The sequence below is a fragment of the Furfurilactobacillus milii genome, from assembly GCF_009863985.1.
Taxonomy (GTDB): Bacteria; Bacillota; Bacilli; order Lactobacillales; family Lactobacillaceae; genus Furfurilactobacillus; species Furfurilactobacillus milii_A.
In genome coordinates, this window is the sequence record NZ_WEZT01000016.1 from 1 (window position 1) to 51,097 (window position 51,097).

At 41.9% G+C, this 51,097-nt stretch carries 46 protein-coding genes and 2 pseudogenes; 35 read left to right on the plus strand and 13 right to left on the minus strand.

The features are described 5' to 3' along the window. Positions 1 to 242 precede the first annotated feature (242 nt). Positions 243 to 863 carry a DedA family protein gene (locus tag GB992_RS07875; RefSeq protein WP_161001948.1) on the plus strand — a complete coding sequence of 207 codons (621 nt, stop codon included), beginning with the start codon at positions 243 to 245 and terminating at the stop codon, positions 861 to 863. A gap of 66 nt (positions 864 to 929) precedes the next feature. Continuing rightward, a complete protein-coding gene (locus GB992_RS07880) occupies positions 930 to 1,169 on the plus strand; it encodes a hypothetical protein (RefSeq protein WP_017260831.1) in 240 nt (79 codons plus the stop codon). 184 nt (positions 1,170 to 1,353) lie between these two features. Here the strand turns inward: GB992_RS07880 and GB992_RS07885 are convergent, their stop codons facing one another. Further along, on the minus strand, positions 1,354 to 2,769 hold the full coding sequence (locus tag GB992_RS07885) for an MFS transporter (protein WP_161001949.1): 1,416 nt from the start codon (positions 2,767 to 2,769) through the stop codon (positions 1,354 to 1,356). A 226-nt stretch (positions 2,770 to 2,995) separates the two neighbouring features. Between GB992_RS07885 and GB992_RS11780 the strand changes: the two genes are divergently transcribed. Continuing rightward, on the plus strand, positions 2,996 to 3,088 hold the full coding sequence (locus tag GB992_RS11780; protein WP_488655867.1) for a putative holin-like toxin: 93 nt from the start codon (positions 2,996 to 2,998) through the stop codon (positions 3,086 to 3,088). Between the two features lie 143 nt (positions 3,089 to 3,231). Here the strand turns inward: GB992_RS11780 and rlmD are convergent, their stop codons facing one another. Then, positions 3,232 to 4,779, minus strand: a complete 1,548-nt coding sequence (rlmD, locus tag GB992_RS07895) for a 23S rRNA (uracil(1939)-C(5))-methyltransferase RlmD (protein ID WP_161001950.1) — start codon at positions 4,777 to 4,779, stop codon at positions 3,232 to 3,234. Between the two features lie 167 nt (positions 4,780 to 4,946). Here rlmD and GB992_RS07900 point away from each other — a divergent pair, with 167 nt between their 5' ends. The 4 genes from GB992_RS07900 to GB992_RS07915 all read left to right on the plus strand — a co-directional run bounded on the left by GB992_RS07900 (position 4,947) and on the right by GB992_RS07915 (position 8,803). Beyond that, positions 4,947 to 5,603, plus strand: coding sequence for an ABC transporter ATP-binding protein (locus tag GB992_RS07900; RefSeq protein WP_162855660.1), 657 nt, complete (start codon positions 4,947 to 4,949; stop codon positions 5,601 to 5,603). After that, positions 5,596 to 6,378, plus strand: a complete 783-nt coding sequence (locus tag GB992_RS07905; protein ID WP_161001951.1) for an ABC transporter permease — start codon at positions 5,596 to 5,598, stop codon at positions 6,376 to 6,378. The genes GB992_RS07900 and GB992_RS07905 overlap by 8 nt, the downstream gene beginning before the upstream one ends. A 414-nt stretch (positions 6,379 to 6,792) precedes the next feature. After that, positions 6,793 to 7,272, plus strand: a complete 480-nt coding sequence (locus GB992_RS07910) for a PH domain-containing protein (protein ID WP_161001952.1) — start codon at positions 6,793 to 6,795, stop codon at positions 7,270 to 7,272. Then, positions 7,262 to 8,803, plus strand: a complete 1,542-nt coding sequence (locus GB992_RS07915) for a PH domain-containing protein (RefSeq protein ID WP_161001953.1) — start codon at positions 7,262 to 7,264, stop codon at positions 8,801 to 8,803. Before GB992_RS07910 ends, GB992_RS07915 begins: the two co-directional genes overlap by 11 nt. Positions 8,804 to 8,879: 76 nt before the next feature. On the opposite strand, the gene GB992_RS07920 is transcribed toward GB992_RS07915, so the two are convergent. After that, the gene (locus GB992_RS07920; protein WP_161001954.1) at positions 8,880 to 9,839 is read right to left on the minus strand and encodes a DUF4097 family beta strand repeat-containing protein; all 960 of its coding nucleotides are present in this window, start codon (positions 9,837 to 9,839) and stop codon (positions 8,880 to 8,882) included. Positions 9,840 to 9,931: 92 nt separating this feature from the next. Next, positions 9,932 to 10,840, minus strand: coding sequence for a hypothetical protein (locus GB992_RS07925; RefSeq protein WP_161001955.1), 909 nt, complete (start codon positions 10,838 to 10,840; stop codon positions 9,932 to 9,934). Between the two features lie 375 nt (positions 10,841 to 11,215). Between GB992_RS07925 and lplA the strand changes: the two are divergent. The 3 genes and pseudogenes from lplA to GB992_RS07940 form a co-directional block, all read left to right on the plus strand. Next, positions 11,216 to 12,139: pseudogene (lplA, locus tag GB992_RS07930) on the plus strand (lipoate--protein ligase); the annotation flags it as partial. A 186-nt stretch (positions 12,140 to 12,325) separates the two neighbouring features. Continuing rightward, positions 12,326 to 12,682 (plus strand): type II toxin-antitoxin system RelE/ParE family toxin, encoded by a 357-nt coding sequence (locus GB992_RS07935; protein ID WP_017260813.1) that lies wholly within the window; start codon positions 12,326 to 12,328, stop codon positions 12,680 to 12,682. After that, on the plus strand, positions 12,666 to 12,947 hold the full coding sequence (locus tag GB992_RS07940) for a helix-turn-helix domain-containing protein (RefSeq protein WP_017260812.1): 282 nt from the start codon (positions 12,666 to 12,668) through the stop codon (positions 12,945 to 12,947). The genes GB992_RS07935 and GB992_RS07940 overlap by 17 nt, the downstream gene beginning before the upstream one ends. 68 nt (positions 12,948 to 13,015) lie before the next feature. Here the strand turns inward: GB992_RS07940 and GB992_RS07945 are convergent, their stop codons facing one another. Next, positions 13,016 to 13,918 carry a LysR family transcriptional regulator gene (locus tag GB992_RS07945; RefSeq protein WP_161001956.1) on the minus strand — a complete coding sequence of 301 codons (903 nt, stop codon included), beginning with the start codon at positions 13,916 to 13,918 and terminating at the stop codon, positions 13,016 to 13,018. A 1,127-nt stretch (positions 13,919 to 15,045) separates the two neighbouring features. On the opposite strand from GB992_RS07945, the gene GB992_RS07950 reads away from it, so the two are divergent. From GB992_RS07950 to GB992_RS08060, 23 genes and pseudogenes are all read left to right on the plus strand, one after another. Further along, a complete protein-coding gene (locus GB992_RS07950; RefSeq protein ID WP_161001957.1) occupies positions 15,046 to 16,317 on the plus strand; it encodes a NupC/NupG family nucleoside CNT transporter in 1,272 nt (423 codons plus the stop codon). Positions 16,318 to 16,654: 337 nt separating this feature from the next. Continuing rightward, positions 16,655 to 17,215 carry a VanZ family protein gene (locus GB992_RS07955; RefSeq protein WP_161001958.1) on the plus strand — a complete coding sequence of 187 codons (561 nt, stop codon included), beginning with the start codon at positions 16,655 to 16,657 and terminating at the stop codon, positions 17,213 to 17,215. Between the two features lie 167 nt (positions 17,216 to 17,382). Beyond that, positions 17,383 to 18,114 carry a 16S rRNA (guanine(527)-N(7))-methyltransferase RsmG gene (gene rsmG, locus GB992_RS07960; protein ID WP_161001959.1) on the plus strand — a complete coding sequence of 244 codons (732 nt, stop codon included), beginning with the start codon at positions 17,383 to 17,385 and terminating at the stop codon, positions 18,112 to 18,114. A 24-nt stretch (positions 18,115 to 18,138) separates the two neighbouring features. Beyond that, positions 18,139 to 18,987: a nucleoid occlusion protein gene (noc, locus tag GB992_RS07965; protein WP_161001960.1), complete on the plus strand. Its 849-nt coding sequence runs from the start codon at positions 18,139 to 18,141 to the stop codon at positions 18,985 to 18,987. Between the two features lie 27 nt (positions 18,988 to 19,014). Continuing rightward, positions 19,015 to 19,782 carry a ParA family protein gene (locus GB992_RS07970; RefSeq protein ID WP_017260806.1) on the plus strand — a complete coding sequence of 256 codons (768 nt, stop codon included), beginning with the start codon at positions 19,015 to 19,017 and terminating at the stop codon, positions 19,780 to 19,782. Further along, positions 19,772 to 20,671: a ParB/RepB/Spo0J family partition protein gene (locus tag GB992_RS07975; RefSeq protein ID WP_161001961.1), complete on the plus strand. Its 900-nt coding sequence runs from the start codon at positions 19,772 to 19,774 to the stop codon at positions 20,669 to 20,671. Before GB992_RS07970 ends, GB992_RS07975 begins: the two co-directional genes overlap by 11 nt. A gap of 31 nt (positions 20,672 to 20,702) precedes the next feature. Then, positions 20,703 to 20,894: a DUF951 domain-containing protein gene (locus GB992_RS07980; protein WP_017260804.1), complete on the plus strand. Its 192-nt coding sequence runs from the start codon at positions 20,703 to 20,705 to the stop codon at positions 20,892 to 20,894. A gap of 24 nt (positions 20,895 to 20,918) precedes the next feature. Further along, positions 20,919 to 22,022: a redox-regulated ATPase YchF gene (ychF, locus tag GB992_RS07985; RefSeq protein WP_161001962.1), complete on the plus strand. Its 1,104-nt coding sequence runs from the start codon at positions 20,919 to 20,921 to the stop codon at positions 22,020 to 22,022. A gap of 25 nt (positions 22,023 to 22,047) precedes the next feature. Beyond that, a complete protein-coding gene (locus tag GB992_RS07990; RefSeq protein WP_161001963.1) occupies positions 22,048 to 22,818 on the plus strand; it encodes a DUF1129 family protein in 771 nt (256 codons plus the stop codon). A gap of 167 nt (positions 22,819 to 22,985) precedes the next feature. Further along, positions 22,986 to 23,675, plus strand: a complete 690-nt coding sequence (gene croR, locus GB992_RS07995) for a response regulator transcription factor CroR (protein ID WP_017260801.1) — start codon at positions 22,986 to 22,988, stop codon at positions 23,673 to 23,675. Positions 23,676 to 23,677: 2 nt separating this feature from the next. Continuing rightward, the gene (locus GB992_RS08000; protein WP_026017036.1) at positions 23,678 to 24,814 is read left to right on the plus strand and encodes a sensor histidine kinase; all 1,137 of its coding nucleotides are present in this window, start codon (positions 23,678 to 23,680) and stop codon (positions 24,812 to 24,814) included. Between the two features lie 299 nt (positions 24,815 to 25,113). Beyond that, positions 25,114 to 28,104 (plus strand): YhgE/Pip domain-containing protein, encoded by a 2,991-nt coding sequence (locus GB992_RS08005; RefSeq protein WP_161001981.1) that lies wholly within the window; start codon positions 25,114 to 25,116, stop codon positions 28,102 to 28,104. Between the two features lie 277 nt (positions 28,105 to 28,381). Beyond that, entirely contained in the window at positions 28,382 to 28,837 is a 456-nt protein-coding gene (locus GB992_RS08010; RefSeq protein WP_161001964.1) for a MarR family winged helix-turn-helix transcriptional regulator, read from the plus strand. A gap of 149 nt (positions 28,838 to 28,986) precedes the next feature. Beyond that, a pseudogene (locus GB992_RS08015) lies at positions 28,987 to 29,539 on the plus strand (tyrosine-type recombinase/integrase). A gap of 368 nt (positions 29,540 to 29,907) precedes the next feature. Further along, positions 29,908 to 30,366, plus strand: a complete 459-nt coding sequence (locus tag GB992_RS08020) for a MarR family transcriptional regulator (RefSeq protein ID WP_161001965.1) — start codon at positions 29,908 to 29,910, stop codon at positions 30,364 to 30,366. Between the two features lie 249 nt (positions 30,367 to 30,615). Next, positions 30,616 to 31,170 (plus strand): DUF402 domain-containing protein, encoded by a 555-nt coding sequence (locus tag GB992_RS08025; RefSeq protein ID WP_161001966.1) that lies wholly within the window; start codon positions 30,616 to 30,618, stop codon positions 31,168 to 31,170. A gap of 17 nt (positions 31,171 to 31,187) precedes the next feature. Next, on the plus strand, positions 31,188 to 32,309 hold the full coding sequence (locus GB992_RS08030; protein WP_225439167.1) for an AI-2E family transporter: 1,122 nt from the start codon (positions 31,188 to 31,190) through the stop codon (positions 32,307 to 32,309). 102 nt (positions 32,310 to 32,411) lie between these two features. Beyond that, positions 32,412 to 34,745 (plus strand): glucosaminidase domain-containing protein, encoded by a 2,334-nt coding sequence (locus GB992_RS08035; protein WP_161001967.1) that lies wholly within the window; start codon positions 32,412 to 32,414, stop codon positions 34,743 to 34,745. Positions 34,746 to 34,935: 190 nt separating this feature from the next. Beyond that, positions 34,936 to 36,054 carry an acyltransferase family protein gene (locus tag GB992_RS08040; protein WP_161001968.1) on the plus strand — a complete coding sequence of 373 codons (1,119 nt, stop codon included), beginning with the start codon at positions 34,936 to 34,938 and terminating at the stop codon, positions 36,052 to 36,054. Continuing rightward, entirely contained in the window at positions 36,051 to 36,950 is a 900-nt protein-coding gene (locus GB992_RS08045; protein ID WP_161001969.1) for a glycosyltransferase family 2 protein, read from the plus strand. The genes GB992_RS08040 and GB992_RS08045 overlap by 4 nt, the downstream gene beginning before the upstream one ends. A gap of 4 nt (positions 36,951 to 36,954) precedes the next feature. Then, positions 36,955 to 37,773, plus strand: a complete 819-nt coding sequence (locus tag GB992_RS08050; RefSeq protein ID WP_161001970.1) for a LicD family protein — start codon at positions 36,955 to 36,957, stop codon at positions 37,771 to 37,773. Continuing rightward, positions 37,763 to 38,383 carry a YveK family protein gene (locus GB992_RS08055; RefSeq protein ID WP_161001971.1) on the plus strand — a complete coding sequence of 207 codons (621 nt, stop codon included), beginning with the start codon at positions 37,763 to 37,765 and terminating at the stop codon, positions 38,381 to 38,383. Before GB992_RS08050 ends, GB992_RS08055 begins: the two co-directional genes overlap by 11 nt. A 15-nt stretch (positions 38,384 to 38,398) precedes the next feature. Beyond that, entirely contained in the window at positions 38,399 to 39,790 is a 1,392-nt protein-coding gene (locus tag GB992_RS08060) for a hypothetical protein (protein ID WP_161001972.1), read from the plus strand. A gap of 181 nt (positions 39,791 to 39,971) precedes the next feature. Here GB992_RS08060 and tnpC (GB992_RS08065) read toward each other — a convergent pair whose 3' ends face one another. From tnpC (GB992_RS08065) to tnpB (GB992_RS08080), 4 genes are all read right to left on the minus strand, one after another. Then, positions 39,972 to 41,504 (minus strand): IS66 family transposase, encoded by a 1,533-nt coding sequence (tnpC, locus tag GB992_RS08065; RefSeq protein ID WP_161001973.1) that lies wholly within the window; start codon positions 41,502 to 41,504, stop codon positions 39,972 to 39,974. Positions 41,505 to 41,632: 128 nt separating this feature from the next. Next, complete coding sequence (gene tnpB, locus GB992_RS08070; RefSeq protein ID WP_161001974.1) at positions 41,633 to 42,013, minus strand: IS66 family insertion sequence element accessory protein TnpB; 381 nt, start codon at positions 42,011 to 42,013, stop codon at positions 41,633 to 41,635. A 188-nt stretch (positions 42,014 to 42,201) separates the two neighbouring features. Beyond that, positions 42,202 to 43,722, minus strand: coding sequence for an IS66 family transposase (gene tnpC / locus GB992_RS08075; RefSeq protein ID WP_161001975.1), 1,521 nt, complete (start codon positions 43,720 to 43,722; stop codon positions 42,202 to 42,204). A gap of 128 nt (positions 43,723 to 43,850) precedes the next feature. Next, complete coding sequence (gene tnpB, locus GB992_RS08080) at positions 43,851 to 44,132, minus strand: IS66 family insertion sequence element accessory protein TnpB (protein ID WP_161001983.1); 282 nt, start codon at positions 44,130 to 44,132, stop codon at positions 43,851 to 43,853. 496 nt (positions 44,133 to 44,628) lie between these two features. Between tnpB (GB992_RS08080) and GB992_RS08085 the strand changes: the two genes are divergently transcribed. Together GB992_RS08085 and GB992_RS12015 are read left to right on the plus strand one after the other, a co-directional pair. Beyond that, the gene (locus GB992_RS08085; protein ID WP_161001976.1) at positions 44,629 to 45,558 is read left to right on the plus strand and encodes a transposase; all 930 of its coding nucleotides are present in this window, start codon (positions 44,629 to 44,631) and stop codon (positions 45,556 to 45,558) included. After that, entirely contained in the window at positions 45,480 to 45,920 is a 441-nt protein-coding gene (locus GB992_RS12015; RefSeq protein WP_431188834.1) for a transposase, read from the plus strand. The genes GB992_RS08085 and GB992_RS12015 overlap by 79 nt, the downstream gene beginning before the upstream one ends. Here GB992_RS12015 and GB992_RS08095 read toward each other — a convergent pair. The 4 genes from GB992_RS08095 to GB992_RS08105 all read right to left on the minus strand — a co-directional run bounded on the left by GB992_RS08095 (position 45,853) and on the right by GB992_RS08105 (position 50,914). Beyond that, positions 45,853 to 47,208: a transposase gene (locus GB992_RS08095; RefSeq protein WP_431188833.1), complete on the minus strand. Its 1,356-nt coding sequence runs from the start codon at positions 47,206 to 47,208 to the stop codon at positions 45,853 to 45,855. The genes GB992_RS12015 and GB992_RS08095 overlap by 68 nt on opposite strands. A 105-nt stretch (positions 47,209 to 47,313) precedes the next feature. Further along, a complete protein-coding gene (locus GB992_RS12045; RefSeq protein ID WP_488655866.1) occupies positions 47,314 to 47,415 on the minus strand; it encodes a transposase in 102 nt (33 codons plus the stop codon). Between the two features lie 489 nt (positions 47,416 to 47,904). Then, positions 47,905 to 49,917 (minus strand): DUF6020 family protein, encoded by a 2,013-nt coding sequence (locus tag GB992_RS08100; protein ID WP_161001977.1) that lies wholly within the window; start codon positions 49,915 to 49,917, stop codon positions 47,905 to 47,907. Between the two features lie 46 nt (positions 49,918 to 49,963). After that, entirely contained in the window at positions 49,964 to 50,914 is a 951-nt protein-coding gene (locus tag GB992_RS08105) for a glycosyltransferase family 2 protein (RefSeq protein ID WP_161001978.1), read from the minus strand. Positions 50,915 to 51,097: the final 183 nt, after the last annotated feature.

The window sequence follows — 51,097 nt, forward strand, 5'->3', positions numbered from 1 at the left end:
TTAACCAGCGACCGCTTAAAATACTCGACTGGCAAACACCGTATCAGGTTATGCTGACAAATTTGTCCAAAAATTCGGATTAAATTTGCAATCTACCTTTGGACCAATGTTTAAGATTTTCTCAGTTCAAACGTTATTAATCGCTTTTTTGATGCCAATCAGGAATAATAAAACCACGCTTTATTGCGCACGACTGCGCGTCCCACAGCTCTGACCACTTCATAAATGAAAGGTGACACCGTATGGAACAACAGTTAATTGATTTTATGAACCAATTTGGCTATTTAGGCATCGTTTTGCTAATTGCGTTAGAAAATGTTTTCCCACCGATTCCCTCAGAAGTGATTTTGACGTTTGCTGGCTTCATGACCTTGGCCGCGGATTTAACGATTACCGGCAGTGTGATTGCCGCCACGATTGGTGCGGTTCTGGGAGCCGTTATTCTATATGGAATTGGGCATTGGTTGAATGAGGAACGATTACAACGTTTGGTGCAAAGCCGTTTTGGACGTTTGTTACGCCTCAAACAGAGTGATGTTACTAAAACGGCTAATTTATTCAAGAAGCATGGCGGCAAGACCGTTTTCTTTGGTCGTTTTATCCCGGTAATTCGTAGTTTGATTTCCATTCCGGCGGGGATGACTCGGATGAAGTGGCAATCGTTTATTTTATTCACGACAGTTGGCACACTGATTTGGAGTGTTGTGTTGATTGTGCTCGGCCGCATGGCAGGTCACGCGTGGACACAAGTTTCAGCGGCAGTTGATACTTTTTCAACGATGACGATCATTGTGCTGGCCATTTTGCTCTTGGTTGGCGGCATTTGGTACTATGTTAAACGGATTCGGGTAAAATCAAACTAAGTACTGGTTCACAATTCCGGCCACAAGACCTATGATGGAGTTATTAAACTGTTGGAGGTTTGACTGATGGAAGAACGGAAGTTAATTACTGAGATTTTGAATACAGAAGATGTTTCATACACAATCTCAGAACCGCATGATAACAAGATTACGTTGATGGTTAACCAATTGAAGAATGACAAACGGCCCTTGGATGTTGTTGAAAAGGAAATTGTTCATGAATTGGATCGTGCGGAGCTGACGTATAACGAAAAGTTGAATCCAGACGAACAGACTGCAATGCAAATTGATATTGATGTTAAATAACGAATTAAATTTAAAAACACTTCTTTAGTGCAATCGCAGATAATTGCGATGCATTAGGGAAGTGTTTTTTATTAGGACAAGATTTAGTGAAAAAATGTGGCATTGCCTAAAACTGTAAACTTACCTGACTTGATGGGTGATTAATTTGAGCATGATCATACAGCCAACACAGATTAGTTATAACTTAATTGTGCAAAGATAAGGTCTTTTTTCTCGACCACAATAGCCAACCAAGTAAGCCAATGGCAATCACGATTAACCCGAGTGCAAATAGATAACTGAAATGCATACCATAAACGAACCAACTGGCGTGACCGTGCGGATAGGCAGTCATATGATGTCCGGCACGTTGGCTGATGCCAGAATAAAGTAGCGATGTTGCTAACGATAGCCCAATTGCCATGCCTAGGTTACGTCCCAATGCGGCAATAGAACCAGCGATACCTTGAAATTCTGGGCCGGCATTGCCCATAATCATTGGATTGTTTTGGAAAGCGCCGTTTGCAATGCCAAAGAATGCCAGGCCAAACACGAGCCAAGCCAGTGACCATGTGGGCTGCACAAAGATAAAAATCAGCTCTGGAATCAAAAAGAGGAAAAGCGCGTAAAACGACACACGTTCGGCACCGATATGATCCGAAATGACACCACCAGCCGGGGCACTAAAGATATTCAATAATGGCACGGCCATCAGGATTAGCCCTGCCGTTGCGGACGATAGCATCAATGTTTCCTGAAGGTAAAAGGGCATAATGACATTATTGAAGAAGCCCGTCATGTATACGAGCATCGCAGAAATAATGCCGAGTGAGAAGCCACGATTGGCAAAAATTTTAAGTTGAATCAGTGGTTGTTGTACGCGTCGTTCGATTAATATAAAGGCTGCCAACATCACAATGGCTAAACCAAACAAACTGAGTACGCCGGCGGAATGGAAACCAACAGCCTGACCCCAGTAGATGGCGACAAAAAAGGCACTAATCATGGTCGCAAACGTTGCATAACCAGGCCAATCAATCACGACTTTATCGAAGCGGATGTGTTGGTGAGGAAAGATGCGGTGTCCAAACAGAAACGCGATAATGCCAATCGGGACATTGATGAAGAATATCCAATGCCAACTGACAACGGATAAGATAAGCCCACCAAGTCCTGGCCCAGCAATGTTACCGATTTGAACCACCGAACTATTGAGTCCTAACGCCCGACCATGCTGGTTTGAAGGAAATATTTGAGTGATGATGCCAAAGTTAGTGGCCATCACCATTGAAGAACCAAGCGCTTGCAGTGACCGAGCGCCCAGCAACAGCAGTAAGTTTGTGCTCAAACCACAAAACAGTGAGCCTGTGATAAACACTAGAGTACCGACTTGAAAAATGGGGATGCGGCCGATTTGATCAGACAATCGACCAAAGAAAATCAGGAGCACGCAGATGAGCACTAAGTAGACGGAAACGACCCACTCGGCTTCATTCATTGGTACATTAAGTTCACGACTGATGTGGGGAATGGCGATGTTAACAATACTGGCATCTAATGTTGACATGAATGATACCGAGGATGTTGCCATTAATAAGATCCATTGTGAGCGTTGCTTCATGAAAACCTCCTGGGACAAAAAGCTGCTTAATCAAATTTTATATAGCCAAAATTTATTCTTTTATAAACACAACTTTTAGTTTTTATGACTGATTTAACATGATAAAATTACTGAGCAAATTAAGTTGAAGCGGTTAGCAAATTCTAACACAAAGAGGTGTTGCCTATGGGCGATACAGAAAATCTGTGTGGAGGGAGGTGCCACTTTGTCTTGCGGAAATGCGATTATGATGATGCTAACGTTTGGAATGTTTATTCTTACGTTGCTAACCTTCATCGTGATCTTAATCCGGAGTTTTGGTCAAAGAAAAAACCGCTAATCTAACTTTTGGAGGATGATTAACGGTTTCATATTCATCTAATGCCAGCCGTTTCGGCGGCGCTTGCAGGAGGAAATGTCATGCGACTGACATTTCCTTCTTTTTTATTATAGCACGTCAAATTTAGCCGGGACTACTAAAAATTACCGCAGAACCAACTTTACGACAGCTTCAACGCGTGCCGTTTGGGGGAACATGTCAATGGATTGAATGTATTCAACGCGATAGACACGACCTAACTCAACTAAGTTTTGGGCCAGCGTTGATGGGTTACATGAAACATAGACAAACTTTTCAGGCTGTACTTGCATAATGGTATCGATCATTGTGTCGGCAAGGCCTGCACGAGGCGGATCAACGACCAATGCATCCGGCCGCCAACCTTGGCTGACCCATTGTGGTAATAGGTCTTCCGCGGTTCCTACACTGTATTCTGCGTTCGTAATGCCGTTCAATTCAGCATTACGGTTGGCGTCATCAACAGATTCTTCAATCGTGTCCATGCCACGAACTTCGCCGGCACGGTCTGCCAAGGATAATCCAATTGTACCCACCCCTGAGTAGGCATCCACCAAGTGGTCGGCATGCGTTAGGTCCAAAGCTTTAATCGTTTCTTCGTACAAACGGGTGGTCTGCTTAGGATTTAACTGTAAAAATGCCCGTGGCGATAATTGGAACTGCTTACCTAATAGGGTTTCAGTAATGTAGTCCTGACCCATTAACTTAGTGGTCTTATCTCCCCAGACTAACGAAGTTTTGCTTTGGTTAACGTTTTGCATGACGGAAACAACTTGTGGCAAACGTTCTTCGATCAGCGCTAACAATTCCCGTTTGTGCGGCAACTTTTGTGAGTTGGTGACAAACGTGACCTGAACTTCGCCACTGGCTTCGGATGAACGGACAACGAGCGTTTTGATAATGCCTGAATTGGCCTCTTCATCGTAAATGGGAACTTGTAATTCTTGCAGCATTTTGACTAATGCGCGAATGACGGTCATGGTTGCTTCATTTTGAGTGCTGACTTCCGGAAGATCAACAAGATCATGCGTACCTTCCTTATATAGACCGGCAATCACATTATCGTCCGCATCCTGCCGTACTTGGAATTGGGCTTTGTTGCGGTAGTGATAGGGATCTGCCATGCCGATTGTTGGGCGCAGGTCATAGTTTTCCCAGCCGCGGGGCTGAAACTTTTCCAGCGCTTGGCGAATAACATCACGTTTGAAGGCCAGTTGTGACGGGTAATCAAGATGGGAAAGTTCGAACCCACCAACTTCGGCTGACTGCGTATCCGGTGGCGTTACCCGGTGGTCACTTTCTTTACGGATTTGATGTACTTTAGCGTTTAGAAAATGAGCCGCTACGTGCGTGACTTCAGCGACGACCACTTCGTCTGGCAGGGCGCCTGGGACAAACGTAATCTTATGACGATAATAGCCGATCCCTTCGCCGTTGATGCCGAGGCGTTTGATGGTTAATGGAAAACGTTGGCCAACCTCGACCTGAACGTCAGCTTGTTCCGATTGACTATTGCGCTGACGATGATACCCATTGTGGTCATTGTTCCGTGAATGATCAAACGAACGGCGGTCGTTGCGATACTGTGAATGTGTTTGATGATTATTGTGATCAAAGTGCGAGCGACCGCGTTCTGAGCGATGATCGCTGTTATTTCGTGATTGAGGTTCCATATTGTCCTCCGATGCTAACTCTAGTAATAATTAGAACCATCATAGCATGTTTGACCACCGAGATGTGGTTTCCGTATTGCCGAAGCCCACGTGAAGACTTGTAAACGGACAAACGGAAAGTGATGTTTTATGCTTACTTTAGAATAAATGAAGAAAGTGGTGAAACGATGACAGCATTACTGACAATGACCGATATTGACTACCGAGTTGGGGAGCGTAAAATCCTGACGAAAATCAATTTGCGGTTAGAAAAAGAGAGCAACTTGATGGTAGTGGGTCCGTCTGGTTCGGGTAAAAGTACGATTCTCCAAATTATGGCACGGATGATCTCACCGAGCGCTGGTCAAATGACATTTGATGATCATGATGCGTTTACGTACGATCCGATGGTTTACCGTCGTCGGGTGTCGTATTGCTTTCAACAACCAACGCTATTTGGCAAAACGGTGGCCGACAACCTTAACTTTCCGTTTGAAATTCGTAACCAAAGTGTCAATGAGGCACGCCAGCACGAATTGCTCGATCAAGTAAACCTATCACCAGATTATTTAAGCCACGACATTACAGGTTTATCCGGTGGCGAACGACAACGAGTGGCGCTTATTCGTAATCTGGTGTTTGTACCGGACATTTTGTTGCTTGATGAAGTAACGACTGGTTTGGACACAGATAATAAAGCCATCGTGCACGGCCTGGTTGATCATTATCGTGATCGCGGAGGCACCGTGGTGTGGATTACTCATGATGAAAGTGAAATTGCTGCCGCTGATGATTTATATGAAGTCGTAGCGGGCAAACACACTCAGGAGGTACGTCATGCATAATGCGGTGAATGTTAATAATGTAAGTTTAGCGTTTGCGGCTGGCCTCGTGCTGGTTGCGCTATTTATTGGCTGGCGTCAGAAGCTTGGTGTGGACCGAGATATGATTATCGGCGTGGTTCGTGCCATTATTCAGCTAACAATTGTTGGCTTCTTACTGAAATATATCTTTGCGGTCAACAACGTGTTGCTCACGTTGGCAATGATTTTGGTCATTATCTTTAATGCGGCTTATAATGCGATGAAACGGGGAAAGGGAATTCCAAACATTTTTTGGTCATCTTTTTGGTCCATCTTAATCAGCACCTCAGTGACGCTAAGTGGTTTGGTTTTGGCGGGTGCGATTAAGTTTGTCCCGTCACAGATGATTCCAATTTCAGGCATGATTGCCAGTAACTCAATGGTGGCAATTGGGCTTTGTTACCGCAATATGCGAACACTCTTTCGGGACCAACGCCAACAAGTGTTGGAACGTTTAGCATTAGGTGCCAGTGTGCACGATTCCGCAATTGGCATCGTCCGCGAGTGTATCAAAACGGGAATGCAACCAACGATTGACGCATCTAAGACTTACGGAATCGTTAGTTTGCCGGGGATGATGTCTGGACTGATCTTCGCCGGTGTTGATCCGGTTTATGCCATTAAGTATCAGATTATGGTGGTGTTTATGTTACTGTCAGCGACCAGTCTCGGCTCTGTCAGCGCTTGTTACATTGCTTACCGCCGTTTCTTTAATGACCAACAACAGTTAGTTACCGCATCAGATAATGGCAAGTAGTTTTCCACCAAACGTGTGGCGAGAGTGCTTACCGTTACGTCGATTAGAGACGCCGCACCGTGGGGACCGGTCTCAGCCTCCTGAGAACCGGAGTCTTCTACCTCGATTCTGAGCCGAAGCCGAATAGTCCATCGTCTCAGAACTCGTCCCACAACACTAAATGGCCCAAAACCAGGCCATAAGTGTTGTCGACACGATGCTCTGTCTCTAATCGACTTCACTATATTGCGGCCACATGTGGGAGATGCCATTTTGTTGATACTGTGGTAGTAAATGCTATTCTAAATAAAAATTTTTTATCCAAAAAATGGCGGTGTTATTGGTACACCGTCACTTTTTCGGTATAGTGTGACTAACAAGTTTGAATAATGTTGATGTTGTGGGGACCTAGGCAACAGTGTGGGGGGAGAAATCTTGGAAAATGAAACGGAACAGCTGCCGCGTCAGATTACGCACTTTTGGCAATTAACAGCCGTAGTAACGGCAATTATTATCGGCGCAGTCGGTGGTGGCAGTCTGGCGATTGGACTGAGCAACAATCTGAGTTTTTTTACGGTGTGTGGCTGGCTTATTATTGGCATCGCATTGGTAACCTTAATTGCCATGTTGGTATTAGTGCCGTATCGTTGGCGGTTTTGGACTTATCGGATCAGTGACCGTGACGTTGAATTGCATAAGGGGTACTTTTTTCGCAAACAGATTGTGATTCCAATCGCGCGCGTTCAGAATGTGCAGTTGGATCAGGGACCATTTCTGCGGTGGCAGAAACTACAGGAGATCGCGATTGTGACAGCGGCGACCTCTCATAAAATTGATGGTGTCAGCCCTGAAACGGCCGAGCAGCTGAAAGAGTTAATTATGAAACTGGCAAAGGAGGCGCGTAATGACCTCTAATGGTGGTTCTCCCAAGCCAACGCCAGCGCGACATTTACATGCCATTGCGTTAGTAGGTTTCTTTATCGAAACGCTGCGCGAGTGGATTGTGCCCATCGCTGGTGGTGTTATCGGTAGTTTGGCACTTTACCGCAAACATCCGCTGTTATTTGCAACTGTCATTGCGATATTGGTGGTTTTTGCGCTAGTGTGGCCGGTGTTGAAGTACTTTACCTTTACGTATCAATTACTGGACCAGGAAATTTATGTCAAACATGGGTTAATTTTTCGGAAGCAAAATCACGTTCCTTACGATCGCATCCAAAACGTGGCAGTCAAACAGTGGTTTTTCCTTAAGCCGTTTGATTTAGTCACGTTGGAAGTCGAAACGGCTGGTCATTCCGATGAGGGACCGGAAGTGACCCTCATCGCTGTACCGTTGAGTTTACGTGATGAACTTTCGTCTCGGCGGCGTTTGGCAAACATTGCTGAGGGTGAGACGGCAGCAGTATCTGGACTTGTCAACGGAGCGTTACCCGAGTCACAATCGGAGACGAATAATACTGCAAATAAGCCAACTGCCGTGTACGAAATTTCGACAAAGGACTTGTTGAAGTTTGCCGCGACCTCACCTGCGTTTCTGACAGCGTTGCTGGCGATTATGGCAGTGTATGGTCGTTTGCAAAAACTCATTTCTGAGCAGTTGTTGGATATGGCTATCAAAGACCTAGGACAGGCTGGTTGGGTCGTTATTGTGCTGGGAATGTTGGCTGTGGTGCTTGTTTTGTACCTGGGTTCAATTGTCGTCATAGTCATTCAGTACTATCGATTTACATTGAGTCTGTCAGATGGTCAGTTGATGACAGTCCGTGGTTTGTTTCAGCGGAACACGGTGACGTTAGCGCAAAGTCGCATTCAGGCTGTGCGGGTAAGTCAACCGTTGTTGCGGTCCTGGTTGCACATGGCAACGATCAAACTGATCGTGGTGTCGAACTCGAAAAAAGAGAAGGATACCGAAAATGTGGTGATTATGCCGTTGATTGCGGAAGATGATGTAGATGGTTTCTTGCAACGGTTTGTCACTGACATTTCCGTTGATCAGGTTAGGCCTAGCCGTCAGAGTGGACGTACTTTGTATTATCAACTACGCAATTTTGGGCTAGTTGCGCTGGGCATAGTCCTTGCGATAACCGGGATGACGTTTCCATGGCCGCGGGTGGCGGTGATTGCAGACGGCATCACCATTGTGCTGGTGGTCTTGTTGCTGATCATTCCTGCTTATCTGACGGCGCGGCGGACACAGGTGCAGGTATTGAATGATCACTTTGCGTTTGCCCAGACGAACTTTTTATTTACGCGTGAGCAGTATTACGTGCCACGGCAAAACGTGCAATCGTTGTTGGTCAAACAGAGTAAGTGGTTGCAACAGCGCCACTTTGCGTCACTAACACTTAACGTTCGTGCTGGCAGCGAAGGGCGTAAAGTGACTGTGCGATACTTGCCAGATGAAGCAATTTATTCAGTCTATGACTGGTATCGGCAAGTTGATTAATTTAAAGGATGAAATAACGAAACAGGCTTCAGTACCATGGCGAAATGTCATGGACTGAAGCCTGTTTTTTATGTCGTTATCGTGTTTCGAGTGCTAATGAACCGACAACTGTCATCATGCTGATCATCAAGTCAGATGGATCACCGATGGCGCCAGTTTGGTAGTTGCGCTCGTTATTTGAATAATGCGCGTTGTCGGGTGTTTTTAAACTCCCAATCGATGTTTCCAAGTTAAAGCCATAATCCAATTCACGTGGCACTTGCAAACGGACGGAACCGGCAGACGACTCGGCGGATAAGTTGCCATCCACTTCTGCAAAACACAGTTTGGCCGTGCCACTGGTTACTTCAAAGCGACCGTGACCGTGAGCATCATCCAGTTTAAGCGAACCAGCTGAGCAGCGGACCGAGTAATTGCCACGGGTGTTCATCAAATGAACGTTGCCACTCATGGCATTAATTGTGTAGTCATCAGCTGTGAGACTGCGACCCTTAATGGTGCCAGTGATGGAATCAATACTTAGGCTGTTTGTTTCTACATCATCTAACGAGATAGCACCACTGGTTGATGTGATTGCTAAACTACGCAACTTATGCAAGTTATCGATTTCAATTGGACCACTGACTGAACTGATTTCCAGACGGCCATGATAGGCGGTTGGAATCTCCAGTTCAATGCGAATGTTGAGGTTGTCACGTGCTGGCCGTTCACCAGCAGTGATGGCCAACGTGTCGTCTTCATGTTTGACATGTGCGTAATACGAGGATTCGTCTACCAACATATATTCACGTACCGTTAGTTCGGAACGATCCGTGGACTGTAGCACAATGTCAGCCGCCGAATAATTAATCGTCAGATGCGCCACGTCGCTCAGCGATTCCGTAAAGGTATTCACTAACATCGGCGCGTGCGTATCCACCCCGATTTCAAACGTCACCTTGCCATTCTCATGACTTGCTCGATGAATAAAGAAATTCCCCAGTCGACTCATTAAAACCATCACCACCGTCAGCATATTTTGACAGTATCGTAGCATGGCTTACGCACCCTGTGAATAGGGATTGTGTACTTTTTAATTGTCGTTATGAAAGTTTAAAGAAGTTGAGGGAAAACATTGTGAAATCTTCTCTAAAACACTTGGTAAAGTGGGTGGCCCAGACTGCCCAGGCTTTCACTAATAAAATTGCGTTCAAATAATTGAATGAATTCATTGAGCTGATCAGCGTATTCCGGTTCCTCAAAATCACGCAAAATGCTGGCTAATGGCCGCAAACTACTAGCCGAAAACATAGACGGCTGATTCAACCAGATGTTTAAAGATTTAATTAGGCGAATGTAAACAGAACTGGTTAACGTGCTGTCCAAAACTTTATGATTACGCAATTGTTTATTTGCGCGTACAAATGCAAATTGTGACTGGTTCACAATCGCAAGTAGCGCAAAGTTGATGAGAAAATAACCATACGCTTTTTGAACATCAAAGCGGTCTAAATGGGCTTCAAATGCTTTACAGGCTGGAGTGAATAAAGAGCTAAGCGATAGGAATGGGATAAATGGCGTCGATAGTCCCAGCATGATGAGGCTCGATGAAGTCCACGTAGAAATACCTCTAAAATATCGATCAAGCTCCTGATTGAATTGGTAGACGCGATTTTGAGCGTGATCCAAACAAGACTGGGTTAACCATATGTAATGTTGATAACGCGGAATTGGTTGATTACTGTAGGACTCTTGAAGTAGCAGTAGTAATGCTTTTAACGCACGTTCATTTATTTTTCCAGTCGCGACTGCGTGCAGATAAGTCGTAAAGAACTGTTGATTAGTGATGTCTTTTGGACTGTATAAAGTAGTAAAGTCGGTCAACGAACTATCGAGTCGTTCGAGCAATTGAATGAACTTAACCGCTGAAATGTCTGTACCGTCGTGTGTGAAACGGTAATACGTACTCGATGACATGATTCCATTGATAAGTTGGTGAATGCTAACGTTATTTAGCTGGCGTAAATTATCGATTGATGGACCGAGTTCGTTTTTCAATTATCTAAACCAGCTTTCTTTTTAACAATTTCCTGAAGCTACTAAATAAAATGAAATCGAAAACGCTTTAGCGACTAAATGAGACTAGAGCTAAACGGCTTCATTCCGCTTACGCATTATTTGCCCCTTAATGTGTGAGCATATGGATTAAATACGGTTAAATTATGTTGGATATATTTTTATATTACGGTAGATTGTAAAATTAATCCGAACGCTGTTCGGACAAAAAAGATCAGCTTCCTTTAAAATGGTGTTTACCACAAACCCATCTTTTAGGAGCTGAGTAATCACTCCCTATATTGGTTGGAATTAGCTACTACCATTGTAAGTGATTGCTTTGGGCTTTTTAATTTCTGTTCGGATTAATTATAGAATTTGCCTTTCTATATTAACTCTCCATGTATTATCGTTGGTCGATACCAAAACGTGCTCGAGGAAATCAATCAAGATTACGTTGATCAACACCATATTATTTTGACTCGTCGAACTTCTGGTGGCGGGGCTGTTTACGACGATCTTGGAAATGTTAGTTTCAGCTTTATTACTAAGGATGACGGGGATGCAGTGGGCAATTTCAAACGGTTCACGGATCCTGTCATTAACGCGTTGCACGAGATGGGTGCGACGAGCGCTGCAATGACTGGTCGTAACGATCTTACAATCGAAGGCAAGAAGTTTTCTGGCAATGCGATGCACGTTGAGAAGGGACGGATGTTTTCGCATGGTACCTTGATGTATGACGTCGATCAATCAGTGCTAACTAAGGCTTTGAACGTGCCAGCTGATAAGATTGCATCGAAGGGTATTAAATCGGTTCGTAGTCGCGTTACCAACCTGAAGCCACACTTTGCGCCAGCCTATCAAAACCTGACTATTGAAGAATTCAGGGATGCATTAGCAAAGAAAATTTTAAACATTACAAACATTGAAGATGCAAATGCGTATGTATTAGATGATGAGGCATTGGCCGGTGTTCACGATTTGGAACAACGCTACTTTAAGAACTGGGACTGGATTTATGGCAAGTCACCAGCGTTTAATGTCAAACGACGTGAGCACTTTGCGGCAGGAACGGTGGAATTCTCGCTGAACGTAGATGAGGGTCACATCACGGACATTCAGATTACTGGCGACTTCTTTGGTCAGGCAGATATTAAAGATGTTGAAAACCGTTTGATTGGGACTAAGTACGAGTTAAACGCAGTGAAGCGGGTTTTCGACAGTATCGATGTTTCAAAATACTTCGGTAAAGTCACTGAAAATGAATTGGTTGATTTGTTGATGAGACAGGGCGCTTAGAGCTACGGATCCTAAGTTTAAAATGTTATGGTTCTAAATAGACTAGCCTTAAAAAAACAAAAGCCATTTGAATTACGTATGTTGATAATGATCATAGATTTAAAACTAATAAGAATTGGGAAAATCAAATGATCAATTAACAACGTAAGGTGGTGTCTAATGATAGCATGTGTGCTATCATTGTAAATGAATGATAAACTATACTTTAAATTCGGCCATGAATTTAAAAGCTTTTTGGACAATCTTCCCAAAAAGGATCGAGCTAAAATGGTTAGAACCATTCAGGCTATATCACGATTGGGATTGCAAATTGCCATTCGTCAACGTTATGTAAAAAAATTAAAGACTAATCTGTATGAAATTCGGTCAATTCAGGGCAATAATATTCAGCGAGGTATATATTTTCACCTTGAGGAGTCTAACTATTTTATTACTCACGGATTTACAAAAAAGACAGATAAAACACCACAGCGTGAGATTGATCATGCCAAGTCAATTCGGGATGGGAAGATTCGGAGGCACAGAGATGAAGAAAAGTTATGATTTAGATGAGTATGTTGCTGGTCAGCTAAAAGATCCCGAATTCAAACGTGAGTATGATAAGGCTGATCGAGAAATTGTTGCCGCTTTGGCTGTTAAAAACTTGCGAGAAGAAATGGGGATTTCTCAACGTGAATTGGCACAAGTGTCTGGGACAGCGCAATCCACAATTGTTAGAATCGAAAATGGCAATTTGGATTTAAAATTGTCGACACTTCAAAAAATTGCACAGAGTGTTGGAAAAGAATTGGAAATTAGACTCGTTTAGTTGAACCTGTTTCAGATAAAAAAGTATCCCTGTCACACCATAGCGTGATGGGGATACATTTTTTATGCTTATTGCCACAATAATTTGTCACCGTACTCGCGGCTTAAGTTTTCTCGAATGATTCGTGTCAGTCGTGTGGTGGTGGGCGCTTGTGCAAGTGATTTGTTCACGGCCAAACATAAGGTTCGATAATGTGGTTCATCAAATGGATAGATATTAATGTTCCCAGAAATTCGTTTGAGCGCCAAATCGGGTAGAACACCAAACCCTAGGCCCGCTTCCACCATTGAAATGATTGAGGCGTCATCGATGGAGTAGTTCAGCGAATTGGGTGTGACATTGTATCGGTCCAGCGTCAACTTAGTATCGCGATCATAGTCAGAGTGTTGAAGGATAAACGTTTTATCCGCTACGTCAGCGCTGGTCATGACATGGCCATTTTTAGGCACAAAGTCCGTTGGCGTCAAACAGTACACTTCGTCCTTGATGAGGGGATGAATCACGATGTTTTCATCTAGTGGTAGCGCCGAAAAACCCATGTCCAATGTTCCCAAACGCACGCGCTCTGCAATATCGTTAAAGTTCCCTTGGTAAACGGTGACATTGATATCAGGATACTGCTGGCGAAACTCACGAATGATGCTGGGCAACCAGTTAAGTAATACAGATGAGAAAGCACCAATCCGGATTGTCCCGTGTGTCAATCCATTAATATTGGCCGCTTCTTGGGCTAACCGTTGCTCAGAATTGAGAATGTCTTGAATGATTGGATAGACAGTATTTCCATCAGCAGTGAGCGTAACCCCTGTACGGCTACGAATGAATAGTGGAAACCCAAGTTGCGTTTCCAACTGACTGATTGAATGGCTAACCGCACTTGGTGTGATGTTAAGTGTTTCGGCAGCAGCAATGAACGTATGCTTATCAACGACGGTGGCAAACACCTGATAGGCAAAGGATGAAGTGGCCATAAACAGAACCTCGTTTGAATGAATTATGTTGAGTGTAGCAGCAAGCAGCGCAAACAAAAAGCCCTGGGAGAAAATTTCCCAGAGCCTTTCTTACTGCATCAGTCCGTGGATAAAGACTGTTTTGCGCTAGAAGCGTGCGACACTCTTATCGTGGGCTGATGCCTTAAGATTATTTCCAATGGTCAAAAGACATCACCCCCTTTCATTTAATGGTAATAGATTAACGCGATCTGGCATGTTAGTCAATTGATAAAACTTGGCGGAGAAATTTGGCCACTATCAAGCTATTTCGAGGGCTTTTCGCGGTATAAAAGGAAAACAGGTCGTAAACTACTCTCAAGAAAACGGTTGAGGTCTAGTGGTACTTGGGTGTTTGATCGTCGCAGTCAAGTTAAGTTCAACTTTTACAACGTGTCAGAAAATGAAGTGAAATCGCTTAGGAGCGGACTTTGTGTTCGATATTCACAGCGTAGAAGGAAAGTGAGACCATTGCCACAATAAAATGATCGACCATAACAGGGTGTTGCTTACACCTTCGCTAGACCAAAAAAACGTTTTCCCACCCAAAGGGGCCTGTCATCACGTGGCAGGTCTTTTTTTTCTTCTCTCATTTTCAGTATTGGAAATTCCGAATAATGTTGCGACATTCGGTTGTTTTCAAAAACATTAGGCACAGCTGATTCTTGGCTAAGAATAGAATGCCAATAAAGCCGACATATCAATAGGTGAAACGTTGTACTAAGTTAGAAAATAATTAAAATCATGAAAACGGCGTTACGTTCGGAAATTACTGTCAGTAAACGTTTTCATTCGTTTTCAATGTTCACGTAACCGCTCTAAAAATTAAAAAGAAGCTTCACCGGAGGAATCAATGTTTACACCTAGCCCGATTAACGGTACTATTAATTGGTCAGGGAGGGCGGACTGTACCTTTCCGTTTGCGGAGGCGTTTTCAATTAAGCCATTATTTCGTGAAAATTATTCTAAAGTCCGCTTTTCAACTGAAGGAGGGGTGAGGTTTTCGACATCGAGATGTGCGTCGAAAAATCGATGCATAACGCTGAGTGGCTCAAATGGGAGCATTTGGGTTGAAACATACCATCATTTTGGAAAGAAGGACATATGTTATGTATTTAGTTGTTAACATCATTGGTGTTATCGTCTACTTGGCGATTGCTTGGGCACTGTCCAAGAACCGTTCGAAGATTAAGTGGCGTTCTGTTGGCATCATGGTTGTCTTAAACTTAGTTATTGCCTGGTTATTAACCAGTTTCGCCGGTGGTCGTGCCGTTGTTAAGGGTGCTGCTGATGGATTCAACTGGTTGGTGCAAGTTGCCTACAAAGGGATCAACTTCGCATTGCCTAACTGGGTTGGTGCCGCGGGTACACACCCAGCACCAGTTAACTTCATTACCAGTGCTTTGCTACCAATTCTGTTGATTGTGCCATTATTCGATATCCTGACATACATTGGTGTATTGCCATGGATTATCAAATGGATTGGTCGCGGTTTAAGCTTTATCACTGGTCAACCAAAGTTCGAATCATTCTTCGCCGTTGAAATGATGTTCTTAGGTAACACCGAAGCGCTTGCCGTTTCCAAGTTACAATTGACCACCATGAAGGCTGAACGTGATGTTACTTTGGCAATGATGTCAATGAGTTGTGTTACGGCTTCAATTCTTGGTGCTTACACGCAAATGGTTCCCGGTCAATTTGTTTTGACTGCCGTTCCTTTGAACTGTATCAACGCTTTGATCGTAACCAACATGTTGAACCCTGTTGAAGTTGACCCTGAAGAAGACACGATTGCTAAAATCGGTAACGTTGGTGACGAAGGTGGCGAAAGTGAAGCAGCTGCTGAAGAAACTGGCGCTGTTGAATCAAACGGCAAACGTCAACCATTCTTCTCATTCTTGGGTGACTCCATCTTAGGTGCCGGTACTTTGGTTCTGATCATCACTGCCAACGTTATCGCCTTTGTTGCCTTAGCTGGTTTGATCGATAAGTTACTTGGCTTGATCTGGAAGCCATTGTCATTGGAAAGTATCCTTGGTGTTATCATGTTCATCCCAGCTTGGTTGATGGGTTTGAACGTTCACACTGCTTGGGACTTCTCTCAATTGATGGGCTTGAAGTTAGTAACGAACGAATTCGTTGTTATGGGTGAAATTACTGGTAAAATCAACCACTTTGCCCCTCACTACCGCGCTATCTTGACTGTCTTCTTAACTTCCTTTGCTAACTTTGGGACTACTGGTATGATTATCGGTGCCTTCAAAGGTATGGTTGGTAAAGAAAAGAACGACATGATTTCTAGCAACGTTGGTTACATGTTACTTTCAGGTATTTTAGTTTCATTACTCTCAGCTGGTATGGTTGGTTTATTTGTTTGGTAATAGGCCCCATTTACTCGATTTAGAAAACTTCATTTTCTCAAATATAAAAAGACGCCCTGGTGGCGCCTTTTTTTGTTACTATACAAATTGAAAAATTGATGGGCTTACTCGAACTCCTAGATGGAAACACAACAGTGCACGGTTACATGGAGAATGAGTGAAGTCCACAGTCGACGAAACGCAATCTCAACTCCAAATCATTCTTGTCACTCATACCAATGTCCAGCAAACATTACGCAACTTGTTTATGAATTTACCAAGTCTAAGCACGTGAAACCCAAATCACCGCCGGTCAGCGTTAAGCTTACTTATGAAGACGACAAGGAGGGATGCAACAATGACGATTTTTGATCACAATGGGCTGGTAACCAGTCAAATTTTAATTGTGCCACTGTTGCTTTTCTTTGCTCTGCTTGTCATAAGCGACGTTCGCCATCATCGACTAAAGCTTGTTCGAGTGCTTTTTCAGGCCGTTTTATGTGTTTATCTATGGGCAGTTTTTGACATGACGCTGTTTCCGATTAACATTAGTCGCAATATTGGCACATTGGCGGCCAGTGGCTACACCTTTCAGGGAGCCATTGATGTGCACCCGTTAGCGATGTGGTATAACTGGCGTCAGCCAACGGTGTTGTATCAGTTAGTTGGTAACGGCTTGATGTTATTGCCACTGACTTTACTGTGCGGTGGCTTATCTGCCAAGTTACGCCCATTCTGGCGGGCAATTGGACTGGCATTTGGTACATCACTTTTTATCGAAACATCGCAGCTCATCATGAACTATTTTAACTTCGGTGAGCGCACGTTTGATTTGAACGATCTGCTTTTAAACTCGCTAGGTGGATTACTTGGGTGGATTCTACTCAAAGTTGGGCTGGCGATTTGGCAACGAACCTAAGATGAAACGTAATCAAAATGAGATATGAATTTACAACCGCGACCTTGCGCAGGCAACTGGGTTAAAACCTTGTTGACATCGCGGGGCGCGGTTGTTTTATTGCCTTTTTTTCGGTAAAATATGTAAGTACGTGAAACACACTGTTGTTTCACATTAAAGGAGTTTTTATGAACCCAGAACAGTTTAAAACTGCCCTAGCTGATCACGGGATTACCTTAACAGATCAGCAACAGGATGCTTTTGATCAGTATTTTAATTTACTGGTCGAAACCAATAAAAAATTTAATTTAACCACGATTACGGCTGAGTCAGACGTTTATCTCAAGCACTTTTATGACTCCATCACAGTCGCACTGTTTGTGCCGGAGTTGCAAACACAATCTGTGACTCTATGTGATGTTGGCGCGGGTGCTGGTTTTCCATCGATTCCGCTGAAAATCTTGTTCCCACAGTTGAAGGTCACCATTGTTGATTCGTTGAACAAGCGGATTAACTTTTTGCAAGAATTAGTGACCACTTTGGGATTGCGTGACGTCACGTTGGTCCATGATCGTGCAGAGACGTTTGGTGCAAGAAAGTCGCCGCAACGCGAGCAATTTGACTACGTTACAGGGCGTGCGCTGGCTCGAATGAGTGTCATGAGTGAGTTGTGCTTACCGCTGGTTAAAGTTGGTGGACAAATGTTGGCCATGAAGGCTAGTGGTGCCAACGAAGAACTGACGGATGCGACGTACGCGATTCACACGCTTGGTGGGAAGGTTGGTCAAAGCCATCAGTTCGAGTTACCGGTTTCTGGAGACCCACGGGAAATCATTGTTTTGGATAAGGTTCGGGCAACGCCTGGACGTTATCCACGTCGTCCCGGAACGCCAAACAAAGAACCGTTACACGCACACTAATGGTTGGTGAAAGGAAATTAACGGATGCCTTTTTCATTATTTGGGAATCGAAATAAAAGCGATGAAAAACCGCAACAGAAAATTGAACAGTTAGCGTTGACTGCCATTGAACCGAACCGTTTTCAACCACGGCAGGTGTTTGATGAGCATGCTATTGCTGAGTTGGCTGAAACGATTAGGGCACATGGGTTGCTTCAGCCGATTGTCGTTCGTGAATACGAGACCGGCAAGTATGAAATCATTGCTGGTGAACGTCGTTTTCGTGCGGTGACTTCGTTGAATTGGGACACCATTCCGGCCATTGTTGAAAAGATGGACGATCATGAGACAGCTTCATTAGCGTTGATTGAAAACTTGCAACGCGAAGAGCTGTCAGCTGTTGAGGAGGCTCAGGCCTATCAACAATTAATGGCGCTTAACGATGTTACTCAAACCCAACTGGCTAAAGGTGTCGGCAAGAGTCAATCGGCGGTTGCCAACAAATTACGTTTGTTGAAGCTCAGTCAACCAGTCTTGGATGCCATCAGTGCCAAGAAGATTTCTGAGCGTCACGGGCGGGCGTTACTGCCGTTAAATGCCGATCAGCAGCGACACGTGTTAATGCAGATTGAAGATCGCGACATGAACGTTAAGGCAACTGAACGGTTGGTTTCAGAACTAACGACAGAAAAGCCAGTCACGCCACAGCGGCCCAAGAAACGGTTGCGCGGTTTGACCTCCGATACTCGTATCGCGGTTAACACGATTAAAGAGTCGGCCAAGATGATCCGCGACACTGGTTTGTCCGTTCACGTGCACGAAGAAAACACCGATGACGGTTATCGCATCGTTATCGATTTACCAAAAGATGGTCATAGTAGCAGTAAGAATTAAGCAAAGGGATATGAGGAGTTAACGTTGATGGGATATGTAATTGCGCTCGCAAATCAAAAGGGTGGTGTTGGTAAAACAACAACCAGCGTCAACCTTGGTGCGTGCCTGGCTAATCAGGGTCAAAAGATTCTATTAGTCGACACAGATGCTCAGGGTAATGCAACGAGTGGGATTGGGATTCAAAAAGCTAACATTCAAAAAGATATTTACGACGTGTTGGTTAATGAAACGCCAATTTCAGAAGTTATTTTACCGACTAATCATCCAGGCATGGATATTGTACCCGCAACGATTCAGTTGTCCGGTGCTGAAATTGAACTGACTAACTTGATGGCCCGTGAAACACGGCTTAAGGATGCCCTTCAAGAGGTGCATGACGACTATGACTTCATCTTAATCGACTGCCCACCGTCACTTGGACTGCTTACGATCAACGCCTTTACGGCCAGTGATTCCATTTTGATTCCCGTTCAAAGTGAATACTACGCTTTGGAAGGGCTTAGTCAGCTATTAAACACAATTAAACTGGTTCAGAAACACTTTAACCGTAGTTTGCGCATCGAAGGGGTATTACTAACCATGTTTGATGCTCGGACTAATTTGGGTGCTCAGGTTAACGCCGAAGTTCAAAAATACTTTGGTGATCGCGTCTATAAGACAATTATTCCGCGTAACGTTCGTTTGTCAGAAGCGCCTAGTCACGGACTCGCCATCATTGATTACGATCCGAAGTCACGAGGCGCCGAAGTTTATTCACAATTAGCAGAGGAGGTCCTCGAAGCGCATGGCAAGTAAGAAAACGACTGGAAAAGGCCTCGGCAAGGGAATTAACGCGTTGTTCGAGGAAAACGGATTGGCGGACAGTCTCAATGATGTGACTGCTGAACAAGTCGAGGATGTTGCACTTTCAGACATTCGACCTAATCCGTATCAACCACGGCGCACGTTTGACCGCAAGGCGCTAAAAGAACTCGCAAGCTCAATTGAAAAATCAGGGGTCTTTCAACCAATTATTGTTCGACAACCTGATGAAAAATTAAATCGTTACGAAATTATTGCCGGTGAACGTCGTTTTCGGGCGTCCAAGTTAGCTGGCAAGAGTAGCATTCCTGCCATTGTTCGGACTATGAACGAACAGGAAATGATGGAAGTTGCTGTGTTGGAAAACCTGCAACGTGAGGATCTGACCCCGCTTGAAGAAGCTGAGGCCTACCAAACGTTGATGAGTAAGCTTAACCTGACACAGGCTGAGGTATCTGCGCGTTTAGGTAAAAGTCGGCCATATATTGCTAACTACATTCGTTTGCTCGGATTACCAGATGTCATTAAAAAAATGTTGGCTGATAACGAGTTATCGATGGGTCAAGCAAGAACATTGCTTGGTTTGAAAGATAAGCGTAAAGTGGTTGCGCTGGCTCGCCGGGTCGTTAAAAATGGCATGACCGTACGTGAGTTGGAAAAAGTGGTTGGTGAGATGAACGGCGACAAGCAAAAAGTTGCCAAAACACCGGTAAAGAAGTCTGCCTATGTGCGGGCTTCTGAGGATCAGCTACAAGAGAAGTTTGGCACGAAAGTCCAAATTTCAAACGCCAACAATGAGGGGCAAGGACACATCGAAATTGACTATATGTCAAATGATGATCTTAGCCGGATCTTAGATATTTTAGGCATCTCATTGGATTAACTGTTAACACAAAAACAGCGGAGGTTAAGCGATGTACGACAAAGGCGACGTTGTTGAAATGAAAAAGCCACATCCGTGTGGCACGAATGAATGGGAAATTTTGCGTTTAGGCGCAGATATTAAGATTAAATGCCTCGGTTGTGGGCACATGATTATGATGCCACGGCGGGAGTTTGAAAAGAAACTCAAGAAGATTCTCCGCAAGGCATCGGCAGCCGAATAAACAAAGAAAGTGTGAAGGGTTAACATGGCTTTAACAGCAGGAATTGTTGGACTACCAAACGTTGGTAAGTCCACGCTTTTCAACGCAATTACCAAGGCGGGTGCCGAAATGGCAAACTACCCGTTCGCAACGATTGAACCAAACGTGGGGATGGTGGAAGTGCCTGATTCACGGCTTGACCGGATTCAAGAAATCGAACCAGCCGACAAGGTTGTACCAACAACGTTTGAATTCACCGATATTGCTGGGATCGTTAAGGGTGCCAGCAAGGGTGAAGGACTAGGAAACAAGTTCCTTGAAAACATTCGTCAGGTTAACGCGATCGTTCACGTGGTCCGGGCCTTTGATGATGACAACATCACCAGTGTTACAGGCACGGTTGAACCATTGGAAGATATCGACACCATCAACACTGAGCTGATTATTGCCGACTTGGACGCTGTGAACAAACGGTACGCCAAGGTTGAAAAGGCGGCGACGAACGCTAAGGAAAAGGATGCCATTGCTGAATATGGTGTGCTGAAGCGCATCAAACCAGTTTTGGAAGCCGGTAAATCCGTGCGGACGTTGGACTTTGACAAGGATGAACAGAAGATTGTTAACGGTTTGTTCTTATTAACTTCCAAGCCAGTTTTGTACGTGGCCAACATTGCTGAAGATGACATGGCTGACCCAGAAGCTTCCGAGTACGTTAAGCAGATTGAAAAGTTTGCGGCAACAGAAGGTAGTGGTGTGGTTGCTGTTTCGGCGAAGACTGAAGAAGAAATTGCCGAAATGGACGATGAAGACAAGCCGGAATTCCTTGAAGCTGAAGGTGTTGACGAACCGGGTTTGAACAAGCTGATTCGCGCTTCATACAAGTTACTCGGTTTGGAAACCTTCTTTACTGCTGGTGGTAAGGAAACACGTGCTTGGACTTATCGTGCTGGCACAAAGGCACCCCAAGCTGCCGGAATCATTCACTCTGACTTCGAACGTGGTTTTATCCGTGCTGAAGTTATGTCCTTTAATGACTTAGACAGTCTCGGTAGTGTCCAAAAGGTCCGTGAGGCTGGTAAGCTCCGTCTTGAAGGTAAGGACTACGTCATGCAGGACGGTGACATCGTTGAATTCCGGTTCAACGTTTAGAAATTGACACATAAGGAGATTTATTGTGACTGAAGAAAATCGCGAACGTAACGCGGGTGCTAAACAAGAGCACCATGGTCAAATCCGTACCGACACAACTCGATTTAATGATCAAGGGTTGACCAAACGTAACGAAGAATTTATGTACCAGTTAAACAAGATCTTAGACCAACGTGATTATACTGGCGAACAGCGTAACGTTAAGGTGGATGATACGTTAAACAAGTTGAAGGAAGGTCAAAAGACTGGTCAAACGGCTAAACAACTGTTTGGTACACCAACGGCCCACGCCGATGAACTGATTAACGGGCCTGCCAAGAACACGAATGGTGATGGGGCCGAACCAGCTGGTTTCTGGCCAACTGCCGCTGATAGTGCGCTGAGTATCTTAGCCATTTTCACGGCGATGTACGGAATCTTGGGCTTCTTCTCCAAACAGCCAGCGCAACAGTCTGGTCAAATGGGCATTGTCGGTATTCTGATCGTGTCAATTGTCTTTGGCCTTGGTTGGTCATGGTTAACGCCAATGTTGAATCCAACTGATCGTCGCAAACGTTTGCCACTATGGCGGATTTTATTGGCAATGGCAGGGTTATTGGTACTGATTCTGGTTCTCTTCATGGGTGTCAGTTTGTTACCACCAGTCGTTAACCCAATCTTGCCTGCATGGTTGTACATCTTGTTGGCCTTGGCGGCATTTGGTGCCGATTTGTGGCTCCGTCGCCGTTTCAACATCATTGGCGGGATGTTTGCTAACCCTAACAATGCGCGGAACAGACAGAATCAACGTAAGTAACATTGGAAATTCTAAAGCTGCCATAAGTATGGTGGCTTTTTCCTTTGCTCTTTCTTAATTTGTCCCAGCCGTCAATGTCTAGTAGAATAGACCACAGGTATTTCGCTCCGTAGTCGACTTGATTACGTTGAGCGCACCACGTGTTCCAATAATGGAGGAAAATGTCGATGAAGATTTTAGTGGTTGACGACGACAAAGAAATCGCACAGTTGTTAGAAATTTACATTAAAAATGAAGGTTACGAACCAATCTCAGCCTACACTGGTAAGGATGCTTTGACTAAGCTGAACACCAATCCTGATATTGGCTTGATGATTTTGGACATCATGATGCCTGAAATGAACGGGATTGAAGTGGTTAAACAAGTTCGTAAGGACTCACAGATTCCAATCTTGATCCTATCAGCTAAAACCGGTGATATGGACAAGATTCAGGGATTGATCTCTGGAGCTGACGACTACGTTACTAAGCCATTCAACCCGCTTGAAGTGATGGCGCGGGTAAAATCATTGTTGCGCCGGTCTGAAGATCATGTTACCAGCGATACACCTGACGTCTTAGACATTGGCCCATTGACCATTAACAAAGACTCACATGAAGTCAAAACGATTGATGGGCAAACGATTCAATTGACAGCCCTGGAATTTGGTATTTTATACCTGTTGGCGAGTCATCCAAACCGTGTTTTCTCAGCTGATGATATCTTTGAACGTGTTTGGCAACAAGAATCCGTTGTGTCCGCCAAAACGGTTATGGTTCACGTGAGTCATTTACGTGACAAGATTGAAGAAGCAACGAACGGCGAGAAAGTCATCGAAACCGTTTGGGGCGTTGGTTACAAGATTGAGGCACACTAATGATGAAACTAACTCCACGCGAAAAGTGGTCGTTAATTTTTGAAGGGGTAGTAACCATTGTGTTGCTGCTCCTTTTAAATCTATCGCTGGTTGTGATTTTGAACGATCTGTTGCACTCTAATCCGGGGATTGCCGGTGGAGTGTACATGATCAAACGGTCACTGGTGATTGGTGGACGGTACATTTGGAGCTATCAAAATATTTTTATTGCAGTCATGATTCTTATCGACTGTGCTGTTTTGTATTGGCGCTTAATCAGACGCTATCACCTTTACCAGATGAATCATATCATCGATGAATTGCACTATATTTCAGACGGTCACTTGGAGCACCGTATTTCATTCAAACTGAATCATCGTTTGCAGCGGGTCGTGGATTCGGTCAACTCATTGGTTGATTCCGCCACTCAGTCGATGAATGATGAGCGCCAGGCAGAACGTTCGAAGGATGAATTGATTACAAACGTCAGTCATGATATTCGAACCCCATTAACGTCCATCATTGGCTATTTGGGCTTGATTGAGAATAATCAGTACCAGACAGACGAAGATTTGGTCAAATACTCTCACATTGCCTATTTGAAGGCCACCCAGATGAAATCGTTGGTGGAAGATCTGTTTGAGTACCTGAAAATGCGCGGTACTGAAGCTGAGTTGACCATTAATGAAATCAACTTCAGTCAAATGCTCGAACAGTTAGCTGCCAGTTATGAACTGGAAGCGAGTCGGAAACAACTAACAATTACGTCGACGACTGTTCCTGACAATATTATGATGGAAGCTGATGCTGAGAAGTTGGGGCGTGTGTTCAATAACCTGATTTCAAACGCGCTTAAGTATGGTGAGAACGCTACGTTTATCGAACTGAATGCCAAGCTAAAGGGCAACGAAGTTATCGTGCGTGTTTCCAACGATGGTCGTGAAATTCCAACGGCGGCGTTAAATCAGCTGTTTGAACGTTTCTACCGCGTTGAAGAATCACGTTCGAAGGAAACTGGCGGGACTGGACTAGGCTTGGCCATTGCGCAGAGTATCGTTGAGCGTCATGGTGGCTATATCTTTGCTGAGTCCGATGAGAACCTTACGAGTTTCGTGATCCATCTACCGATTCATCATGATCAGCCTTTGCAACAACCATAAATAATAGATGTTATATAGAAGAGATAATCCGTTTCAACGATTTTTTTTCGTTTGAAACGGATTTTTTTGTGCTTTTAAAGTGCTGCAGAACCGCACCGTTAAGCGCTCTCAATGAAGTAGAATAATTAAGAAAACGTTTTAGTGCGCTGATAAATGGTTGAGGTTTGTTAACAATCGGTGTATATTGTGGACTTGTAATGTCCGCAATGAAAAGCTTATTTTTTTGTGGGCACGGTCGCATAAAAACGTTTGTATGTAACTTAGAATGACGAGAGAAAAAGAGGTGGCACCACGTGAAGATGATTGCGAATGAATGGAAATTTATTGGAAAGAATCGGTTAATTCTGATTTCCGTTCTTGCTATTATGATTATTCCATTCTTGTACAGTATTTTCTTCTTGAAGTCTGTTTGGAACCCATATGGGGAAACACAGCATTTGCCTGTTGCCGTTGTTAACAACGACCAACCGGTAAAATATCAAGGCCAGACGATGAACGTCGGGGACCAAGCAATTAAATCCCTGAAGAAGGATCATCAGCTTGGTTGGCGGTTTGTTTCTGAAAAGAAGGCTAAGCAAGGGTTAAAGGACAAAAAGTACTACACGATTGTTACTTTCCCAAAGGACACATCTAAAAATGCTGCATCCGTGCTGAGCAAGAACCCCAAAAAGATGGATATCCAATACGAAACCAATGGATCGTTAAACTACATTGGTGAAGTTATCAGTCAGATTGGTGCCACCGGGTTAAACGAAAAGATTCGTCAAACAATCATCAAGGCTTATGCCGATGCAACTTTCCAACAAGTTAAAAAGGTTGGGAAGGGAATGAATACCGCTGCTAAGGGTGCTAAGACCTTGTCTAAGGGTCAAAAGACACTTGGTACTGGTATCGATACCTACACGGCTTACGTGAGCCAGGTGAACGATGGTGTCCAAACCATGAAGATGAGTGTCGGACCATTATCATCTGGTGTCGGTAAGTTGGCTGATGGTGGTAAGACGCTGAACAATGGCTTGCAGACGTTGAACGGCAGTACCGGTCAATTGGCTGGCGGTGTTAATCAGCTTGCCAGCGGTTCAGGCCAATTAGCCAGTGGTGTGCAAACGTACACTAACGGTGTTGGAACACTGAACTCTGGTATTCAGACGTTGAATGGTAGCACTGGTCAATTGGCTGGTGGTGTTAGTCAACTTGCCAATGGTGGAAATGCTTTGAATTCTGGCATTCAAACATTGAATGGTAAAACTGCACAATTAGCTAGTGGTGCTAATCAGTTATCAAACGGTGCTAATCAAGTTAATAGCGGCGTTCAACAGTACACGAATGCTGTTTCCCAGTTGAATTCTGGGTTAGGTGAGATTTCTCAAAACAATGGTCAAATAACTGCTGGATTGCAGAAAATCAAAGATTCATCCGCTCAGTTATCTGAACTACCAGACATGTTGAAAGCGATGCAATCGGTTCATGATCAAACACCAGCTTTACAGAAGAGCATGGCGGATTTACAATCCCAGATGGGTACTTTAAGCACACTTTCTGATTTGCAAAAGACTGTTTCTGATGCTCATCTTGGTAGTATTAATACTGGCGATGCCACCAAGGGACTTCAAGTTGCGAAGGACAGTGCTGGTGCAGCCAGCGCTTCGTTTGACAAGATTGTTGCCGACATCAATGGTTCTAGTTTAAGTGATACCGATAAGCAAACTGCAATTAATGCAATTCAAGGTGATGTTGCAGCTGGTAAAACTTCTGCATTAACTGCTCAGGGTGCAGCCGACAAGGTTAATGCCGGTCTTAGTGGCATGACTGATGTCTTGACTAAAATTCAGCCTGCTCTCAATCAGTTAAACGGGGTTGACGTTAACGCGCTGAGTAAATCAGCAGCTTCCACATTCCAACAAGCAGATCAATTATTAGGGACTGCGGGTTCACTGACTTCTCAAGACACGATTAATAAGTTACAAAATCTAGCCGCTCAAACATCGAGCATGTCGACACAGTTAGATGGTATTCAAACGTATGTTAATAGCGTTGCTAAAGCGTCTGCTGGTGCCTCACAGCTGAACAGTCAATCAGGGGCACTTATTTCTGGAACTTCCCAATTGTCAGGTGGTTTAGCACAGCTTAACAGTCAGGTTCCTGCACTGACTGGTGGTGTTAGTCAACTGGCTAATGGTTCCGAACAACTCTCTGGTGGTCTTAATCAGTTGAATACTCAGGTACCAACATTAACCAACGGTGTTCAACAATTGGCTAATGGTTCATCACAATTGAATGCCAACTCTGGTGCACTTGTATCAGGTGCTAACCAATTGAATGGTGGTATCGGTCAGTTGAACGCTCAGGTACCTCAATTAGTCGGTGGTGTTCAACAATTGGCAAATGGTTCTTACCAGCTTTCTGGTGGTTTGGATCAACTGAACAGTCAAATCCCAGCCTTAACAGATGGTGTTAACCAGCTTGCTGATGGTACTTCTCAATTGAACAGCAACTCGCCAGCCTTGAAAGACGGCACGAAGAAGTTGGTTACCGGTTCTGTTAAACTATCAGACGCACTTGGTAAAGGTGCTGATCAAGTTAATGCAATGCCATTAACTTCTAAGACTTCTGACATGTTTAGTGCGCCAACCAAGTTGACACACAAGAGTTACAGTAAGGTTGCTAACTACGGGCACGCATTGGCACCTTACGTACTATCAGTTGCCTTGTATGTTGGGGCAATCGTCTTCAACTTTGCATACCCAATTCGGAAGGTTTCAATGTCTGGGCAAAGCGCAACGGCTTGGTTCTTCAGTAAGAGCACGATTGGTTTAGTTGTTGCCGTGGTTCAAGCAGTTGCTGAAACTGGTTTGATGATGTTATTCGGCTTGTCAGCTGATCATCCTGGTCAGATGTTTGCCGTTTCAATTAGTTTCTCGATAGCGTCGATGTTCCTCGTCATGTTCCTATCCATGTTACTGGATAACCCTGGTCGTTTCATCGCCATGGTTCTTCTGATGTTGCAACTTGGTGGTTCAGGCGGTACATTCCCAATGCAAGTAACAAACGGCTTCTACAATGCCATTCATCCATACTTACCAATGACGTACTCAATTCTTGGCTTACGTCAGGGATTAACGTCCGGCTTGGGTAATGACACGGTTACACAGGCAGTTGGCTTGTTACTGCTGATGGCAGTGATCTTCGCAGTCCTGTTATGGTTGTCGATGTTGTTATTGCAACGCATGCATCTACAAGGCTTCTCGCAGCTTGATGATAATCAGAAGTTACAAGATGTTGAAAAATAGTTTTTAATAAAGAAGTCGTCACGGCCAAACTTGGCTGTGACGGCTTTTTTTGGTGGTTTACTTCGAAAAAAGATGAGTAATAATTCCCGTAATAAAAATAAATAAGTGCTCGTTTATGCAATAATTTGATTGTGCGTGATATACTTTGAATATAAATTAATCCCATTGACTATAAACGTCATATAAAAGTAAATGTTTAATCGATTGACGGGATTGACATTAAACTATTCTTGTTAAAAATGGTTGCGCAAGTTACGGATATATTAGGAGAAATCAAATGCAAAATGAGCAACAACTTGAAATGGTGATTACAATGATGTCAGAAGGCTATTTGGCGAGTTTCCGTTCGATAGAGAAAACGTTAAAGCGAGTTGCAAAAAAATTCGGGTTAGGGTGGAGCAGTCTGTCTATTTTGAACCAGATTGCTAATGATGCTAGTGTCACCACAGCTGACTTGATTCAGCAAAATCACATTTCTAAGGGCGCTGTCTCACTTCAAATTACTGAGTTACTCAACCGTAATTTGATCAAAATTAGCGAAGACGAAAATGATCGGCGCCGCCATCGAATTGAACTGACCAAACGTGGGGAAAAATTGGCTGATCGGGTACATACTCAAGCCAATGAAATTGCTCAAAGTGTTCTGGACAATATGCCACTGAACGAAATGCGGCGTCTGCATCAAAACTTTGCTACGTTTGCAGAGACATTGAGCAATACACCAATCAAGTAGTCAATTTTAAAAGCTATGTACAGGAAATTAAACGCAGAAAATTCTGCGTTTTTTATTTTGACTTAAAACAAATATTAGCCATTCTATTAATGATTGCATCGAGTAAACTATTAATGGCGCGAATCGTTATTTAATAGGGAGGGTCTCTTATGACATATAATGTACAACCATTACGAACAGCTACAGAAATTCAACAGTTTTTGCACGCGGTCAGCGTAGGAAGGTATAGTAAGCGGAATCGTTTTCTAGTATTGCTGGGTATGAACACGGGACTGCGAATGAGTGATATCGTTCGTTTGCGAGTCGCTGACGTGAAGCAGATTTATAATTGTACAATTACGGAACAGAAAACGGGTAAAAAAAGATTGCTATATTTGGCCAGTATCCGTGAGGAAGTGCTGACCTATATTGATGGTTTGTCGGACAGCAATTATCTATTTATCAGTAACTATGGTCGACCGCTACGAGTTAACTCAGTTTTATAAAATATTTCAGAAAGCAGCCTTACGAATGCATCGTCAGGACATTGGGACACACACATTGCGGAAAACATTTGGCTACCATTACTATCAGCAAACACATGATATTGCGACATTAATGATTTTGTTAAATCATTCGAGTGAATCTGTTACAAAGCGCTATTTGGGCATTGAAGAACTAGACATTCAGAATGCGTTGAAGGGATTTCGGCTGGGTAAATAAAAGTCACGACTCTAGCAAGAATCGTGACATATAGTAGGCAGAAGGTTGGTATATCGGCGATCTATTATTCATAGACGATAGTTAAATAAAGTGACCAATTGAATACAGCAGGGTATTATGTGTGATAGCACATATCGTTAACAAAGAATTTCTAAATGATCACACTTTTAAAATGTTGATATATGAAGGATAGACAAAGTATTTACCACTTTAATAGTTCATCTTGTTAATGAACGTATGTTATACTTTTATTAGTGGAATATATTGAGCCATGTCACGATTCTTGCTATTTTAGTGAATTGCATTTAATTTATTGTGAATTGTGCGGCCCAAAAGTGTTCCCATCAACTAATAAGGTGGTGTCACTCGTGGATAATCAAAAAGAAGAACAAAAATTGGTCGTTGATATGATGACAGAGGGGTATCTGTCGAGTTTCCGCCAGATTGAAAAGGTTCTTGGTCGAGTTTCAACTACGTTTGGTATTGGGTGGAGCGGCCTATCGATATTGAATCAACTCGCTACAAATCCGAATGTGAACGTATCTGACATGGCAGCGAAAAACCATGTGACTAAGGGTGCAATTTCTATTCAAATTTCTGAATTGATGAAGGATGGCCTGATTGAGATGGCTGAAGATCCAAACGATCGTCGTCATCACATCATAAAGCTGACCAAAAAAGGTCAAAAAATGGCTGATCGCGAAGTTGCCCAAGCAAAAGCCATGGCAGCGAAAGTCTTAAATAATATGGGTGAAGCAGAAATGATGCGGCTACATACTGACTTTGCTGCTTTTGCTCATCTTCTTGAAGATACTAAACTTGAATAATTTTTTTGTGCTTGAATTTACACTTTAAGTGCAACACTAATTAAATAAAGAATGGCCCATGGCCAAATTTCTGTAAAATGATGTTTGCGAAAACAATCATGAAAGGTAATCACTCCCTATATTGGTTGGAATTAGCTACTACCATTGTAAGTGATTGCTTTGGGCTTTTTAATTTCTGTTCGGATTAATTATAGAATTTGCCATGAAGAAAAGTTTGCTATACTATCTTGAGAGGTGAAAAAATTGAATATGCCCAGAGAAGGCGAATTTATTGCCATAAAAAGTTATAAACATGATAGAAGTCTGCACCGCACATGGCGGGACACGATGGTTTTGAAAAATACAGATAATGAATTTATTGGTGTTAACGACCATACATTAGTTACAGAAGATGATGGTCGAAGATGGGTGACAAGGGAACCAGCAATTGTATATTTTCATCGCCACTATTGGTTTAATATTATTGCGATGATTCGAGATAATGGTGTTTCGTATTACTGTAACTTAGCCTCACCTTTTACAATGGATAAAGAAGCATTAAAATATGTGGATTATGATTTAGACGTGAAAGTGTTCCCTAATGGTGAAAAGAAGCTTTTAGACGTTGATGAGTATCAAGCACATGGTCTGAAATGGGAATATAGTGAAGAACTGGATATGATTTTAAAATCCAATGTTAAAGTGTTAGTTGACTGGATCAACAATGCTAAGGGACCGTTTTCAAAAGAATACATTGATTTATGGTATCGACGTTATCGAATGCTATTGAAAACGAATTACAAAGAAAATGAATCTTTTCTATAGATTGATAGGTGATTAATATTTTTGATAAGTTAAGGCATGAAAATATCCTTTATTGGTCAGCGGTTGCACTGGCAATTGCGACGTTTGTTTGGGTTTTGACGCAGATGGGTTTTCTATTCCGACCAATTGGTACTTTTATATCTGTCATTTTTGTTCCACTAATAATTTCAGGCTTTCTTTTTTATATGCTGAATCCATTGGTGAAGTTACTTATGAAAGTCAGAGTTGGACGCTTCAGTATTAATCGAACTGGAGGAACAGCTATTGTAATTGTTTCTTTGCTGGGCATAGTTTTGTTGGGAATATTTTCATTAATCCCGATTCTGTCGACACAGATTGGACAACTAATCTCAAACGTTCCACACATTGCGGCACAGTCACAAAAGGTGATCACTAAATATATTGGAGATTCTCACATACTTCAAAATGAAAATGTGGATCACTATGTAAAAGGTCTTGAAAAGTCATTTTCAACATGGGCTCAAACATTTATAAAAAATTTGAGTAATAGTCTTGGATCAATCGTTGGGACGGTGACTAATGTCACGGTTACTGCTATCACAGTTCCTGTGATTTTGTTTTACATGCTGAAGGACAGTAACAAATTTATTCCTGCGATTTCTAAATTTTTACCTTCCAAAAGAAAACAACCGATTATTGATTTGTTATTTAAAATGAGTGAAACAATTTCGCAATATATTTCTGGTCAGGTTATTGAGTGTTTGTTTGTTGGCTTTTTCACTAGTATGGGCTACATGCTGATTGGATTGCCCATCGGTATACTACTCGGAATCATTGCCGGTTTATGTAACATTATTCCATACGTTGGCCCGTATATTGGTATCACGCCAGCCATCATTGTGACTTTGATTTTAGCACCTCAAAAAATCATCTGGGTTATTGTTGTTGTTTTGGTTGTACAACAAGTTGATGGAAACATTATTTACCCAAATATTATTGGTAAAACTTTAAAGATTCATCCTCTGACTATTATAATTTTATTGTTAGCGGCTGGACATTTGGCTGGCATTCCAGGAATGATACTTGGAATTCCATTTTATGCGGTTCTTAGAACTATTGTTCAATACGTCTGGAACATTTTTCACTTGGATAGTGACGAAAATGCGTCAAATGAATAACAGAAATGAATAATGAATGTAACTGAAATGAAAAGTCAGTTTGTTATCATTTCTGTTGGTATAGTTAATTATGACGATTAAGAAAAAGGGGTCTATTTAACGTTGGCATCTAATAAAACTCATTTTAAAATGTATAAAAAAGGAAAGGCTTGGCTTGTGGCCGGCTTGACGATTGGAACGATGGCTCTGGGTGTCACGACCCACACCGCAGATGCTCATGCAGATGCTGGTTCAGGTGCGGTTAGCGATGCAGTCTCAAGCACCGTTTCGATCGGTCAATCTCAAGCCTTAGGAAATAAGGATGACAATAGCAATTCTATTAATTTAGGTGAGGCAAAGTCCGAGTCTAGCAGTGTCGCTACTGATAGTGTTGCAAATTCGTCTGTTTCAAGTACGACAAGTGCTGCAAAGTCATCTGTTTCAAACGCCCCGAGTGATACAAGTTTTGCAAAGTCATCTTCTTCAAGTGTGACGAGTAATGATCAGTCTGTTTTCTCCGGCGTAACAAGCTCTGCAGTAAAGAACACAGATGTTTCAAATAGTGCGAATAAATTCAACAGTAATATCAGCGCTTCAAGTTCAGTGCTATCTACTGATGAAAAGGCTACTTCAACAAGCGTTACTGAAACGACAAAAAACGCTGATGGTTCCAAGGCTACAAGTGAATCTTCTGTAAAGTTGAGTGCATCAACAAATACTGAGACAAGCTCAGAAAATTCAAGTTCGCAAGTGAAATCTAATGCTGTAAATGTAAACGAAGCGGGAAAAACTAGTACCACTAAGTCTTCTTTTTCAGAAGGGCAATCTGAAATAACCAGTGATAATTCTCGTAATCAATCTGCGGCTGGCTCTAACACTTCAGTAGTCGATAGCACCGAAAGCAGTGCAAATGGGACCGTTGCGACCTCAACGATGCCTGTCAATGTAATCAATCTTGATGAAGAGGCCACTTCTGCAGAGGTTTCCGCCGCGAAGAGTGCCGCTACAGAAAACTATCAGGAAACTGGACAGCCACAACAAATTGTTCGAGTTGATGCGTCTTCATACTCGTATGTAAATGCATTTTTGGACAGTATTAAACAGGGTGCACTCAATAGTTGGCGTGAGTACGGTGTATTACCTTCACTAACGGCCGCTCAAGCCATTCTGGAATCTGCATGGGGACAATCCTCATTGGCAATGAATTATCATAACTTATTCGGAATTAAGGGCTCTTATAATGGGCACTCAGTTTTGTTACCAACGCAAGAGGATTACGGTAATGGCCTAGTTACCATTAATGACTATTTTAGAGTTTATCCAGATGCTTCAAGTAGCATTCTCGACCATGCTCTCTTTCTAGTTCAAAATTCACGTTATAGCAATTTACTGTGGCAAAAGGATGCTTGGACGGCCTGTGTCTTGATTCGGCAAGACGGTTATGCTACTGATCCGGTGTATTCATCTTCTCTGTACAACATCATCAAGACATATGGGTTGACGGATTGGGACACAGAAGCCATGAATGTTAGCCGCTGGCAAAACACTAGTAATGGTTGGCAATATACGAACAGCAATGGGAATGTGTCTAAGGGTTGGTTTACCGATGATAGTAACCATTGGTATTATGCAAATGATCAAGGATACATGCAAAGTTGGTGGCTGAACCAGAACAATCAGTGGTATTTCTTGGGCACTAACGGTGCAGTGCAAACGGGCTGGGTAAATCCTTCTGGTTCTTGGTATCACATGAATAACAGTGGTGCGATGCAAGAGGGATGGATTCAGGATAATAACAATTGGTATTATTTGAATCCTGATAATTCTGGTGCCATGCAAAGCTGGTGGCTGGATCAGAATAATCAATGGTACTTCTTAGGCAGTAATGGTGCCATGCAGACTGGCTGGGTAAATCCTTCTGGTACCTGGTATCATACAAACGGTAGTGGCGCCGTTCAGACTGGTTGGGTTTTCGATAATAATACCTGGTACTATATGAATCCGGATGCTTCTGGCGCCATGCAAACTTGGTGGCTATGGAATAATAATTCATGGTATTTTTTGAATAGTAATGGTTCCATGGCAACTGGTTGGATGAACAATGGCGTGGGCTGGTATCATTTAGACAATAGTGGCGCTATGCAGACTGGTTGGCAGTGGCTGGACGGTGCATGGTATCATTTAAACCAAGATGGCACGATGAGCAACTGGTGGTTTATAGATAATGGTGCGTGGTATTTCGTCAATTCTAGTGGTCAGATGGTTTCCAATTGGTTTACTGCCAATGGTCAAAGCTATTATCTTGATCCTAGTTCCGGTAAAATGGCTACGTGGTGGCGATTTATTAATGGTCACTGGTATTTCTTCGACCAAAGTGGCGCTATGCAGACTGGTTGGGTCACAATCAGTGGAAAAGCCTATCATTTTAATAATGAGGGCCAAATGGATGTCGGTTAATTAATGAATTGTTTTTATTGAAAAGGTTGCTCTAAACGGCAACCTTTTCGCATTTTCTAGCACTAAAATTACATTTTTACCATAGTTTTCCGATTAAACTTGTTTGTTAGCCGTGGGTTGCGTATTATTTTTATATTAACAGTAGTTTAAAGATTAAAACATAGAACGAACTTGAAAGGTAGAACAAAGTATGAGTGAAGGAATTGTTAAGAAAAAAAGGGTGGCTTGGGTTGACATTGCTAGGGGCATAGCGATTCTGGCTGTGATCTTAGGTCACTCTATTTTTGATGTGAAATTAAATTACAATAGTTATGTGGCTCATGTTATTTTTGCGTTTCATATGCCTATCTTCTTCATTGTTAGTGGGTACTTTTATCGCGAAAAAACGTTAAAGACAGAATTAAAAGGCGGCCTTTGCAATCTGATTTTGCCGTACCTGAAGACTGCCGTATTCGCATTTATTGCGGTTATTGTAGGCATGATTTGGCAGCATAATCCTGTTATGTATAGTTCAATGAGTATCCCTCAATTTTTACTAGCTGTTTTGTACGGATTTGGCGGTGGACCAGCACACTCTGCAGGAATCCCTTCAATTGGCGCGACATGGTTCTTAATGGCGATGTTTGTTGCCATTCAAGTCTTTAATTGGAGTATGCGTTTAACCAACAAGTCAAATAGTTTGCTACGTTTGGCACTTTTCTTGACATACGCGGTAATGGGGATTGCTATCAATCAAGTGGTTTTCTTACCATGGGCTACGAACTCGGCCTTGCTAGTGCAGCCCTTTTTGTACGGTGGCTATTTGTTGAAAAAAAGTGAATTGGCAGAGAATATTAAATGGCCAGTTCTTGTGATAAGCTTGCTGCTCTGGCTATATTCCGCTCATATATCATTTTTACAGCTCTCAGCGGCTTCAATGCCGTACTACTTAGAGCAGTTCATGGGTGCTTTTGGCGGTAGCATGATTGTTTTTTGGATTTCTCAAAAAATTGAAAAACATTCACGTATCTTAACGAACATTTTCAAAAAGTATGGTAGCCAATCAATTGTTGTGTTTTGTTTTCATGCATTTGATTTATCGTATGTGTCATTAATTGCGCTATTAGATGTTTATGTTTATCCAGTTGTGAAAAATCAATATCTGTTTTTAATTATTGTTTATGCTTACAGACTTTTAATACCAACGGTAATGATGCTATTAATGCCTCACATTAAGGGATTAAGAAGCTTTTACCTAAATAGAAACTTTCCATTTAGATTTCAAGTTAAGAATGAAAAGAACTTAATCAAACAAGGAGATCAAAAATGAAAAACGTGTGTGCCGTGCTTGTGACATACAATAGGTTAGAATTGTTGAAAGAGAGCATTTCAGCAATTTTGAATCAAACGTACAAAGTTCACCAGTTGATTATCGTTGATAATCAAAGTACCGACGGCACGTCTGATTATTTGAAACAAACAGATGACGCTAGAATAAAAGTGTACACGCCAAGCAAGAATCTAGGTGGAGCGGGCGGTTTTCAAATAGGAATTAATCAAGCCATGCAAGATGTGGAAAATGATTTTGTTTGGATTATGGATGATGATACGATTCCTCAGAAAGATTGTTTAGATCAGCTGCTTAAGCCAATCGTCTCCGGCTCAGTTGAATCTGCGGGCTTTATGTGTAGTAATGTGCGATGGACGGACGACAGTGCTGCCGTAATGAATATTCCGTACACAACGAGTTACTGGAATGAGCTGGCTCAGCAGGGGCTTATTCAGGTGAAGGCTGCTTCATTTGTGTCACTTCTAGTTTCAACTAAAATTATTCGTGAAGTTGGTTTGCCTATCAAAGAATTTTTTGTGTGGGGAGACGACTATGAATTTACTTGGCGAATATCAAAAAAATATAAGAGTTATTGTGTATGTAGTAGTCTCGTGATGCATAAAATGGGGGCTAATCACGGAGTTGATATTGTTACAGATACCATTGGGAGAATTCCGAGATACTTTTATAGTTTTCGAAATTCCCTCTACACTGAAAGGCATCATGATGGTGTAAAGGGTTTTACAATTCAAATTCTACGTGAATTTTATTCTGTACATAAGGTCTTGCATCATAGCAAAGATCATAAATGGCTCAGAATCAGATATATATTTAAAGGAATGCTCGCGGGATTGGCGTTTAACCCTCAGATACAATTTCCCAAAGAGAGGCTTTAACAGTATGGGTGAAGATACATTAACATTAGGGCAAATTCATGGGCACGAGTTGCGGATGCTTGAATATTTGGATCATATTTGCAGAGAAAATAATATTGAGTATTATCTTTGTGGTGGCACGTTGATTGGTGCTGTTAGACATAAAGGCTTTATTCCTTGGGATGACGATGTTGACGTCTATTTGAAGCGTCCTGATTATGAACGATTAATTCAACTGATCAATCCCAAAAGTGGGTACAGGGCTCTTAGTATTGATAACGATCAATCCTATTATTATTCGTACGCAAAATTAGTTGATACATCTACTAAAGTGCTAGAATCAAATAAATTTAAAATAAATGGGTATGGACTGTTTGTTGATTTGTTTCCACTCGATGTGTGCCCGTCTGGGTCGACACGGCGAAAATTTTTTTTGTGGCATGAGGCATTTTTAAGGAAATGTGTCATGACTTCAATCCAAAAATACAGCTTACATCGGAATATCATCAAACGAATGGTTGTCAGAATAACACATTTGATTGGTGCCAGACGTTTTTCGAAGCGGTTGGACAAAGTTGCTAGAAAACATAACAATGAAACGAGCAATTTGCTGGCGGATGCAAGTGGGGCCTTGTCAGTTGACTATTTTCTTCAGGCTAAATGGTTCAATACAACAGCGAATTTGTCTTTTGAAGGTTTAAAACTGAAGGTTCCGATTGATTATGCAGCCTATCTTTCATATTCCTATGGCGACTATATGAAGCTCCCACCGAAGGATGAACGAGTGGATCATAAGCTAACAGTAATTTCTGCAGAGAAAGGGATTCCTAAGGATGAAAATTAACTATTCAATATCTGATCTTTGGAAAATTTTTTGGCACAATATTATTATTGTGATTTTATCTGGTGCCTTGTTGGGTGGGGCAACTTATCTATTCTTTAGTCATCGTCAGACTGCAACATACACTGCCCAACGGACAATTACGGTTTATCATACTGGTGACGTTACAAAGGAAGCCAACTTAATTCAGGCTGATGTGTTAAGCATGAATACGTACGCTAGTATAATTAATGATCCAGTAGTAATGACGCCCGTCTATAATGATATGAAGACAACCAAGAACTTTAGCTATACTAAGAAAAATATTTCAAAGCAAGTTGTCGTTGTGCCAGCACCAAACTCAGCCTCGATGACAATCAATGCATCGGCTAACACTTCTGCAGTTGCGATAAAAATGGCGAACGTGACCGCAGAAGTTGCTAAGGATACACTGCCTCAATATATTAAGCATTCAGCTAAAATTAGACTTTTGGCAAATGCAAATCAACGGCCAGTGTCGAAAACGGTGACACCTAATGTAAAGAAATTGTCCATTTACGGTTTGGCAGCTGGGATAGTTTTAGGGACGCTAACGTCATTCGGCGTCGACATAATTAGGAATCAACAAAAATAGGGTAAGGTCATAAAAATGTCTGGTATTTTAATTCCAATTTCACTTTTTACTAAAGTTTTCTCATATGGGCTTCCTGGAACAATTGCTGGGCTGCCGTTTGTAGCCCTGTTTATATTGGTGCTTTTTCAGGCTAGTCAAAGAACTGATACGTTAGTGAAACCTCATATTCCTAGAATAACAATTTTGTATGTGTTGCTGGTTTTGGTTTTACAGTTTTGGGCAATTGGGCGTTCATATGAAACATATGGGGATTCCGTTCAAGGAATTGGAGTCAGTACTTCTTTTGTCGATATAATCGGCCTGGTTGCGACTATTATATTGGCTTATTATGCAGTTCGATTAACTGTTGTTACTCGAGAAAACATTTTCACGTTTATCAGATCTACCATTATCACGTTGACTGTTTTTGAACTGGTCGTCTTAATTCCACAAATTATTGCTGCTGTGACACCTTATATGCACGGATGGGTGAATTTTATTGGAGCGTTATTTGAAAAGAGGTGGCATGGCCGTAATTTTTATGACAATGGTAGTTATGCCACAACAATGGGGCGTATTAATGGATTTGAGGCCGAAGCAGGCTATTTGGCCAGCCAGATTGGACTTGTTTTTCTTCCGCTTCTGATTTCGGGATTAGCCAACCATTTTAGCTTTTGGAGCGAAAAAAAAGAAACAAAAAGTCAGTATATTAAAGTGGCAATACTTTTTATACTAACTCTTTTAATTCTTTTCTTTGCTAAAACCACAACTGGTTTTGTTGTAATCGGATTGTCATTGGCAATGTTGTTTTGGAAATCAAATCGGCATGATAAGGTAATATTGATTATTATCGGCGCTGTTGGCCTTGCGGGAGTGATTGCAGCCTATGCCCTTGTTCCTGGAGTAAGACACCTTTTGAATCAGTATCTATTTCAAAAATCTGGTACTGAGAATCGGGCAGGGGGAACAATTGGCTTATTAAAGACATTTTTAAGTCACCCGTTTATTGGTATAGGAAATGGCTGGGCTGGTCCATATCTTGTTGAAAATGCGCCAGCTTGGTCGAAAAATAATTGGGAATATATTTACGTATATTCGGTTACTGGATATCCGATATTAAGTGTTTTGGGTGGAATTCTTGCACAATATGGAGTGCTAATAGTTTTGGTGCCTCTTGTTTATATTATTAAGCAAGTTCAAAGAGCTTTGAATTTAAAACGACGCATTGATTTATTAAAAGCTCAGAAAATACAGTACGAGTATAAAACATTTTTAGTGATTTTTGATTCTTTTCAAATATTCTTAGTTATGTTCTTTGTCCTGTCGTTTCTCATTTTTTCGTGGTCAGAGTATTATGTATTATTATCATTTTTCTTTTATACAATTAGTTTACGCAAATTGGAGAGGGAAGTGTGCTCTTCAATTTAGAGATTCTATCATATCTGTTGTTGGTCATGTCAAAAGACATGATCGACAACAGATTTTTCTTTCTGTAAGCTGTATTGTGTTTAACCGCAAAAACAGACTGTAAGGTAAGCAGTAAGTAATAGCACGTATTCAAAAATTGCGAATCATCTGTCATGATAATGACGGATGGTCCGCAATTGTTTTACTTTGGATCTTGTTTAAGTACCGCTGGTTCAATATTCCATGGTAAATAAGCTTCCAAATCAACTGGATCGGGATTCTGACCCCATTCCGGTATTTCTTCGAAGAGATAATTTAAATATAACTTTGGATCAAGCTGATTGGCCTTCGCACTTTCAATAAATGATAAGTACATCGCCTTAGCGCCGGCTTGGCTTTTGGAGAACAGACTGTTTTTACGTAACATCACACTCGGCTTGATACTACGTTCAGCTAAATTATTGCTTAAAACGACCTGTCCATCTTCTAAAAAGACATTTAAACGATCTTTTTGCCCGATTGCGTAATCAACCGCTTTACCCAACGAACTATTAGGCAACACATTCGTTTGGCTCAGGGTTGCCCAGAACGCTTCGACGAGTGGTGCCGCCGTTTCTTGGCGTTTAGCCAACCGATCGGCTGGCTTTAAAGCGGCCCAGTCACGTTCCCACATGAACAACTGATCAATCTTGGCCAAGGCTTGTTTAGCTTGGCCTTTTTGACTCCCATGTGTTGCGTTAAAGAACTTGCGCCGGGCATGTGCCCAACAACCTACCTGCCGAATGGTATCTGGCAAGGCATGGTAACCACTGTATCCATCGCATTGCAATGTACCTTCAAATCCTTTGTACAATTTAGCCGCGGTTTTCCCAGAACGAGTCGGGTCGTAAGCGAAGTAGACCGCTGGTTTGCTTGCACCTTCATTTGAAGTGATGAGCCATAAATAGGATTTACTCGTGGCGGTCTTATTCGGTTCTGTCAACACCTGAATCGGTGTTTCATCACCGTGTAAGTAATCCTGTTTTAGCAGTTGCTCATGAAGCATTTGATAGAGCGGCGTTAGCCACTCACCACATTTGATCACCGCATTACTTAAACTGGCCGTGGTTGTCTCCCAGCCGCGTCGCTTCCATTCCGAACGCTGTCGGTAGAGCGGCACATCGAGGATATATTTTTCACCGACAATTTCAGTAATTAAGCTTGGCGTCATGACACTGTGTGCCATTAAGGCCGTTGGCCCAGGTGTTTGAATCAACTTATCACCATCAATTTTAGGATCCGCCGAACAACGTGGGCATTTATAAGTGAAGGCGAAGTTGTCATGTTGAACTAAGCGTGCTGGAATGTATTCCAATGTAGTTCGAACCGCTTTTTGTCCAATAGTGTCTAGTTGATGCCTACAATTAGGGCAATGGGTATCGGCCAGACCAAAGTAACGCTTTTCAACAGTGACTAAATCTGGATTGAGTCGCTCTGCTAATTTCTTTGCTGGTTTGCGCGTATGGGCAGCCACTGGCGTGGGTGCCACTTCAGGGCTCTCTTCAACCGTTGGTGTCTCAAACAGGGATAGCTGACCTTCATTGGCATTTTGTTCAGATGATTGCCCGAAATGACGACGTTGAAGATTCTTCAATTGTTCCATCAACCATTTGTTTTGATCAGACAACTGCTGGACCAGACTGGTTAACTGTTTATTTTGTTCCGTCAATTGAAGCATTAACTCATGATCCGTCATCCGGTGAACCCTCCGTTTCCAATTTACTCAATTAACGTAGAATACCTGAATTTAGGGCAAAAGAAAACCCTTAAAATCAGCCTTTTAGACCATCTTTTTAATGATGACAAAGCGTTGACTTTAAGGGTTTAATACCAGGCACCGATGGTGGCTGGTTGAACACTAGGCGAAAGTGGAAAGCCTTGTAAAAAGCGCTTGAGCTGCGTTTGCGTAATTAACTTAGCGGCACTGTCTTTACGCGGCCAAAGTAACCGTCCGTTCTCTAAACGTTTATAAAAAAGTAGAAAACCATCTGACTCCCAGACCAAGGCTTTAAACCGATCCATTTTCGTTCCACAAAAAAGGAATAAGGCATTGTTGAATGGATCTAAATCGAATTCTTCCTTAACGAAGGTCGCGAGACCATCGATACCTTTACGTAGGTCAGTTTTGCCTGTGATAACGTAGATTTTCTGATAACTTGTGTAAGCTAATAGCTGTTTTAAATCTTTTTCAGTATCTGAGTTCATGTTTCACCACCAAATTAATTGATGGCTTAAGCATAGCTAAGAAAACTGATCAAAAATAGTCGTGCTGTTACTTACTGCTTACACTGTAAGCAGTGTAAGCAGTAAGTAATAGCACGTATTCAAAAATTGCGGATCATCTGTCATGATAATGACGGATGGTCCGCGATTGCTTTACTTTGGTTCTTGTTTCAGTGCTTCTGGTTTAACATTCCATGGTAAATAAGCTTCCAAATCAACCAGATCGGGATTCTGACCCGTTCTGGTAGTTCTGTGAAGAGATAATTTAAATATGCTTTGGGGTCAAGCTGGTTCGCTTTCGCACTTTCAATGAATGACAAATACATCGCATTCGCCTTAGCGCCGGCTTGGCTTTTGGAAAACAGACTGTTTTTACGCAACATCACACTCGGCTTGATACTACGTTCAGCTAAATTATTGCTGAGGACCACTTTGCCATCTTCTAAAAAGACATTTAAACGATCTTTTTGCCCGAGTGCGTAATCAATCGCTTTACCCAACGAACTATTATGCAACACGTTCATTTGACTCAATGTTGCCCAGAACGCTTCGACGAGTGGTGCCGCCGTTTCTTGACGTTTAGCCAACCGATCGGCTGGCTTTAAATCAGCCCAGTCACGTTCCCACATGAATAACTGATCAATCTTCGCCAAGGCTCGTTTAGCTTGGCCTTTTTGACTCCCATGTGTTGCGTCAAAGAACTTACGCCGAGCGTGTGCCCAACAGCCCACCTGCCGAATGGTATCTGGCAAGGCATGATAACCACTGTATCCATCACATTGCAGTGTCCCTTCAAACCCTTTGTACAATTTAGCCGCGGTTTTTCCAGAACGAGTTGGATCATAGGCAAAGTAGACCGCCGGTTTGCTTGCACCTTCGTTTGAAGTGATGAGCCATAAATAGGATTTATTCGTGGCGGTCTTATTGGGTTCCGTCAACACCTGAATCGGTGTTTCATCACCATGTAAGTAATCCTGTTTTAGCAGTTGCTCATGAAGCATTTGATAGAGCGGCGTTAGCCACTCACCACATTTGATCACCGCATTACTTAAACTGGCTGTGGTTGTCTCCCAGCCGCGTCGCTTCCATTCCGAGCGCTGTCGGTAGAGTGGCACATCGAGGATATATTTTTCACCGACGATTTCAGTAATTAAGCTTGGCGTCATGACACTGTGTACCATTAAGGCCGTTGGCCCAGGTGTTTGAATCAACCTATCACCATCAATTTTAGGATCCGCCGAACAACGTGGACATTTATAAGTGAATGCGAAGTTGTCATGTTGAACCAAGCGTGCCGGAATGTATTCTAATGTGGTTCGAACCGCTTTTTGTCCAATAGTCTCTAGTTGATGCCTACAATTAGGACAATGGGTATCGGCCAGACCAAAGTAACGCTTTTCAACAGTGACTAAATCTGGATTGAGTCGCTCTGCTAATTTCTTTGCTGGTTTGCGCGTATGGGCAGCCACTGGCGTGGGTGCCACTTCAGGGCTCTCTTCAACCGTTGGTGTCTCAAACAGGGATAGCTGACCTTCATTGGCATTTTGTTCAGATGATTGCCCGAAATGACGACGTTGAAGATTCTTCAATTGTTCCATCAACCATTTGTTTTGATCAGACAACTGCTGGACCAGACTGGTTAACTGTTTATTTTGTTCCGTCAATTGAAGCATTAACTCATGATCCGTCATCCGGTGAACCCTCCGTTTCCAATTTACTCAATTAACGTAGAATACCTGAATTTAGGGCAAAAGAAAACCCTTAAAATCAGCCTTTTAGACCATCTTTTTAATGATGACAAAGCGTTGACTTTAAGGGTTTAATACCAGGCACCGATGGTGGCTGGTTGAACACTAGGCGAAAGTGGAAAGCCTTGTAAAAAGCGCTTGAGCTGCGTTTGCGTAATTAACTTAGCGGCACTGTCTTTACGCGGCCAAAGTAACCGTCCGTTCTCTAAACGTTTATAAAAAAGTAGAAAACCATCTGACTCCCAGACCAAGGCTTTAAACCGATCCATTTTCGTTCCACAAAAAAGGAATAAGGCATTGTTGAATGGATCTAAATCGAATTCTTCCTTAACGAAGGTCGCGAGACCATCGATACCTTTACGTAGGTCAGTTTTGCCCGTAAGCTACTATTTCGCACAATCAGTAATATCGCGACGGTCGCTCACTACCATCCGAATCATATTAACGACTTTTATCAACGCAGAAAAAACAATCTCCTCAGTCAGGGACTAAGAAGATTGCCATCGCTGCGATGGGTCGCCTGTTACGAACGATTTACCATCTCGTGATTACGAATCAGATGTATATATACGGCGTCAAGCGCCAATCATTCTGATTACATCTATAGTGTACTAGCCTTACTCAAAAAAATAAAATGGCTAAGGTCTATTTAGTGTACTCAAAAATCGTATTTCAAACTGTTCAAATCGCAAAGAAACCGTTTTGAATCCCTAAGTTCAAATCAATTCAAAGACATAAATACTGCTAGACCAATATTAATACTTGACTAGAGGTAGAAAAAGGATATCGCCATTGCTTTATCCTTCCACGACCAAGTTTCAAGATAATATAAGAAAGCGGCGATATCCCATGTCTGATTCTACTAAAGTTTTGCTCAATATTGAAGATAAAAATGTTTTTATTGATGAGGTTGTCCGTGGTGACCAGGCAATTCAGGTTAAGGCACACCTAACCTATGTCCCTAAGGCATGTTCAGAGTGCGGTGTCTTGAATCAACACACGATTATTAAATATGGCTGGCGAACGGTTCATACTCGCTTACCAAAAACGGGTGAATGGGCTGTCGTCATGCATTTACGTAAACAATACTATGAGTGTCACGCATGTCGTGGGCACTTTTTGGCTCACACAAGTATCGTTAAACGCAACTGCTCAATATCTTACAACACGCATCAGGCTTGTTTATCGAAGCTAAACGAATCCGTCTCAATGAAACACATTGCCCAGGAAATGAACACCTCGCCAAACTTCGTTTCGCGAGTGTTGAATCGTTTTTCATCCGATTTTAAAACGGACTATCACCATCTTCCAGCTGCTCTCCACATCGATGAAATCAAGAGTACCAAGGATGCCCAAGGTTCGATGAGTTGTGTTCTGATGGACAGTGGCTACCAGCTGTTCCGAGACATTCTTGACGTCCGATCCTTATCAGCACTGACACGTTATTTTAAACGTTATGATCTTGAAGTCCGGAATCAAGTTCGTTTTCTGGTGACAGACATGAACTATACCTATCCACAATTGTCGGAAGAAATCTTTCCCAATGTGATTGTGATCATTGACCGATTTTACATCATCAATGCCATTCAATGTGAGTTAAATAAGACCCGTATTGAAGTGATGAAAAAATTTGCGACATCATCGCGTGAATATAAGGCGCTTAAAAATATTGGAAATTATTACTCAAACTGGCCGCAAACCTGGATTATAAGAACTTTCACCGCTCTTCCCAGTTTAAATACGTCACCACTGAAGTTGACGTTATCGATAATTTACTAAGCTTAAGTCTTGAATTGGCAAAAGTTTACGCTTACGTACAACGTTTGTGTGGGGCCGTCAGGACAAATGATGTCAAAGAATTACGCAATGCCTTGGCCGATTCCATCGCTGCACCTGAAACCTTTGAGATGTGCTTAACTTATATTCGTGAGCATCCTGACTACATTGAAAACACTTTGAGGCACAAAGATTACTCTAATGGTCCTTTGGAAGGGACGAATAATCGGATTGAGGTCCTTAAACGATCCCGCTGTGGCTACACGAGATTTAAGAATTTCCGTCTGCGCATCCTTGTTATGTTAAGGACAAAAACAAAACGAGTTTGGGACATAACTCAAAATAAATCGACCAGAGAAAAGTGATTTTTGCTTTTCTCTGGTCGATTTTTTCATTGCCCTGGTTTTCTTGAATTTTTGTGATTAAACAGACCTTCTCTCGGGCCCATTTAATCATATTCATGGCCATTAGGACCAATCCAACTTCGTTGTTTACTTTATCTAACCCTCTAACCGAAAATCGAGTAAACCTCAAATGAGCCTTCACATCTGCGAAGACTGGTTCGACCTCGATTTTTCGTTGACCATAAATCTTCTTACCTTCGTCACTTTGGAGTTGAACTCTGGCGTAATTTTTAAAGTACAACCAGTTATTGTTGATGCTGACCTGGCGTTGTCGACCACTTGGCGTCTGTGCTAACGCTTGACGTACTGGATCTTCGAAGTAGTCTACTGCTTGGTAAACTTTGAATTTACGCTCTTGACCGTATTGATCGTGACGTATGCTGTAATTTTTAAAGTGAAATTCAATCCCTTGGTAGTCAGTGAAAACATCATTTTTTTCGTCGTATTGCCAGTTTTGGATCTTGGTGGGGTCGTTACGATAGCGCTTTTTCTTTTCTTTCTCGTACATCCCGTAAGGAATGAGGTATTGTTTATCCAGCTCATCAGTAATGTATTCATAGTTAGATTCACTACCATAACCCGCATCCGCGACAATGTATTTGACCGGTGTTGCGTCAAAATCGAAGATTTTTAAAAATGGCACTAACGTGCGCGTATCTGTTGGCCGTTGATATAAGTCATAGTAGTGGGTAAATTGATGCTGGGTCACAATCTGTAAATTGTAGCCAGGTTTTAATTGACCATTTGGATCTTCCTTCATTCGCATAAACGTCGCATCGTGGTCTGTTTTGGAATAGCTATTACGGTTACCAAAAGTTGCCAAGGCCTCATCATAGTTCGTTTTACGAGCTAACTGGCGTTGAAACTTCTTTAAATGACGGCGTCGTTGCTTGGCTGGTGAGCCGCCAGGCTGTGACTTTTCTGTTTCAATAGCCTGATCCAATTGCGCAATCTTGTCGTCCAATTGATTGGTAACGATTTTCATCTGGTCAACGTTGGTTGGTGTATAACGTTCTTGATCAATCGCAAGATCAACTTCATTTTGAATCGGTTCATCATAAAGTGCCCGCGTTTTCTCTGTTAGTTTGTTATTGTACTTAGTAATGTTTTTCTTCCAGACAAACGTATACTTGTTCGCATTAGTCAATAATTTGGTTCCGTCGATGAATAAGGCATCATAATTAACGAGTCCAGCTTGGTGCACTAATTCACGAAACTGAACGAAGGCTTGTTTAATAAAAACTGCCATAGTTGTGGAAACACGAAATCGATTAATTGTTCGATAGCTAGGTACTAAATCATAGACCCAATCAACCATTTCATATACAAGTTTTCAGCACACATTAGCTCAATTTCACGACCGCGGAATGTTTTTACGCGTGTACGCAAACAATAGAATCTTCATCATTAACTGTGGATCATAGGCTGGCCGCCCAGTGGCGGCAGTTGCGTTCATGACGTTAAAAGAATAGAGTTTACGAAACGGCTTAACACTGTGACCACATGATTTTCACTAGGCGTAAAATCTAAATTCACTGCCAAACTGGCTTGATTATTGTACATGAAGATGACCTCGCTTTCTGATTTTTTAGCCGCTGTTGGGTAAGTAGAGAATTGTCTCTGTGCCTACATAATAGTACAAAAATAAGGTTCGAAATCAAAAAACGATTTCGAACCTTATTTTTATTCAAGAGTTTTGTCCCAAACTCGTATTATGGTCGTTAATAACAACAGTCGACAGAGAACCGAAAAAAGGCTGAACTCTCTAAGGTTCAACTTTTTTCAAATAGCTCCATCAAAACTTAGGACCATAGAATCGCATGAATATCAGAATCATACTGTTAGTAAGTCAAGAAAAGATTAACCTCTGCATAATTCACCGTAAAGTAAAGATGAAAAATTGAATCATCTAACACGAAACATTATTAAAGGTCTATTTCTTATATTATGATGATTTCATACCATTGGAAGTTCTTCTGTCAATAGTACGAATGACTAATAGAAATAATACAAATAGGAAGGGACCACAGTAAATGAAAGGATATAAGTATCGTTGAGATCCATTGACAGGCGACAAAATGCAAACGCCAAGTTGAAGAAGTATAGGTACAAACACCGTTAAATATTTGAGATTCAATCTATTTGCAAATATGAGAGACAATATTAACAACGCAAAAAAGACGTACGAAGTACCTCTGAATAAGAGAGAAACCCCTGGTATAGAAACAAGGAAATTAAGCAGATTAATAATGATATTTCTGCCAAACTTATTTGACTGTGAATAATTAGATGAAAATTTATGACCAGACGTATGGAAGACATACTGATTTTTGTCGTGTTTAGGGACGTTTAGTGGGAATTGGTCGAAAGCTAAGTTTTGAGAATGCAAGTTTGTTTCAGGGTAAAGATTGAAATACTCATATGTCTGATTAAAGAAGGCTTCTAGATAAATACCAGGATGCCTAAACATCATTTTAAACCAGACTTTTTTGTAATCAGCCATGTCTTTTTTTGTTACTGTAGGATACTTGTAAACCAGAGGTGATCCACCCCCACCAGATTTCATGGCATCTGATACTTCAGGAGTATACGCACCAGCAATATTATCAATAACAAACATCTTTGATAGGACCCTTTTTTCATGTTTTGTGACGTCGTTTGGATAATATTTCAAATAACGGCCGGTTTGTTGCAATGGAATGGAGTACATTTCAATGGGATCGCCTGGAATGATATTTAAAGTGGTTGAAAGAGAGGAGTATGCAATCCTAAAAGCTATAACTGGAACTATCATAAAAAAGAGCACCGATTTCCAATTGTGATGAAATACCAAAATAGCCACTAACGATGAAATGATGGCTACGTAAAATCCGTATTTAATTGAGATGACTTGCAAAAGCAGATTAACGACCATCATAATGCGCCATGAAGTTTTTGACAATTGATTATTGTCAATTAGTGCATTAATTAAAAGTAAACAGAACCAAAGTAAAGTAGGACCATATATGGAGTTTTTGACTTGATACATGGCATACAGTGGAAATAGAGGGAAAAAACAATAGAAGTAGAACAAAATATTAATAGTTTTTCGCTGTAACTTAAGTGTTTCAAAAGTAACGAGAGACATAGAGAAAATAGCAATAGTGTATAAAGTCTGAATCAGTGTTATGAGAAATAATCCTATTTTTTCGGATCCTAATGAAACTCCGAATTTAATCAAGCCGCCATAATATAATGTTAGTAGAAAAGGATGATGATCAGAAATTGTAGACTGTCCCGAATGAAGGAGGTATTGCGCGGTTGGATAAACCCAACTAATTCTTTTCCCGAAAAATTCTGAAAATTGATTTAAAGTGTCCCATGACGCAGAACCTGGGAAAAGTACGATTAGGTAAAAAAACCATGCTACAAAAATCAAGAAGAAAAATCGCCAAAAACTAGTTTTCTTGTTTTTTGAAATTGGTTTGTCCGATGAAAACAGGAGCAATATATTCTTCTTAAAAATGAGAGGAAGTTTGGCCAACTGGAACAAGAAAAAAGTTAAAGACATCCATTTTAAAAGTGCTTTTCCGAGAATTGGAAAACTTGATGAAACAACTAAATCCCAAGTTCCAGTATATTGAAAGCTAAGAGCTAACAAACTGTAAGTGCTTATCAGCGCACTTACGAGTAATGTAGCAAAGTTAAACCACCTAGGACCATGAAATTTAATTGTAGTTAATAAAACCGTAACAACAAACGCGGTGACCAGCAATGTATTGACGTTATTTGGGCTGGCAGAATTCGCCAGTCCTAACAAGAAGCGCTGAAAAGGGTGGTTAGAAGACATATATGCAGCTTTGTACTGTGCCTCAGATGTGGCTAACAAAGAAATATTTAATCCCATTGAAATCAGTAGGCTTAGAACAACAATAGTTGTTCTTTTTTTTATTTTTGAAATTCGAAAAGACAGATTCATTGTGCGCTCCTAGCAGATATTAAAACTGACAGAACTGAATTGCGAACTACATCTTGTTAAATTCGTTGTGAATGAGTTGGAGCCTGAACTCAAATTCTCTTTGTTCTTTTTTTTGTATAGAATCCAATATCAGACCACTTGCATACGAAAGTAAACCCATTATGACTAGAAATCCACAAACAATCAATGTTGGCATATTTGCAACTTGACCACTTGTTAGATAGGGAATCCAAACTTTTGGAATGAAAACTAAAATGGCAATTAAAACACTCAGTAGTGAGATGCTGCCAAAGAATTGCAAAGGATGATAGTTGCGGAATAGTGTCAGTATTCGTCGGAGAACTTTAAAACCATCGCTGTACGTGTTTAACTTTGAGACACTGCCAGATGGCCTATCCCGATAATCGATAACTTGGTTTTCTACGTACATGTTGTTCTCAATTGCCAAGATACTCATTTCGGTTTCAATTTCAAAACCGTGTGATGCCACTGGATAGGATTTGACAAACTGGTAACTAAATGCTCTGTATCCTGTAAGGATATCCTTAATATCATTTTTGAAAAACAGATTAATACTGGATCTAACTAATTTGTTTCCAACATTGTGAAAAGGTCTTTGATTTTCTTGGAAGTAACTTGATGACAGGCGATCACCAACTACCATGTCGACGTGGAGCTCTTTTACCCTCTTTACCATCTCAGGTATAGCGTTAGTGGGATATGTATCATCGCCGTCAATCATTATATAGGCAGAAGCGTTAACTTCTCGGAACATTCTGCGAATGACGTTTCCCTTTCCTTGCTGAAATTCATGGCGAATAATGGCACCTGCAGAGCGGGCCTCATCAACGGTGTTGTCACTGGAGTTGTTATCATATACGTAAATTTTTACATCTTCGATGTTTTTAGTACTGTTTAAACAGTCAGTAACGACTTTTCTAATTGTTTTCCCTTCATTGTAACAGGGAATTAAAATTGCAACGTTATCAAGTTTCATTTGTACCCTCCAAAAATAATTGCTTCTGCCATAATAACATAGCTTACATATATAGTTACTCAATAACTGAATAATGTATGTATACGGCAAATTACAACTTTAATTCGAACACCGATTGAAAAACTCAATGGCAGTATGATGATCAAGCGTTTTTAATGGTCGATGATTAATTAGGTCTAAGGA

Excerpts from the sequence above, each read along its gene's own strand:
- GB992_RS07875 (WP_161001948.1), top strand. The coding sequence starts at position 243 with ATGGAACAACAGTTAATTGATTTTATGAACCAATTTGGCTATTTAGGC.
- GB992_RS07880 (WP_017260831.1), top strand. The coding sequence starts at position 930 with ATGGAAGAACGGAAGTTAATTACTGAGATTTTGAATACAGAAGATGTT.
- GB992_RS07885 (WP_161001949.1), bottom strand. The coding sequence starts at position 2,769 with ATGAAGCAACGCTCACAATGGATCTTATTAATGGCAACATCCTCGGTA.
- GB992_RS11780 (WP_488655867.1), top strand. The coding sequence starts at position 2,996 with ATGATGATGCTAACGTTTGGAATGTTTATTCTTACGTTGCTAACCTTC.
- rlmD (WP_161001950.1), bottom strand. The coding sequence starts at position 4,779 with ATGGAACCTCAATCACGAAATAACAGCGATCATCGCTCAGAACGCGGT.
- GB992_RS07900 (WP_162855660.1), top strand. The coding sequence starts at position 4,947 with ATGACAGCATTACTGACAATGACCGATATTGACTACCGAGTTGGGGAG.
- GB992_RS07905 (WP_161001951.1), top strand. The coding sequence starts at position 5,596 with ATGCATAATGCGGTGAATGTTAATAATGTAAGTTTAGCGTTTGCGGCT.
- GB992_RS07915 (WP_161001953.1), top strand. The coding sequence starts at position 7,262 with ATGACCTCTAATGGTGGTTCTCCCAAGCCAACGCCAGCGCGACATTTA.
- GB992_RS07920 (WP_161001954.1), bottom strand. The coding sequence starts at position 9,839 with ATGCTACGATACTGTCAAAATATGCTGACGGTGGTGATGGTTTTAATG.
- GB992_RS07935 (WP_017260813.1), top strand. The coding sequence starts at position 12,326 with ATGAATGATAAACTATACTTTAAATTCGGCCATGAATTTAAAAGCTTT.
- GB992_RS07940 (WP_017260812.1), top strand. The coding sequence starts at position 12,666 with ATGAAGAAAAGTTATGATTTAGATGAGTATGTTGCTGGTCAGCTAAAA.
- GB992_RS07945 (WP_161001956.1), bottom strand. The coding sequence starts at position 13,918 with ATGGCCACTTCATCCTTTGCCTATCAGGTGTTTGCCACCGTCGTTGAT.
- GB992_RS07950 (WP_161001957.1), top strand. The coding sequence starts at position 15,046 with ATGTATTTAGTTGTTAACATCATTGGTGTTATCGTCTACTTGGCGATT.
- GB992_RS07955 (WP_161001958.1), top strand. The coding sequence starts at position 16,655 with ATGACGATTTTTGATCACAATGGGCTGGTAACCAGTCAAATTTTAATT.
- rsmG (WP_161001959.1), top strand. The coding sequence starts at position 17,383 with ATGAACCCAGAACAGTTTAAAACTGCCCTAGCTGATCACGGGATTACC.
- noc (WP_161001960.1), top strand. The coding sequence starts at position 18,139 with ATGCCTTTTTCATTATTTGGGAATCGAAATAAAAGCGATGAAAAACCG.
- GB992_RS07970 (WP_017260806.1), top strand. The coding sequence starts at position 19,015 with ATGGGATATGTAATTGCGCTCGCAAATCAAAAGGGTGGTGTTGGTAAA.
- GB992_RS07975 (WP_161001961.1), top strand. The coding sequence starts at position 19,772 with ATGGCAAGTAAGAAAACGACTGGAAAAGGCCTCGGCAAGGGAATTAAC.
- GB992_RS07980 (WP_017260804.1), top strand. The coding sequence starts at position 20,703 with ATGTACGACAAAGGCGACGTTGTTGAAATGAAAAAGCCACATCCGTGT.
- ychF (WP_161001962.1), top strand. The coding sequence starts at position 20,919 with ATGGCTTTAACAGCAGGAATTGTTGGACTACCAAACGTTGGTAAGTCC.
- croR (WP_017260801.1), top strand. The coding sequence starts at position 22,986 with ATGAAGATTTTAGTGGTTGACGACGACAAAGAAATCGCACAGTTGTTA.
- GB992_RS08000 (WP_026017036.1), top strand. The coding sequence starts at position 23,678 with ATGAAACTAACTCCACGCGAAAAGTGGTCGTTAATTTTTGAAGGGGTA.
- GB992_RS08005 (WP_161001981.1), top strand. The coding sequence starts at position 25,114 with ATGATTGCGAATGAATGGAAATTTATTGGAAAGAATCGGTTAATTCTG.
- GB992_RS08010 (WP_161001964.1), top strand. The coding sequence starts at position 28,382 with ATGCAAAATGAGCAACAACTTGAAATGGTGATTACAATGATGTCAGAA.
- GB992_RS08025 (WP_161001966.1), top strand. The coding sequence starts at position 30,616 with ATGCCCAGAGAAGGCGAATTTATTGCCATAAAAAGTTATAAACATGAT.
- GB992_RS08040 (WP_161001968.1), top strand. The coding sequence starts at position 34,936 with ATGAGTGAAGGAATTGTTAAGAAAAAAAGGGTGGCTTGGGTTGACATT.
- GB992_RS08045 (WP_161001969.1), top strand. The coding sequence starts at position 36,051 with ATGAAAAACGTGTGTGCCGTGCTTGTGACATACAATAGGTTAGAATTG.
- GB992_RS08050 (WP_161001970.1), top strand. The coding sequence starts at position 36,955 with ATGGGTGAAGATACATTAACATTAGGGCAAATTCATGGGCACGAGTTG.
- GB992_RS08055 (WP_161001971.1), top strand. The coding sequence starts at position 37,763 with ATGAAAATTAACTATTCAATATCTGATCTTTGGAAAATTTTTTGGCAC.
- GB992_RS08060 (WP_161001972.1), top strand. The coding sequence starts at position 38,399 with ATGTCTGGTATTTTAATTCCAATTTCACTTTTTACTAAAGTTTTCTCA.
- tnpC (WP_161001973.1), bottom strand. The coding sequence starts at position 41,504 with ATGACGGATCATGAGTTAATGCTTCAATTGACGGAACAAAATAAACAG.
- tnpB (WP_161001974.1), bottom strand. The coding sequence starts at position 42,013 with ATGAACTCAGATACTGAAAAAGATTTAAAACAGCTATTAGCTTACACA.
- tnpC (WP_161001975.1), bottom strand. The coding sequence starts at position 43,722 with ATGACGGATCATGAGTTAATGCTTCAATTGACGGAACAAAATAAACAG.
- GB992_RS08085 (WP_161001976.1), top strand. The coding sequence starts at position 44,629 with ATGTCTGATTCTACTAAAGTTTTGCTCAATATTGAAGATAAAAATGTT.
- GB992_RS08095 (WP_431188833.1), bottom strand. The coding sequence starts at position 47,208 with ATGGCAGTTTTTATTAAACAAGCCTTCGTTCAGTTTCGTGAATTAGTG.
- GB992_RS12045 (WP_488655866.1), bottom strand. The coding sequence starts at position 47,415 with ATGAACGCAACTGCCGCCACTGGGCGGCCAGCCTATGATCCACAGTTA.
- GB992_RS08100 (WP_161001977.1), bottom strand. The coding sequence starts at position 49,917 with ATGAATCTGTCTTTTCGAATTTCAAAAATAAAAAAAAGAACAACTATT.
- GB992_RS08105 (WP_161001978.1), bottom strand. The coding sequence starts at position 50,914 with ATGAAACTTGATAACGTTGCAATTTTAATTCCCTGTTACAATGAAGGG.